The 48,545-nt window shown below is 62.9% G+C and carries 49 protein-coding genes; 24 read left to right on the top strand and 25 right to left on the bottom strand.

What is annotated here, in order from left to right:
• Window positions 1–340: 340 nt before the first annotated feature.
• From BP846_RS09480 to BP846_RS09440, 9 genes are all read left to right on the top strand, one after another.
• Entirely contained in the window at window positions 341–1,057 is a 717-nt protein-coding gene (locus tag BP846_RS09480) for an aromatic aminobenezylarsenical efflux permease ArsG family transporter (RefSeq protein WP_292394764.1), read from the top strand.
• A gap of 273 nt (window positions 1,058–1,330) precedes the next feature.
• On the top strand, window positions 1,331–1,489 hold the full coding sequence (locus tag BP846_RS09475) for a hypothetical protein (RefSeq protein ID WP_292394762.1): 159 nt from the start codon (window positions 1,331–1,333) through the stop codon (window positions 1,487–1,489).
• Window positions 1,490–1,513: 24 nt separating this feature from the next.
• Window positions 1,514–2,419, top strand: a complete 906-nt coding sequence (locus BP846_RS09470; RefSeq protein ID WP_292394760.1) for a permease — start codon at window positions 1,514–1,516, stop codon at window positions 2,417–2,419.
• On the top strand, window positions 2,419–3,516 hold the full coding sequence (gene arsB / locus BP846_RS09465; RefSeq protein WP_292394759.1) for an ACR3 family arsenite efflux transporter: 1,098 nt from the start codon (window positions 2,419–2,421) through the stop codon (window positions 3,514–3,516). The genes BP846_RS09470 and arsB overlap by 1 nt, the downstream gene beginning before the upstream one ends.
• Window positions 3,517–3,526: 10 nt before the next feature.
• Window positions 3,527–3,919, top strand: coding sequence for a DUF2703 domain-containing protein (locus BP846_RS09460; protein ID WP_292394757.1), 393 nt, complete (start codon window positions 3,527–3,529; stop codon window positions 3,917–3,919).
• A gap of 4 nt (window positions 3,920–3,923) precedes the next feature.
• Window positions 3,924–4,283, top strand: a complete 360-nt coding sequence (locus BP846_RS09455; protein ID WP_292394755.1) for a putative zinc-binding protein — start codon at window positions 3,924–3,926, stop codon at window positions 4,281–4,283.
• A gap of 505 nt (window positions 4,284–4,788) precedes the next feature.
• The gene (locus tag BP846_RS09450) at window positions 4,789–5,838 is read left to right on the top strand and encodes an ABC transporter substrate-binding protein (RefSeq protein WP_292394753.1); all 1,050 of its coding nucleotides are present in this window, start codon (window positions 4,789–4,791) and stop codon (window positions 5,836–5,838) included.
• A 41-nt stretch (window positions 5,839–5,879) separates the two neighbouring features.
• Window positions 5,880–6,476: a class I SAM-dependent methyltransferase gene (locus BP846_RS09445; protein WP_292394751.1), complete on the top strand. Its 597-nt coding sequence runs from the start codon at window positions 5,880–5,882 to the stop codon at window positions 6,474–6,476.
• A gap of 2 nt (window positions 6,477–6,478) precedes the next feature.
• Window positions 6,479–8,215 carry an ABC transporter substrate-binding protein gene (locus BP846_RS09440; RefSeq protein WP_292394748.1) on the top strand — a complete coding sequence of 579 codons (1,737 nt, stop codon included), beginning with the start codon at window positions 6,479–6,481 and terminating at the stop codon, window positions 8,213–8,215.
• A 43-nt stretch (window positions 8,216–8,258) separates the two neighbouring features.
• On the opposite strand, the gene BP846_RS09435 is transcribed toward BP846_RS09440, so the two are convergent.
• The 3 genes from BP846_RS09435 to BP846_RS09425 all read right to left on the bottom strand — a co-directional run bounded on the left by BP846_RS09435 (window position 8,259) and on the right by BP846_RS09425 (window position 11,562).
• Complete coding sequence (locus BP846_RS09435; RefSeq protein ID WP_292394747.1) at window positions 8,259–9,062, bottom strand: ABC transporter ATP-binding protein; 804 nt, start codon at window positions 9,060–9,062, stop codon at window positions 8,259–8,261.
• Window positions 9,059–10,246, bottom strand: a complete 1,188-nt coding sequence (locus tag BP846_RS09430) for a FecCD family ABC transporter permease (RefSeq protein ID WP_292394745.1) — start codon at window positions 10,244–10,246, stop codon at window positions 9,059–9,061. Before BP846_RS09430 ends, BP846_RS09435 begins: the two co-directional genes overlap by 4 nt.
• Before the next feature lie 623 nt (window positions 10,247–10,869).
• Window positions 10,870–11,562, bottom strand: a complete 693-nt coding sequence (locus BP846_RS09425) for a nucleoside-triphosphatase (RefSeq protein ID WP_292394743.1) — start codon at window positions 11,560–11,562, stop codon at window positions 10,870–10,872.
• A gap of 233 nt (window positions 11,563–11,795) precedes the next feature.
• Between BP846_RS09425 and BP846_RS09420 the strand changes: the two genes are divergently transcribed.
• The 3 genes from BP846_RS09420 (at window position 11,796) to BP846_RS09410 (ending at window position 13,522) form a co-directional block, all read left to right on the top strand.
• On the top strand, window positions 11,796–12,473 hold the full coding sequence (locus BP846_RS09420; protein WP_292394741.1) for a DUF5714 domain-containing protein: 678 nt from the start codon (window positions 11,796–11,798) through the stop codon (window positions 12,471–12,473).
• 66 nt (window positions 12,474–12,539) lie between these two features.
• Window positions 12,540–13,034, top strand: coding sequence for a peptidylprolyl isomerase (locus tag BP846_RS09415; RefSeq protein WP_292394739.1), 495 nt, complete (start codon window positions 12,540–12,542; stop codon window positions 13,032–13,034).
• A gap of 11 nt (window positions 13,035–13,045) precedes the next feature.
• A complete protein-coding gene (locus BP846_RS09410) occupies window positions 13,046–13,522 on the top strand; it encodes a ribonuclease III domain-containing protein (protein WP_292394737.1) in 477 nt (158 codons plus the stop codon).
• Here the strand turns inward: BP846_RS09410 and BP846_RS09405 are convergent.
• The 9 genes from BP846_RS09405 to BP846_RS09365 form a co-directional block, all read right to left on the bottom strand.
• Window positions 13,506–14,807 carry an L-lactate MFS transporter gene (locus tag BP846_RS09405; RefSeq protein WP_292394735.1) on the bottom strand — a complete coding sequence of 434 codons (1,302 nt, stop codon included), beginning with the start codon at window positions 14,805–14,807 and terminating at the stop codon, window positions 13,506–13,508. The genes BP846_RS09410 and BP846_RS09405 overlap by 17 nt on opposite strands.
• 27 nt (window positions 14,808–14,834) lie before the next feature.
• Window positions 14,835–16,724, bottom strand: a complete 1,890-nt coding sequence (gene acs, locus BP846_RS09400; protein WP_292394733.1) for an acetate--CoA ligase — start codon at window positions 16,722–16,724, stop codon at window positions 14,835–14,837.
• Between the two features lie 462 nt (window positions 16,725–17,186).
• Window positions 17,187–18,128, bottom strand: coding sequence for a magnesium transporter CorA family protein (locus BP846_RS09395; protein WP_292394731.1), 942 nt, complete (start codon window positions 18,126–18,128; stop codon window positions 17,187–17,189).
• Window positions 18,129–18,270: 142 nt separating this feature from the next.
• On the bottom strand, window positions 18,271–23,010 hold the full coding sequence (locus BP846_RS09390; protein ID WP_292394729.1) for a cobaltochelatase subunit CobN: 4,740 nt from the start codon (window positions 23,008–23,010) through the stop codon (window positions 18,271–18,273).
• 143 nt (window positions 23,011–23,153) lie between these two features.
• Window positions 23,154–23,495 (bottom strand): DUF2149 domain-containing protein, encoded by a 342-nt coding sequence (locus BP846_RS09385; RefSeq protein ID WP_292394726.1) that lies wholly within the window; start codon window positions 23,493–23,495, stop codon window positions 23,154–23,156.
• The gene (locus tag BP846_RS09380) at window positions 23,492–24,112 is read right to left on the bottom strand and encodes a MotA/TolQ/ExbB proton channel family protein (protein ID WP_292394725.1); all 621 of its coding nucleotides are present in this window, start codon (window positions 24,110–24,112) and stop codon (window positions 23,492–23,494) included. The genes BP846_RS09385 and BP846_RS09380 overlap by 4 nt, the downstream gene beginning before the upstream one ends.
• A complete protein-coding gene (locus BP846_RS09375; RefSeq protein WP_292394722.1) occupies window positions 24,109–24,828 on the bottom strand; it encodes a DUF2162 domain-containing protein in 720 nt (239 codons plus the stop codon). The genes BP846_RS09380 and BP846_RS09375 overlap by 4 nt, the downstream gene beginning before the upstream one ends.
• A gap of 184 nt (window positions 24,829–25,012) precedes the next feature.
• Window positions 25,013–27,037, bottom strand: a complete 2,025-nt coding sequence (locus tag BP846_RS09370; protein WP_292394721.1) for a sodium-translocating pyrophosphatase — start codon at window positions 27,035–27,037, stop codon at window positions 25,013–25,015.
• Between the two features lie 90 nt (window positions 27,038–27,127).
• Window positions 27,128–28,531 (bottom strand): DNA-directed DNA polymerase II small subunit, encoded by a 1,404-nt coding sequence (locus BP846_RS09365; RefSeq protein ID WP_292394719.1) that lies wholly within the window; start codon window positions 28,529–28,531, stop codon window positions 27,128–27,130.
• A gap of 102 nt (window positions 28,532–28,633) precedes the next feature.
• Between BP846_RS09365 and BP846_RS09360 the strand changes: the two genes are divergently transcribed.
• Together BP846_RS09360 and cofH (BP846_RS09355) are read left to right on the top strand one after the other, a co-directional pair.
• Window positions 28,634–29,302 (top strand): S26 family signal peptidase, encoded by a 669-nt coding sequence (locus BP846_RS09360; RefSeq protein WP_292394717.1) that lies wholly within the window; start codon window positions 28,634–28,636, stop codon window positions 29,300–29,302.
• A 27-nt stretch (window positions 29,303–29,329) separates the two neighbouring features.
• The gene (gene cofH, locus BP846_RS09355; protein WP_292394715.1) at window positions 29,330–30,418 is read left to right on the top strand and encodes a 5-amino-6-(D-ribitylamino)uracil--L-tyrosine 4-hydroxyphenyl transferase CofH; all 1,089 of its coding nucleotides are present in this window, start codon (window positions 29,330–29,332) and stop codon (window positions 30,416–30,418) included.
• A 58-nt stretch (window positions 30,419–30,476) separates the two neighbouring features.
• On the opposite strand, the gene BP846_RS09350 is transcribed toward cofH (BP846_RS09355), so the two are convergent.
• Window positions 30,477–30,791, bottom strand: coding sequence for a YunC family protein (locus tag BP846_RS09350; protein WP_292394713.1), 315 nt, complete (start codon window positions 30,789–30,791; stop codon window positions 30,477–30,479).
• A gap of 115 nt (window positions 30,792–30,906) precedes the next feature.
• Between BP846_RS09350 and cofH (BP846_RS09345) the strand changes: the two genes are divergently transcribed.
• Both cofH (BP846_RS09345) and BP846_RS09340 read left to right on the top strand, forming a co-directional pair.
• Window positions 30,907–32,001: a 5-amino-6-(D-ribitylamino)uracil--L-tyrosine 4-hydroxyphenyl transferase CofH gene (gene cofH, locus BP846_RS09345; protein WP_292394711.1), complete on the top strand. Its 1,095-nt coding sequence runs from the start codon at window positions 30,907–30,909 to the stop codon at window positions 31,999–32,001.
• A gap of 77 nt (window positions 32,002–32,078) precedes the next feature.
• A complete protein-coding gene (locus BP846_RS09340) occupies window positions 32,079–32,285 on the top strand; it encodes a DUF1328 domain-containing protein (protein WP_292394709.1) in 207 nt (68 codons plus the stop codon).
• 226 nt (window positions 32,286–32,511) lie between these two features.
• Here BP846_RS09340 and BP846_RS09335 read toward each other — a convergent pair whose 3' ends face one another.
• From BP846_RS09335 to BP846_RS09325, 3 genes are read right to left on the bottom strand one after another with little or no spacing between them, the layout of a single operon-like run.
• Window positions 32,512–33,063 carry a flavodoxin family protein gene (locus BP846_RS09335; RefSeq protein WP_292394707.1) on the bottom strand — a complete coding sequence of 184 codons (552 nt, stop codon included), beginning with the start codon at window positions 33,061–33,063 and terminating at the stop codon, window positions 32,512–32,514.
• 3 nt (window positions 33,064–33,066) lie between these two features.
• The gene (locus BP846_RS09330) at window positions 33,067–33,516 is read right to left on the bottom strand and encodes a GIY-YIG nuclease family protein (protein WP_292394705.1); all 450 of its coding nucleotides are present in this window, start codon (window positions 33,514–33,516) and stop codon (window positions 33,067–33,069) included.
• The gene (locus BP846_RS09325) at window positions 33,509–34,111 is read right to left on the bottom strand and encodes an MBL fold metallo-hydrolase (RefSeq protein ID WP_292394703.1); all 603 of its coding nucleotides are present in this window, start codon (window positions 34,109–34,111) and stop codon (window positions 33,509–33,511) included. The genes BP846_RS09330 and BP846_RS09325 overlap by 8 nt, the downstream gene beginning before the upstream one ends.
• A 25-nt stretch (window positions 34,112–34,136) precedes the next feature.
• Between BP846_RS09325 and thiC the strand changes: the two genes are divergently transcribed.
• Window positions 34,137–35,426, top strand: a complete 1,290-nt coding sequence (thiC, locus tag BP846_RS09320) for a phosphomethylpyrimidine synthase ThiC (RefSeq protein WP_292394701.1) — start codon at window positions 34,137–34,139, stop codon at window positions 35,424–35,426.
• Between the two features lie 162 nt (window positions 35,427–35,588).
• Here the strand turns inward: thiC and BP846_RS09315 are convergent, their stop codons facing one another.
• Window positions 35,589–35,777 carry a hypothetical protein gene (locus BP846_RS09315; RefSeq protein ID WP_292394700.1) on the bottom strand — a complete coding sequence of 63 codons (189 nt, stop codon included), beginning with the start codon at window positions 35,775–35,777 and terminating at the stop codon, window positions 35,589–35,591.
• Between the two features lie 36 nt (window positions 35,778–35,813).
• A complete protein-coding gene (purE, locus tag BP846_RS09310) occupies window positions 35,814–36,206 on the bottom strand; it encodes a 5-(carboxyamino)imidazole ribonucleotide mutase (RefSeq protein ID WP_292394698.1) in 393 nt (130 codons plus the stop codon).
• Window positions 36,207–36,380: 174 nt separating this feature from the next.
• Here purE and BP846_RS09305 point away from each other — a divergent pair, with 174 nt between their 5' ends.
• From BP846_RS09305 to BP846_RS09295, 3 genes are all read left to right on the top strand, one after another.
• Entirely contained in the window at window positions 36,381–37,667 is a 1,287-nt protein-coding gene (locus tag BP846_RS09305; RefSeq protein ID WP_292394696.1) for a serpin family protein, read from the top strand.
• A 75-nt stretch (window positions 37,668–37,742) separates the two neighbouring features.
• Entirely contained in the window at window positions 37,743–38,036 is a 294-nt protein-coding gene (locus BP846_RS09300) for a nucleotidyltransferase family protein (protein ID WP_292394695.1), read from the top strand.
• Window positions 38,029–38,394 (top strand): DUF86 domain-containing protein, encoded by a 366-nt coding sequence (locus tag BP846_RS09295; protein ID WP_292394693.1) that lies wholly within the window; start codon window positions 38,029–38,031, stop codon window positions 38,392–38,394. Before BP846_RS09300 ends, BP846_RS09295 begins: the two co-directional genes overlap by 8 nt.
• A gap of 74 nt (window positions 38,395–38,468) precedes the next feature.
• On the opposite strand, the gene BP846_RS09290 is transcribed toward BP846_RS09295, so the two are convergent.
• On the bottom strand, window positions 38,469–39,224 hold the full coding sequence (locus BP846_RS09290; protein ID WP_292394691.1) for a TrmB family transcriptional regulator: 756 nt from the start codon (window positions 39,222–39,224) through the stop codon (window positions 38,469–38,471).
• 616 nt (window positions 39,225–39,840) lie between these two features.
• On the opposite strand from BP846_RS09290, the gene BP846_RS09285 reads away from it, so the two are divergent.
• From BP846_RS09285 to BP846_RS09275, 3 genes are all read left to right on the top strand, one after another.
• The gene (locus BP846_RS09285; RefSeq protein ID WP_292394689.1) at window positions 39,841–40,269 is read left to right on the top strand and encodes a hypothetical protein; all 429 of its coding nucleotides are present in this window, start codon (window positions 39,841–39,843) and stop codon (window positions 40,267–40,269) included.
• Window positions 40,266–42,518, top strand: a complete 2,253-nt coding sequence (locus tag BP846_RS09280; RefSeq protein ID WP_292394688.1) for an efflux RND transporter permease subunit — start codon at window positions 40,266–40,268, stop codon at window positions 42,516–42,518. Before BP846_RS09285 ends, BP846_RS09280 begins: the two co-directional genes overlap by 4 nt.
• 132 nt (window positions 42,519–42,650) lie before the next feature.
• A complete protein-coding gene (locus BP846_RS09275) occupies window positions 42,651–43,349 on the top strand; it encodes a mechanosensitive ion channel family protein (RefSeq protein ID WP_292394686.1) in 699 nt (232 codons plus the stop codon).
• A gap of 21 nt (window positions 43,350–43,370) precedes the next feature.
• Here the strand turns inward: BP846_RS09275 and BP846_RS09270 are convergent, their stop codons facing one another.
• The 4 genes from BP846_RS09270 to BP846_RS09255 all read right to left on the bottom strand — a co-directional run bounded on the left by BP846_RS09270 (window position 43,371) and on the right by BP846_RS09255 (window position 46,382).
• Window positions 43,371–44,153, bottom strand: coding sequence for a 4Fe-4S binding protein (locus tag BP846_RS09270; RefSeq protein WP_292394684.1), 783 nt, complete (start codon window positions 44,151–44,153; stop codon window positions 43,371–43,373).
• 250 nt (window positions 44,154–44,403) lie between these two features.
• Entirely contained in the window at window positions 44,404–45,138 is a 735-nt protein-coding gene (locus BP846_RS09265) for a HesA/MoeB/ThiF family protein (protein ID WP_292394682.1), read from the bottom strand.
• Window positions 45,128–45,532, bottom strand: coding sequence for a Fe-S cluster assembly scaffold protein NifU (gene nifU, locus BP846_RS09260; protein ID WP_292394680.1), 405 nt, complete (start codon window positions 45,530–45,532; stop codon window positions 45,128–45,130). Before nifU ends, BP846_RS09265 begins: the two co-directional genes overlap by 11 nt.
• 280 nt (window positions 45,533–45,812) lie before the next feature.
• The gene (locus tag BP846_RS09255; RefSeq protein WP_292394678.1) at window positions 45,813–46,382 is read right to left on the bottom strand and encodes a hypothetical protein; all 570 of its coding nucleotides are present in this window, start codon (window positions 46,380–46,382) and stop codon (window positions 45,813–45,815) included.
• Window positions 46,383–46,782: 400 nt separating this feature from the next.
• Between BP846_RS09255 and BP846_RS09250 the strand changes: the two genes are divergently transcribed.
• A complete protein-coding gene (locus BP846_RS09250; RefSeq protein ID WP_292394676.1) occupies window positions 46,783–47,073 on the top strand; it encodes a hypothetical protein in 291 nt (96 codons plus the stop codon).
• Here the strand turns inward: BP846_RS09250 and BP846_RS09245 are convergent.
• Both BP846_RS09245 and BP846_RS09240 read right to left on the bottom strand, forming a co-directional pair.
• The gene (locus BP846_RS09245; RefSeq protein ID WP_292394675.1) at window positions 47,059–47,898 is read right to left on the bottom strand and encodes an esterase/lipase family protein; all 840 of its coding nucleotides are present in this window, start codon (window positions 47,896–47,898) and stop codon (window positions 47,059–47,061) included. The genes BP846_RS09250 and BP846_RS09245 overlap by 15 nt on opposite strands.
• 120 nt (window positions 47,899–48,018) lie before the next feature.
• Complete coding sequence (locus tag BP846_RS09240; RefSeq protein WP_292394673.1) at window positions 48,019–48,360, bottom strand: hypothetical protein; 342 nt, start codon at window positions 48,358–48,360, stop codon at window positions 48,019–48,021.
• Window positions 48,361–48,545 lie beyond the last annotated feature (185 nt).

The raw sequence follows: 48,545 nt of genomic DNA, 5'->3' as shown, positions 1-48,545 counted from the left end.
CGGACATTGTACAGCCCCACGTTATACAGGCTCTTGGCATGGTACGCGAGCGTGTCGATAATCTGGAACGTCTTCCTGGGAAGACGGAGATAGTTACTGACCGCTCGCAGTGCCATTATCTCCTATCTTTGTTACTCATCGGTCTATAAGATAACTCCCGCGGGGCGAAAGTGTACGGGGCTTGTTGCGGGCAATTCCTCCCCCAGCTTGCGCAGGGGGTCTCCTTGCCCGTTCGAGATGAAGAGGACACCCGGGTCTGGTACAAGCTGAACGACAAGCCCGGATTCATGCAGTATCTCAAGACGCTACTCGGGATGCGTCTCGCCGGGGACTTCTCGCAATGAGCCTGATGGGGTTCATGGAGACGATGGGGACGAGCAGCGTCCCTCTCGTCGCCGCGTTCTTCATCGGACTCATGATGGCCCTCTCGCCCTGCCCGCTCGCAACGAACATCGCCGCAATCGGGTATCTCTCCCGCCGGATCGGCAATCCCGGGCAGACCCTCCTTGCCGGAGCGCTCTACAGCGCCGGGAGGATGGCCGTCTACGTCGGGCTCGCGGCGCTGATCGTCATCTTCGGCCTCTCCATCCAGGGGATCTCGCTCTTCCTCCAGTCATGGGGCGAGGTGCTGGTCGGCCCGTTGCTGATCGCCGTCGGGGTCGTGATGCTCGATCTCGTTGTGCTCCCCTCCTGCAGGGGCGGGGGCAGGCGATTTGCCGTGTTCAAGGAGCGGGTTGCCGATCAGGGGCTGGCAGGGAGTTTTCTCCTCGGCGTGCTCTTCGCACTGACCTTCTGCCCGTTCTCGGCGGTGCTCTTCTTTGCGATGCTCGTCCCGCTGGCGCTTCGGACCTCTGATCCGCTCGGCGTCCCGGCGGTCTTTGCCATCGCCACCGCCCTGCCGGTGATCGCGTTCTCGCTGATCATGGTGACCGGGGTCGCGAAGGTGGGGAGCGCGATGAAAGCGGCGGAGAAGTTCGAGTACTGGACGCGGCGCATTGTCGGGGTGCTCTTCATCGGGATCGGGGTCTACCTCCTCGCGGTAATGCTGTTTGGGTGATGCCCTTCCTGCGGGGCCGGTGCTCTTTCGGCACTGCGGGGAACCCTCCTGTGACTGCCCGGAAAACTCTCGCAGCCCTTCTCTCCTTCCATGCCGCGCTCCTGTCCACGTTTGGTCTGAAGACTGCGCCGTCCTGCAGGTCCCTCCCGCATACCGTTTCATACCAATTCAATTTTTATTGAAATGGAAACCTTCATACGCCAGCACCACCAACAGTAATTCAAACCGGATTGAAACACTCCGGCGCATCGGCCGGAGCGGATGTGATTGACCATGACAGGCGAGAATGATAAGAAAGACGAAGGATGCATCGGATCGCGGATAAAGAAACTCTTCTCCTCAGGCTGCGGCTGTGGCAGCGGCGGCGGCTGCTGCGGCACACGGATCGTCCCGAAGGAGAAGAAGGAAGAATCTGACACGGGGAAGCAGTAAACCACCGATGCGGGAGCGGGCCTCATGGATCTTCCCTCAACGCTCATTACGGCCGGGCAGTTCTTCGTCGTTATAGCCGGGGAACTGATCCTGCTCTTTGTCGGGATCACGTTCCTCGTCGGGCTGCTCCAGGCCTACATCCCCGAAGAGCGGATACGGGGCGTGCTTGCCGGGAGGCGGCAGGGTGTCGGGAACGTCCTCGGGGCCACTTTCGGGGCGCTCACCCCTTTCTGCTCCTGTTCGACCATCCCCATCCTGATCGGGCTCCTCGACGTCGGGATCCCTTTCGGGGTCTGCATGTCGTTCCTGCTCGCCTCCCCGCTCTTAAACCCGGTGATCCTCTCGCTTCTCGTCGCGCTCATCGGGGTTGTACCGACCGCCGTCTACGCCGCGGTCACCTTCACCGCCGCCGTCGGCATAGGCTGGCTCCTCGGGCGGCTCGGCTACGAGCGCTACGTCAAGGATGTGGTAGTCGAAGGACGGCCGGAACCCTGCAGTTGCGGTGCAAGCCACGGCACCCGTATCCGCGGTGCGTTCTCCTTTGCCGTCAGCCTTTTCCGGCAGGTCTTCCCCTACCTCCTCCTCGGTGCGGGCATCGGGGCGTTCATCTACGGGTTCGTCCCCGGAGACCTGATCGTCTCCCTCGCCGGGCCGGACAACCCGCTCGCCATACCGGTGGCGGCGATAATAGGGGTGCCGATGTACATCCGGGCCGAGACGCTCATCCCCGTGAGTGCCGTCCTCCTCGAGAAGGGGATGGGCATCGGGGCGGTCATGGCCCTGATCATCGGCGGCGCGGGGGCAAGCATACCTGAGGTGACGCTCCTTGCGGCGATCTTCGAACGAAGGCTCGTCGCCGCCTTCGTGGCGACGATCCTCACCGTCGCCGTCCTTGCCGGCGTCATATTCCAGGTGCTCGCGGTGATCTGATGGGCACCGCCGACCGGCCCCGCCCCGGGGTCTCCCGGCTCTCGCTTCTCGACCGCTACCTGACCCTCTGGATTGTTCTTGCCATGGTGGCCGGCGTCGCCGTCGGCTACTTCGTCCCCGCGGTGCCTTCGGCAATCACCGGGTTTGCTATTGGGACGACCTCGATCCCCATCGCCATCGGGCTGATCCTGATGATGTACCCGCCGCTTGCGAAGGTCCGGTACGAAGAACTCGGGAGGGTCTTCCGGGACAGAAAGGTGCTCGGTCTCTCCGTCGTCCAGAACTGGGTCGTCGGCCCGGTACTGATGTTCCTCCTTGCGGCGGTCTTCCTCTCGGGCCGGCCGGAGTTCATGTATGGCCTTATTCTCGTGGGCCTCGCCCGGTGCATCGCGATGGTGATCGTCTGGAACGACCTTGCAGAGGGCGACTGCGAGTATTGTGCCGCCATCGTTGGCTTGAACTCCATCTTCCAGGTGCTCTTCTACGCCCTCTACGCCTACGTCTTCATCACCGTCCTCCCGCCGCTCCTCGGGATCGGGGCCGGGACGGCGGTGCCGATCACGATTTCGGGCGTCGCTGCCACGGTCTTTGTCTACCTCGGCATCCCGTTCGCCGCCGGGTTTGTCACCCGGTTCGCCCTCCTCCGGGTGAAGTCGAAGGAGTGGTACCAGGAGCGGTTCATCCCGAAGATATCGCCGATCACGCTCGTCGCGCTGCTCTTCACCATCGTCGTTATGTTCTCAACCCAGGGCGGCAACATCGTCGCGCTCCCGCTCGACGTCCTCCGGATCGCCGTCCCGCTCACGATCTACTTCCTCGCTATGTTCTTCGTCTCGTTCTGGATGTCCTGGAGACTCGGGGTCGATTACGGCCGGGCAACGGCGCTCTCGTTCACCGCGGCAAGCAACAACTTCGAACTTGCCATCGCCGTCGCTATCGGGGTCTTCGGGATCGGTTCCGGTGTGGCGTTTGCCACGGTCATCGGCCCGCTGATCGAGGTGCCGGTGCTGATATCGCTCGTGAACGTGGCGCTCCTGATCCGGGATAGGTGGTACGGCGGGGAGGCGACAGGAAGATGTCCCGCGGATTCCCAGTAGAGATGATACCATGAAGAAGGAACTCGTCATTGAATGGAAACACATCGGGAAAGATGTTGAAAACACCTGCGAGCGGTGCGAGGAGACCGGGCTGACCCTTGCGGCAGTTCTCGCGGAGATCCGCACGCTCCTCGAGATGGAGGGGGTCAGCGTGCGGATGGTCGAGACCGTCCTCCCCGACGCGGCGGTCGCGGAATCGAACAGCCTCCTCTTCAACGGGGTGCCGATCGAAGACCTCCTCGAGGGGGTCGAGGTGACCACCACCCCCTGCTGCTCCTGCTCCTGTATCACCTGCGATGAGGATACGGAGTGCCGGGCGCTTCGCTACAACGGTGAGGAGTACGAGGCGATCCCGCCGGAACTGATAGGGCGGGCAGCTATGAAGGCGCTCGGGATGGAGTGAGGTTGTGGCGGAACCCGTCACCCTCATCACCTGTTCCGGCCTCTTGAATACCGGGAGGCTGACCACTCTGACGGGAACGGCGCTCCTGCGGCGCTCGCCGGATATTGTGGAGGCCTCGCTCCCGGCAAGCCGCCCTCTTGAGGAGGCGGCACGCTACGCAGGGCGGATCCTCGCACTCGATGGGTGCGAAGATGCCTGTGCGCTCCGGAGACTCCGGGAGATCGGGGTCGAGCCGGACCTGCACGTCGTCGCGACCGAATGCGGGATCACAAAGGATGGCATGGCGGAGCCGCGGTTCGACGAGATCGAGCGGCTCGCAGGGGCGGTGCTCGCGGCGGTACGGGGCGGGAGTGAATCTGGCTGATCTGGGGTTGCGACTGACCGGAACAGCCCGAACGATGAACACGCCCGGGAGAACACGCGATCCGGCATACCTGCGTCCCCCTGCATCCAATTATCATTTTCGTCGGTTAAGCCTGAGGTCACATACCATAGGTGTTCCAGGGCAAAGCCGTGGATGGGGTATGCGACCGAATGGCGGCAGATGGAATCTCCGGGGTTCGGGAGGGGCGAGAACTATCCCGTGTGACGGGCGAAGGGCATGAGCACGCTCCCGGCTCGGGCTGTAGGCTCACCTCCTCTTACATGGGCACGGGATGATCGCTGTTCTGGACCTCCGCCGCCGGATCAGGGCAGAGGGTTTCAATGTATAGTAATTAACATTAACTTAAAGTTAAATAGATATTTTAAATAAGGCCCACGCCCCAACTACGGTACCATAGCCCTCCGATACCTCCCCTCCGGAGCGTGCCGGAGAAGACCGAACGGATGTGGTAATCATTACAAAACACTCTTACCTTCTGCTCATCATGCTCGGCGCCTGTGCAGTCCTCCTCTGCGCCTCCGCCGCCTGCACGACCACCCAGGAAACGCTATCCGTGGCTGGAAACCGCACGATCACCGATATGGCGGGCCGGACGGTCGTCGTGCCGTCGGAGATCACGAGCATTCTCTGCACATCGCCGCCGTCGACGAATCTCGTCTACATGGTCGCGCCCGACCGGCTTGCGGGCTGGAACTTCGCGCCCGAGAAGGGCTACACCCCCGAGCAGTACGCGGCGCTCCCGGTCGTCGGCGGCTGGTTCGGGAAAGAGACCGGCAACTACGAGAACTTCATATCGATGCACCCCGACATCATCGTCGAGGGCTACACCACCGACGGCGGGGCGGCGCTTGCCTCAGTCGCCGAGCGGCAGCAGAAGTTGGGCTCCATCCCGGTCGTCGCCGTTGAGGATACCGTCAACGCCACCGGCTACTCCGCGCCCATCAGGTTCATGGGCGGCCTCCTTGGAGAGGAGAAGCAGGCCGAAGCAATGATCTCGTTCTACGAGGGGGTGCTCGCCACGGTGACGGACCGGGTGGCCTCGATTCCCGACGACCAGCGGGTGGGGGTTTACTACGCCGAGGGCCCGAAAGGGCTCACGACCGATCCCGCAGGTTCGTCCCACTCTGAACTCATAGAACTCTGCGGCGGGAGAAACGTTGCAGACTGTGCGATCACCGCGGGGATAGGGATGACGGAGGTCTCGATGGAGCAGATCATCCGCTGGGACCCCGACGTCATCCTGGCAGGCGACGCGAAGTTCTACGCCGCGGTCCGGACCGACCCGCTCTGGCAGGATATCACCGCCGTGAAGACGGGCCGGGTCTACCTCATCCCGCGGACGGCGTTCTGCTGGTTCGACCGCCCGCCCGGCATCAACCGGATCATCGGTATCCCCTGGACGGCAAAAGTCCTCTACCCCGACCTCTTCGGGGATATGGACCTTGAATCCCTCGTCCGGGAGTATCACGAGACCTTCATCCACGTATCGCTCACCGACGACCAGATCCGGGGTATCCTGAACCCCGGGGCCTGATGAGCATGGGACAGGAAAAGGGCCGTGAAGGAGCGGAACGCATGGACCGGATCGCAAAGACGGTCTTTGCCCCGGTCTACCCGGCGATCGCGGATCAGATCATCGATCAGTGCGGGATCAGGAGCGGCCGGTGCCTCGACGCCGGCAGCGGCCCCGGGTCGCTTGGAATTGCGCTTGCGCGGGCGAGCGACCTTACCGTCACGCTCCTCGACTCGTCCCCGGAGATGCTTGCCGTCGCCCGAAACAACATCCGGGAGGCCGGGCTTTCGGGCCGCCTCTCGCTCCTCGCCGGCGACGTCCACGATATCCCGCTCCCCGCGGGATCCGTCGACCTCGTGGTCAGCCGCGGCTCGGTCTTCTTCTGGGAAGACCTCCCCCGGGCGTTCTCCGAGATTTACCGGGTCCTCGCACCCGGCGGGAAGACCTACGTCGGGGGCGGGTTCGGGACCGCCGAACTCCGGGACGCAGTCCTGGCCGTGATGGCGAAGGAGAACCCCGACTGGAAGAGTTTCCGGGATAAAAACCTCGGCCCGGAGAACCGGAAACGGATCGCGGGCGTTCTCGAGGACCTCGGGCTTCCTCACCGGCTCATCAGCGACGACTCGGGGTTCTGGGTCGTGATGGAGAAGGAGCGGTAGGCATGCGCTGCTCCATCTGCGAGAACCGGTGCGTCATCCCGCCCGGGGGGACCGGGCGGTGCAGGATGTACACAAACGAGGGCGGGACGATCGTCGAGCGGTTCCCCGACCGCTACATCGCGGCCATGCCGATATCCATCGAGACGATGCCGCTCTGCCATTACCACCCCCGGGAGACGTTCCTGCAGGCGAGCGGCATCGGGTGCACCTTCTCCTGCGGCGGGTGCATATCCGAGACGGTCGCCCACCACGCCGAGGCCGTCTCCGGGGCCCTCAGGCATATCCCGCCCGGCGCCCTGGTCGGGCGCGCCCGGGAGGAGGGGTGCCGGGGGATAGCGTTCTGCCTCAACGACCCGACCGCCATGCACCAGACCTTCCTCGGGGTGGCCAGGGCGGCGCACGATGCGGGCCTCCTCGTCGGGTGCGCAACGAACGGCTACTACACAGAGGAGGCTCTCCGCGACCTTGCGTCCGCCATCGACTTCGCAAACATCGGGCTGAAGGGGGCGTCCGATGCGTGCTACCGCGCGTGCGGGGCGGTCTCGGCGGAACCCGCCTTCCGGACGGTGCGGACGCTTGTTGAAGCAGGCGTCCATGTCGAGGTCTCCTGCATCCATGCCCGGGGCGGTGACGACGAGATCCGCACCGCGGCCGCCCGGGTTGCGGCGGTATCCCCCGATATACCGTTCCTCGTCATGCGGTTCATACCGTTCGGTGACGAGCCGCCGGAGAGGGAACCGACGATCGCGGAGTCGGAGCGGATCTGCGACGACCTGCGGGAGACGCTCTCCTACGTCTACCTCTTCAACTCGCCCGGGACCGGCTACCTCGATACGGCGTGCCCGTCCTGCGGAAAGACCGTCGTCCGGCGGGAGTTCTTCGGGCCGATGGGAGCGCGGACGATCGCGATCCCGGCGGACGCCCGGTGCTCCTGCGGGTTTTCTCTCCCCGTGGCCGGGAGTATCGGGGAGACACCCTACGCCGAGCCCGGTATGATGGGCGGCTACCGGTTCACCCGGGCGCTCGAGATGATCCACGCCGTCCTCGTCTGCCTCGGGGTGGAGTCCGATGCCGACCTTGCCCGGATCTGGGCCGGGGTGATCCGGGACGACTACATCAGAGACCTCCACGGGAAGATCCAGCGGATAGACGGATATATCGCTCTTGTCCGGGAACTCGGGGAGCGGGCGGGCCGCCCCGAAGCGGCGGAGAGGCTTGCTACCTACATAAGCGACCGGGTTGCGGCGGTCTCGTCGGCGGTCGAGGGGTGCCCCCGGCCCCGGGTCTACTACTCGATGGGGACGCCGCTCTTCGCCCTGAACGCCGAGCGGTTCGAGATGGATCTCGTGGAAGCAGCTGGCGGCGACCCCGTCAACCGCAGGATCGTGCGTGCCGGGAAACCGGGCGTCAACATAACCCCGGAAGAGTTTGCCGCGTTCAACCCCGAGTACATATTCATATCCGGGTTCCTCTCCGCACCGGCCTCGGATTACCTTGCGGCGTGCCGGAGGATGGGGCTCTCTGCCGACGCCGTCGAGCACGGCCGGGTCTACACCCTCCCGCCGGGCTGGGACTTCGGCAACCCCCGCTGGGTCCTCGGTCTCTCCGCCATCGCCGGCACCCTCCACCCGGAGCGCGCCGGGTCCGATCTCGCCGCAGAACAGGACCGGTTCTACCGGACGTTTTACGGGACCGGCGCGGCAGGGACCGCCGGGAACCGGTCCTTCTACCGCCCGTAAGCGGGCAGGGCGGGCGCGGTCCCGGGGTGGTTCGCCCGGGCCGTTACGCCACCTCCCTGCCCCGGCAGCCGCACGGGTTCATCGGGATGCAGACCGTCCGCCCAGCCTCCTTGATGTAGTGGACGCAGATATCGACCCCGTAGGCTTCACGGAGGTTCTCCTTCGTGATGACGTCCTCGGCCCGGCCCTGCGCGATCAGCCTGCCTTTATTGAGGATGGCGGCCGAATGCGAGACCAGGAAAGCGTGGTCGGGGAAGTGGGTGCACATCAGGATGGCGATCCCGTCGGCGGCGAGCTGGTCGATAGTCGCTATCGTCTTCATCTGGTTGCCGACATCGAGGTGCGACGTCGGTTCGTCGAGGATGAGCAGCGACGGCTCCTGGGCGAGAGCGCGGGCGATCATCACCATCTGCGACTCCCCCCCTGACATCTCGGAGATGGACTTCTCCCGGAGATGGGTGATCCCGATCCGCTCAAACGCCTCCTCCGCCTTCTCGTAGTCTTCCTCTTTCGGGACCGAGAAGGCCGATATATGGGGGGCTCTCCCCATGAGGACGAAATCGAGCGCCGAGAACGGGAAGACGGCACGGTGGGCCTGGGGGACGTAACCGACCTGCCGCGCGACCTCCTCGGGCCGCATATCGGCGACCCGGCGGCCGTCGATCTCCACCGCCCCACCCTGGAGCCTGAGGATGTTTAAGATGCACTTGATCAGGGTCGATTTTCCGGTCCCGTTCCTCCCGAGGAGGGAGAGGACCTCTCCTCTCCGGAGGGAGAGGGAGATATCTTCGAACTGTTTTGTGATGCCGTCGTACGAGAACGAGGCGTTGTTGACGTTCAGAATCATGATATCCAGCCTACCTTTTTGCGTGTTAAGAGGTATGCGAAGAATGGCGCACCGATGAGCGACGTCAGGATGCCGAGGGGGATCTCGGCTACGGTCAGGGTTCTTGCGATATCGTCAACGATCAGGATGAAAGAAGCCCCGATAACGGCCGATACGGGGATGAGTTTCCGGAAGTCGGGGCCGACGAGCATCCTTCCTATGTGGGGGACGACGAGGCCGACCCAGCCGATGATCCCGCTGATACAGACCGCGGAGGCGGTGATGACGGTCGAGGCGATGATGAGCACCACGGTCATCCTCTTTGTGTCCAGCCCGAGCGCCTGCGCCTCCTCTTCGCCGACCGCGAGGAGGTTGATTCGCCACCTGACGAGGTAGAGGCAGAGAGCGCCGAGAAGGATCGGCGGGGCGACCGCGACGATGTCGGCGTTCGAGACCGCGGAGAGACTTCCCATCAGCCAGAAGACTATCGCGGGCAGGGTGTCGTAGGGGTCGGCGACGTATTTGGTGAGGGATATGAAGGCGGAGAAGAGTGATCCAACGATGATCCCCCCGAGGACGAGGACGAGGGTCGAGCCCTTGCCGATGGCCCGACCGATGCCGTAGGTGACGGCGACCGCGAGGATCCCGAAGAAGAAGGCGGAGACCTGGATGACCCAGGGATTGCCGGAGAGGAGGATCCCGAGCGCCGCCCCAAACCCTGCGCCGGCGGACACGCCGAGGATATCGGGGGAGACAAGGGGGTTCCTGAAGAGTCCCTGGAACGAGGCCCCGGCGATGGCGAGCCCTCCCCCGACGAGCATCGCCGCTATCAACCGCGGGAGCCTGATCTGGAAGACAACCGTCTGTTCTGATGCTCCCCAGGTCTGCTCGAAGGAGGGGAGGAGGACCTGCTGACCGGAGGCGGCCGAGAGCAGGGACGACGCACCGTCGAAGAATGCGTTCACCGATCCGATGACGAGGATCCGGAAGGTCTCCACCGGGTCCATCATGTATCTCCCGAAGAAGAGGGAGAAGAGGAAGAGGGCAACTGGGAGGAGGTAGATCGCCTTCCCTGCCGGGATGAACCGGAGGACGGCCTCGTGAACCGGCATGCCGCCATGCGAAGCAATCCACGGGAGATTGATCGTGACGCTCTCCCCGGGCTCCTGCCCGGCCTCCACGGTCGGTTCTTTCCCGCGGGTCATCGCGCGTACCAGTCCATACCATGGATCTGGATATCACGTTTATTTAATTTTATGTTAATGTAAATGACACAATGTTTACTTAGGTGATAAAAGGGTTTGGTCGAAACCCTGTTCCGGGCGTGGCGGTGACGTGCGGAACCCCACATCTCCCGGGGGTCATCGCCAACCACTGATGCGCTGGATGCTGGATACGGGTGGACCCAGGCCCCCGATGACCCCCGGCCAAGGCCTCCGGTGCTCAAACTCAGTTCCCCGCGCGAGGCGATGCCCACCATGGTCCACTGCCCGGGAGGAGTCCGGGGAAAAGCCAGATCAAGTCGAGCCTGCAACCACCTCCAGCCAGGAGGTCGTTTTCATGAGTGCAGCCTCCTGCACAGCCTCATTGGACCATTTCATCTAACTTTCCAGGTGCACCATAGCCTCACGCGAAGAGCGCGAAGCCTTGACGTCTGTGAGGTTGCTATCTCATGCGCGTGTCGCCCGGCGCGGCATGTATCCCGGGCCGGCAGACATTTTTCATCCGGTATGCCCGGTCACATGCGTGATTCAAGTGAGAAAAAAGCGGGGGTGTTCCGGCAGTGCCTGTTGTTATTCTGCTCTTTTGAAACGGGTGCGGATCCTCCTCAACCCTCGGGGCAGTAGCGCCGCCGCAGGATTGCCGGGGCGCCCGGGGAAACTCCGGCGGCCGCATCAGCGAGCAGCGGGGGATCGCCGGCTATGCGGCCCCGGGGAAGCGGAGGCACCAGGACCGTGGAAGCCGTCTGCGCTTCCCGCCACTCCCAGACAGCATCCATCACGTCGCCTGCCGTCGCCATTACGCTCGCGGTCCTGACGTCCACCACAACGGGGTTTCTAATCTCCCAGCACTGAATGACCGTGTCGAGAAGCCGGCGCCGGACCGTCCAGATCATGGGGGGATGCGGGAGCGTGACCAGGCGGTCGATCTGCCTGGCCCAGACTGCACCCTCGAGTTCGAACCGTCCCACCTCATCGATGACCACGAGGTCGGTCTCCCGGGGGTCCGGCGGCGCGAGCGCCCGGCGGCCGAATGCAAGCCCTTCGGGCCGGAAGTAGAATCGGCCGTGGACCTCGCACCGCGGGTCGGGGTCGATCGATGAGAGTTCCTCGTGCTCGCCGGTGGCGAGGTCGACGAGGGTAAACCCGGACCTCCTGCCGTCCCGTACGTGGCCGGGAGCGAGGACGCCCCGGACCCGGACGTGCAGCCCGACGGTGAGCCCGAGGACCTGGTGCAGGAATGTCGTCTTGCACTGGCCCTGCTCGCCGGTGATGATGAATACCGGTGTCTCCTGGCTCATCGGGGGAAACCCCCCCTACAGAGGGTTGAATATGGGGATACGGGTCTATCCCGGCCGGGGTCCGGGTTGACGGTCGGGGAGACGTTCGCTCCGGAGTACATGGATATACTTCTGTGGCTTTCGTATAAAATACTTTTACTTTTGAGTGTTGTTTAAATGATCTAATTTACATCTTGCGAGGCCGGTTGCCGGCCCCGCAACCCATATGCGGGGTCAGGTACCAGGGGGTGCTCATGGACCAGGAGAAAACCTGCCATGCCTGTAGAAAGAACCTCGTCCCGCACGAAAGAGAACCGGAAACGGTGTCGCCGGGGGACGACGCCCTCTCCGGGGCCGACCGCGAGCTTTCGAACCTCGACCTGATCGAGCAGGTCTGCAGGACGACGACGCTCGAGGATCCGCTCGAGATTGCCTGCAGGATCATGCGAAGCCCGCAGATCGGCCTCCACGGCCCGGAGCACCACTTTCTCGTGCCGGGTGTCCTGATCGCGGCCTACTACAACCACCGGGGAAATCCGGAGAAGAAGGAACCAGCCCTCCGGCAGGCGAGGAAGCGAGCAGAAGCCGTCCAGCCGGCCTTCTGCGGGACGCACGGAACCTGCGGTGCGGCGATCGGCACCGGGATCTTCATGAGCCTGATCACGCACTCCGGCCCGTTGAAGAAGGAGGAGTGGTCGCTCTCAAACCAGATGACGGCGCGGAGCCTGACGGCGATCGCCGCAAGCGGCGGGCCGCGCTGCTGCAAGCGAGATTCGTGGCTTGCGATCGGCGAGGCAGTGAGGTTCCTCGCCGAGAAGTGCGGGATCAGCCTGCCGGTGATGGAGCACATCGCGTGCGAGTATGCCACAATAAATCGCGACTGCACGGGATACGAGTGCCCGTTCTACCCCGGTGAAGACACCGGCGCGTGAAGGGGGCATACTCCCCTCCATCAGTATAAGTAGCAACGGGGGACAATACCATACGGAGTTATGCCTATGGCAGGAACGAACGGAACGAGGGTCGTGCTCCACACGACCATGGGCGATATCGTCATCCGGCTCTACGACGATATGCCGGTGACTGCGGGAAACTTTGCAAAATTGGCCCGATCCGGGTTCTACGACGGCACGATCTTCCACCGGGTCATCGCCGGGTTCATGATCCAGGGTGGCGATCCGACCGGCACCGGGACAGGCGGGCCGGGCTACACCATCACCGATGAGTTCGTGAAGGGCCATTCAAACACCCGGGGGACGATCGCCATGGCGAACACCGGTCGCCCGAACACCGGCGGCAGCCAGTTCTTCATCAACCTGGTGAACAACGATTTTCTCGACTGGGATAACCCCAGGACGCCGAGCGCCCACCCGGTCTTCGGCGAGGTTGCCGAAGGGCTCGCCGTCGTCGATAAGATCGGGAAGGTGAAGACGAACTCCGCCGACAAGCCGAAGGTCCCCGTCCGGATAGAGAAAGCGGAAGTCCTGGAGTAACCCTTCGACTCATGAGTCGCAGCGACGCCGGCGCCGGCCGCCGGAACCCGGGCGTGGTCGAGGAGCGGATAGGCTACGCCTTCACAGACCGCTCGCTCCTCGAGCGGGCGCTCACTCGCCTCGCCTATACCCTGGAGGCGGGTCTCCCCCCCGACGCCCACATGGACGCCCTTGCGACCCTCGGCGATGCGGTCATCAACGTGGTGGTCGTGGAGGCGGTGGTCGTGGGCGGGGCGCACGACAAGGGCGCGATCAGCAACCGGAAGATGAACCTGGTGAACATGACCCGGCTCCGCGGGCTCGCGGAGGGCCTCGATCTCGGGGACTACGTCCGCTGGGGAAAGGGCGAGGCCGCTCAGGCGGTCTGGACGTCCGGCCGGGTTCTCGCCGAGTGCCTGGAGGCGCTCGTCGGCGCCGTCTACCTGGACGGCGGGATGGAGGCGGCCGCCGGGGTGCTCCGGCGGCTCGGGCTCACGGCGAAGGCGTAATCCCCTCCCCCTCACTCTTCTCCCCTGGCGCCCGAACCCCGGCCGGCGGCCGCATCAGGAGCCAGGCGGCGGCAAATCCCACGACGGCGAGCGCCGCGACCCACGGAAAGACCCCGAGGTAGGTCCCGGTCGCTGTCCTGATAAACCCCGCAAGCTGCGGCCCGGCGATGGCGCCGGCACCGTAGGCGAGGAAGACGACCCCGTAACACCGCGGGTAGTCGCATGTTCCGAAGTAGGACGCGGTCGCGGTCGGCGCGATGGCAAGCCAGCCCCCGAGGCACCCCCAGAGGACGGCGAACGCGACGATGTAGGCGGGCACCCCCGGCGCGAGCCAGATCAGGACCGATGCGGCCGCGATCAGACCAAACGTCAGCATCGCCGTCTTTTGGGGAGGTATCCGGTCGGCGAGGCTGCCGAACACCGGCCGTCCTAGCCCGTTGAAGACGGCGAAGAACCCGACGAGGACCGTCGCAAGCCCCGCATCGATCCCGGCCACCTCGGTCCCGACCGGCTTTGCGATCGAGATCGCAGTGAGCCCCGCGAGGCAGCCGATGAAGTAGCAGGCAAAGAGGCCGTAGAAAGCCCCTGTCCGGAGCATCGCCCTTCTATCGCACTCGCAGAGCGGTGTCGTGCCGACCCCGGGCGCGGGAGGGGACCATCCCGCCGGCCGCCAGCCTTCCGGCGGGAACCGGAGCGGCAGGGCCGCGAGCACCAGCACGGCGGCGAGCGCGACCCCGAAGATCCCGAACGTCGTCATCACCCCGTACGCGGCGATCAGCGCCCCCGCGGCGTTTGCGGTGACAAACGCCGAGATCCCGAACCCAAGGAGGGCAAGCCCGACAGCAAGCCCACGCCGGTCCGGGAACCACCGGGCCGCCACGGCGACCGGCGCCCCGTAGGCGATACCGACCCCGATCCCCCCAACAACACCGTAGACGACGTAAAGGGCCTCGACCGACGTCGCCGTCGAGGCGAGAAGCCACCCGAGGCCGGTGAGGAGCCCGCCGACGACTGTTACTCTCCGGGGGCCGTAGCGTTCGATGTACTTCCCGGCGAGCGGCATCGCTATGGCGAAGAAGGCGAGGAAGACCGAGAACGGGAGAAGCACCTCACCCGCTGTCACCTCCCGGCCGAGCGTCGCGGTGAAGTGCGCCGCAAGCGGCGCCACAAATACGCTCCAGGAGTAGATGCTCCCGAGGCAGAGGTTGATGAGGAGGCCGAGGGCCACGAGGCCCCACCGCCCCCTCTCCGCGGGCATGCCTAAGACCTTCGGTGTGTCAGGCATGGTTCTTCCTCACGACGATGAGGTGGGTCACTCCTCCAGGGTGGATATGTCCCCCGGGTCCATGCCGAGTTCCCGGGCCTTCAAGACCCGGCGCATGATCTTGCCGCTTCGGGTCTTCGGGAGCCGGTCCATGTACTCGATCTCGGCCGGCACTGCGACGGGCCCGAGACTTTTCCGGACATGGCGAGCGAGTTCGGCGGAGAGGCCGTTGCTCGGGCTCGCGCCGACGCGGAGGGTGACGAACGCCTTGATGGTGTTCCCCTTCAGGGGGTCGGGCTTCCCGATGACAGCCGCCTCCGCCACCGCATCGTGGGAGACAAGCGCGCTCTCGACCTCCGCGGTGCCGATGTTGTGCCCGGCGACGACGATCAGGTCGTCGGCCCGCCCGAGGACCATGATGTAGCCGTCCTCGTCCTTCACCGCCAGGTCTCCGGCCGTGTAGCAGCCCGGGATGGTCTCCCAGTAGGCACGATAGCGTTCATCGTTCCGGTAGACCGTCCGGAGCATGGCGGGCCAGGGTTCCCGTATGACCAGGAACCCGCCGGTGCCGGGAGGGACAGGATTCCCTGCTCTGTCGACCACATCCACGACGGCCCCCGGTATGGGTTTTCCGGCAAACCCCGGTTTCATCGCCTCGCCGATCATCGTGGTGATGAGGTGCATCCCGGTCTCGGTCTGCCACCAGGTATCCACGATCGGGCAGTGCCCGCCGCCGATCTGGTGATAGTACCACTCGAACGCCTCGGGGTTGAGGGGTTCGCCGACGGAGCCGAGCACCCGCAGCGTTGAGAGGTTGTACTTTGCCGGCCACTCGTCGCCGTAGCGCATGAACATCCGGATCGCCGTCGGAGCGGTGTAGAAGATCGTCACCCCGAGGTCCTGGACCAGCCGCCAGTAGGCGCCCGGGTCCGGGTAGTCGGGCGTCCCTTCGACGATGACGACGGTCGTCCCGACCGCGAGCGGGCCGTAGACGATGTAACTGTGACCGGTGATCCAGCCGGGATCGGCGGTGCACCAGTAGACGTCGGTCTCCTTGATGTCGAAGTCGTGGCGGGCGGTGTAGTAGGTCCCGACCATGTAGCCCCCGCAGGTATGCACGATGCCTTTCGGCGCGCCGGTCGAGCCGCTCGTGTAGAGGATGAAGAGCGGGTCTTCCGAGTCCATCGCCTCCGCCGGGCAGTTCGGCGCCGCTCCGGCCATGAGGTCGGCGTAGTCGATCTCCCGGGCGGGGTCGAGGTCGGCCGCCGGGGTTTCGCGCCGGAGGACGACGACCTTCTCGACGCACGGCGCATGGGTGAGCGCTTCATTTGCGATCTCCCGGAGCGGGACGGCTTTCCCCCGCCGGTAGGCAACGTCTGCGGTGATGAGGACCTTTGCCTCCGCGTCGTTGATCCGCATCGCAAGCGCGTCCGACCCGAACCCCCCGAAGATCACTGAGTGGACGGCCCCGATACGAGCGCAGGCGAGCATCGCGACGATCTGCTCGGGGACGAGCGGCATGTAGATGCACACCCGGTCGCCCTTTTTGATGCCGAGGTTGATGAGGCCGTTTGCAAACCGCATCACCTCACGGAGGAGGCCGTCGTAGGTGAGCCTCCGTTCCTCTCCCTGCTCGCCGCGCCAGACAATCGCCGGCTTATTCTTCCGGTCGCTGGTGACGTGACGGTCCAGACAGTTGTAGGTGATGTTGAGTTTCCCGTTGACAAACCACTTTGCGTAGGGGTAGTTCCACTCCCTGACCCGGTCCCACGGCTTAAACCAGGAGAGTTCACGGGCGACCCGGTCCCAGAAGGCCTCCGGGTCGTGCATGAACTCCTGATACGCCAGGGTGTAGTCCGGCGTCCAGGCGGTCGCCTTACACCGGGGATCGGGGAGGTAGCGTTTCTCTTCCAGTTTGACGGCAAACGTCCCTGTCATCTTCCCACGTTCCTGCATGACGAATCATGCCAGATTTGCCCGGTCGATACCCGTGCAGGTCCTGACACCGTGCAAAAGCGGCAATCTTCCGGGCCAATCGATCTCCTGATCGATGGGCCCGTGATCGTGCTCCCATACGGATTGGTCACCGGCACGCTCTCTGCCGGTTCCCATCAGGGTGCAACCTTTCCGGGCGCCTTCTCCCGTATGGCCACCCTCTCATTTGACATGATCTATCATGTATAATTTATCATGATCAATAATGTATAATCTGATGATAAATGTTGTGGTCGGCAGAATGAACGGAGTCAGGCTGTGTGACTGCTCCCCCGCTGAAGTGGAGAGTCCCCTGCCGGTGCTATCCCGGAAACCGGGCACCATAAAGGGGAGGCAGGCTTTTTGGGCGTCGCTATATGGCCCGGCCCGGCCAGAACGTGGTAGTGGTTCCTGGTTCCGCCCCGGCTACAGCCACCCTTTCCGGTTGATCGCCACAGCGAGGAGCGAGGAGACGATCAGGGAGAGGATAATGATGATAAGAAACCCGTAGGGCTCGTCCTGCAGGGGAACCGGGACGTTCATTCCGAGGAAACTTGCGATCATCGTGGGGATGGCGAGGATGATGGTTATCGAGGTGAGGAGTTTTAAGACGTTGTTGAAGTTGTTCGATATGATCGAGGCGAAGGCGTCCATCGTCTCCGTGAGGATCGTCGAGTAGGTGTTCGCCATCTCGATCGCCTGCTTGTTCTCGATGATGACGTCCTCGAGGAGGTCGGTGTCGTCCTCATACATCCGGAGCGGCTGGAACGTCAGGGTCTTGTCGAGGACAATCTGGTTGCTCCGGAGCGACGTCGAGAAGTAGACCAGGCTCTTTTTTAAGTTCATCAACTGGATCAGTTCTCGGTTCCGCATCGACTGGTTCAATTCGGCCCCAATCCGATCGGATATCCGCTCGATCTGACGCAGGTACTGGAGGAAGTAGGATGCGTTCCGGAAGAGGATCTGCAGCACGAACCGGGTCTTCTTGAAGGTGTAGAACAACTTCACCCGCCCGTTCACGAAGTCCTGGATGATCGCGTTCTCGCGAAGGCAGACCGTGACGATGGTATCGGGGGTGACGATGATCCCGAGCGGCATCGTCGTGTAGAGGATCGTCTGCTCCGGGTAGGGCATCGGTATATCGATGACGATCAGGGTGATGCCGTCCTCGGTCTCGGTCCGCGGACGCTCCTCCTCGTCGAGCGCCGCCCGGAGGTAGTCCCCGGGAACGGAGAGCCGGTCCGAGACCTCCCTGATCTCGTCTGCAGAGGGGTTGACCATGCAGACCCACGAACCGGGCTCGAACTCTCCCGTCTCCTCTGTCCGTGGCGTTGGGGCCGCTTCAACCGTGCGGTAGATCTGGAACAAACCTGGTCTCCCTCCTCACCTGCGGGGCGTAAAACCCGTAATAAGGATTTATCGGTTCAGCGAGATGAATCCTCTGATCCGGTGCGCTCGCCGTCGTCCCGTTGCGGCCGGCCGGGCAGTCTTAAAAAGAGGAGGGGGTTCTTCACCGCCGTTTCAGCCAGAATCCGGCGCTTATCGCGCCGATAACAAGGAAAACCAGTATGACGGGGACGAGAGGCGTGCTGGCGGTCGGATCGGCGACCGCATCCTGCACCTCCCGCATCACGTGACCGCTCACCTCCTGCGCTGCCTTCGACATATCGCCGGCCACCTCATCGACCGTCTTCCCGACCCCCGATGCATCTGTCGCGTTGGTGGCCTGGTCTCCCGTGCCGGAAGGGATCGGCGTGAATGTAGGGAGCGTCTTTGATGTGGCGGAATGGGAGGAGGAGCTCGTACCGCTGCTGCCGGAATCGGGCGCCTGAGGCGCGGGGATCTGGTTCTGGATGTAGGCGTCCAGCTGGAGGTTCCCGCAGGTGTGGTGGCAGCACGTCACGCCGTGGAGTTCCACCGACTGCTGGAACTCCTCTGCGAGGTGCTGCAGAACTTCGGCTTCTGGACTCCAGTATCCCTTTCTGGCAGCATCCAGCATCCTCGCGGTGATCGACTGGTACACGTAGGGGTTGTGTGCGCTGAAGAACTCCTTCAGGCCGAGGTCGTATTGGTCTTTCGCGTATGTCTCGTAGACGCTGTTCCACATCTCCTCGGTGATCAGGTCCGGCATCGTAACGTCCCAGATCCACATGTTTTCTACAAACGCCTCCATATAGCGGGCTCCGTCGAAACCCTGATCCATCATCCCGCCTATCCATTCGGGATTGAGGTACCGGGAACGGAGATCACGACTGAGAAATCGCTGGAGCGTCTCTAATTTCTGGTTCTGGGCATCTCGCTGGTTATTGATATACATATCGGGGGAGGTTCCGGAGACACTCTTCACCGCCAGGTTCAGCCCTCCAAAGTAGGCCGCAACCATCGGGTGTTCCAGCGTCCCGTAGAGGTTGGATGTCCTGGAGAAGACGGCGGTATCCACCTCACCCAGGTTTGCACGGAAGACATCCGCGTACTGCTCCCCCCAGATCGTACTCCCGTAGATATGCCCCATCCGGTTGATGTAGAGCTCGGCGAGGTCTTCGGGGTTGCTCCAGGTGTCGGTGGCTCCGGTGGCGGACTGTATCCCCGGGGTATACGAACCCGGCGGCGGGCAGAAGATACGGGAAACTGCAAGTTCACGTGCTGTCTCCTCATCGTAACCTCTGCTGATGAGGTCCTGGTAGATCGCCGCGGTATGCTCTTTGACGTAGTTTGGCGTTGCACCGTCGTCGGCAGCGGCGGCAAGCCGCACAGCTTTGTCGATCAGGATTAGTTTGCTGGCATACATATCCCGGTATATGCCTGACGTGACGACGAGGACATCGATACGGGGACGGCCGAGCTCCGTGGATGGGATGAGTTCCACGTCCTTCACGCGGCCGTATTTTTCGTCCCAGACGGGCTTCACGCCGAGGAGATAGAGAATCTCGGCCTCCATGGTTCCCTGGTGGCGTGACGTCTCGACCGACCAGAGTAGGAATGCCACCTTGTCGGGATAGGCTCCGTGTGCTGCCACGTGCGCTGCAAGCAGATCATCCCCGAGCTTCTGTCCGACCGTCCAGGCGGCTTTGGTGGGGACGATCCGGTCGTCGAACGTGTGGAGGTTTCTGCCGGTCGGAAGTGCGTCCGGGTTGCGCACCGGGTCGCCGTTCGGGCCTGGTGGGATGTACTTCGCCTCGAGGGCGTCCAGGATGCGGGGTATCTCGATGCTACAGCCTTCGATCCGGTTCCTGTAGTCCAGCGCCAGGTTAAGATCACTGGTGATATCCGCATGGGGGCCGCCCAGGCATGCCGTCTGCGCGTCATTTGGGGACGTGCCGTTGATGACCACTTCGGTAAGGAGTGCCAGGCGGGTCTCCTCGCCGTTGCCGGTTGCAGCGACATGGTCGGCGAACGGTCTCCCCAGCATCCCGTCTATCATGGCGACGAGCTGATCGCCGGCAGGGATTTCGCTGAGCGTGTGGGAGCCATAGGGCATGAACGTGGTCTTTAGTTCAGTTAAATATTCGTCAAGGTCATCGACAAAGGCGTCGAATGCAGCACTATCGCTCTCCAGCGTCTGGATGTCGGCCCCGAGATCTGTGGCGAGATCAAGATCCCTGACGGCGGTGATGATATCGGACCTGTACTCGGCCTTTACCGCCTCGTCAACGACCGTCCGGTAATTAGTGATTGCATCGTCAAGGTCGGCGAGTGGGCCGTAGAGGCCTGACGGAACGATGGTCGGGGTCAGGAAGTCGACGATCGCCATGTTTGCGCGGCGCCGGTCAAAGATACCTTCCGCATCCATCGGAAGAACATGGACATGCGGCATATCGCCCATCAGCAGGGCGCCCCAATCGTCGGCTGCGAGCCCCGATTCTTTTCCGGGCATCAGGCAGATGTTGCTGAAGATAGAGAATATTGCATCGGCCTCGTACACCCGGTCCATGTAATAGTAGAAGGCCAGATACTGGTGCGTCGGGGGAACCGATCCGTCGTGGTACATCACACTTGTATTCTGGTCCCAGCCCCACATGGGGTGAGGCGCCAGAAGAACGTTGCCAAACCGGATTGTCGGTATAACGAGCGAACGTGTCCCGCCGTTTTCATAGACCATGATCTCGCCGGGGGGCTCGCCCCAGATATCGACCATCTCCTGGCGCTTTGTAGCGGGCAGTTCGTTGAACCATGCGAGATACTGGTCTTCCGGGATCAGGATCACATCGCCGGCCTCGACGCGGCGGTTCAGTTCCTCCTGTGCCCAGGTCCCGATGTTGTAGCCCTTTGTGGCCATCAGTTCTGCAAGTTCATCTCGGTCTGGGAGGGGTTCGGAGCCGAGATCGTATCCCCGGTCCTGCATTGCTTTAAGGAGGCTGGCAAGGCTGGCCTGCGCGTTGAGGTAATAGTCGATATCCGCACCGACCATGGCTTTCCCGGCCTCTTCACAGTAATAGGGGATGACGATCTTCTTCTCTGCATTGCACGTTCGGTGCAGGCTTGCCCAGCCGAGGGTGCGCTCCGTCAGCCATGCCACCTGGTCGTCGAACGGCTTGTAATAGGGCTCGCCGGTGATGGGGTTGGGTTCGGTGCCTGCGAAGACGATGGGTTCGATGGTGCCATCGAGCTCCGCCATAACCAACTGGTATGCCTGCTCCGGCCCGACACCGTGTGGGCTCTCTCTCCAGGTCGTCTCATTGACGTCGTAGAAAAGCCTGACTGCATTCAGCACGGGGATGTTGAGGTCCTTTAGGTTCTCGATCCCCCGGTCCGGGTCGCTGTAGTCAAGCCGGGACCCCTTCGATATGAGCACGGCCGCATCGATGAGTACCTCTCTGTTATTGAGAAAATATCCGATACGAACCGGGTCTTTGTAGTGATAGCTGGCCACGATGACGTTGGCGCCTTCGGCCTCAAATGACCGGACCAGAGCGTCAATCATCGGACCGTCCCGGGCCATGTACTTATAGTCACCGGTGATGATGCCGACAGTCGGGCGTGTCGCGTCGTATCCGCCGGAAGCGGTGTACCAGTCCAGATACTCTGCCGACGTGGCGAATATCCGGGGCGCGTCTGGGTGGTAGATGCCGTACACCGGCCGCTTCTGGGGAGGTGCCACGTCTGCTGTAATGTTACAGTAGGTGACCCCGATATAGCGTGCAAGGTTGTTGAAGTTTACATCTGAAGGATACTCCAGGTACTCGGTGATATTGGTTACAGCCGGATCGGTCGGGTCGACGGTATGCAGGCTGTAACTCTGCATGAGCGGCCCGCAGGCGATGACGACACTTCCGTTATCCCGCGCAACCAGTACGGTATCGCGTAGGGCCTCGACGGCCGGTGCAGCCAGGTTTGAGAGGAGGATGACGTCGTTCCCATCGAGACTGAAAGAGAGATCCTCGTTTGACACACCCAGATACGCAGAGATATCCATTACAGACTGAATTGCGGGATCTCCGGAGACCGACGCCATGCCCGACACTTCAGATGGACGGGAGAAGACGTACGCGATCCTTGGCCTGCCGGGCGGCGGGACGGGATCTGCAAGGTCGTGGCTTGCGTTGTAGATACGGTTATCCAGGGCAAGGAGGAGCTGTTCGAGGTTCGCCTCCCCGCCGTAGAGCCAGTATCTTTCGAGAACTTCATCTGCAGGGGCACCGAAGGCCATGCCTCTGGGGAGGTCGCAGGTGATTACCGTGGCGTTTCCACCGGCTGTGCCGTTGATACGGGCAGCGGTCTCATTGCCGATGGATGCGGCAAAGATAAGCGGTTCCCCGGCGAAATCGTGCCGGATTGCCTCTTCTTCGGAGAAGAGGGAGACGTTCAACGGGGCGCTTCCGGTCACGTTGGTGATCGCTGCCCTCCTCTGGCTGTCGCCCGTGACGATCGCTATCCTGTTCTCCGGGACGTCCTCCTGCAGAGACCCGGTCGTGTTCCCTGCACCAGCGGGAGTTCCGGAGTCCCCCAACGGGAGCGGGTCGCCGGCGGTTGCTGTCGGGGTCGGGGTCCCCGTTGCGTTCCCGGATTCGTCAGGGAGTGGCGTCTCCTCCCCCTCTTCAGGGGCTGCAGGCTCCTCTGTTCCGGCCGCTTTCGGCATCGAAGGACTTTCAACCGGGTTCCGGGTATCCAGCCCGTTCGTTCCATTCTCCGAAACTTCTCCGCTCCCGGCCGGGTCCGCGGCGCCTTCACCCGCCGCAGGCGCGACCAGGAGCAGCGTGATCATAATCAGCGCCCATAACCAGTACAGGTTGCTTTCTTTCGTAACTCTCATACGTTAGCCTCTTTTCCTCCCGGAGCCGCCTGCTGCGGCCGGGCATTTACTAAATATATTTTTAGATAGATCAAGTAAGCTTGCTTATTAATAAGCGTTACGGCTTTGGGCGGTAGAAGAGGCCCATTTAGGGCAAAAAAGAGTTATTTATCTTCGTTTCCATCATCGGGGACGTAGATGATCTCGCCGTTTTCCAGGCGGTACGCCGTGCCCATACGGCTGCCCTGGCCTCCGGCGAGCTTCTCGGTCATATTCAGCACTTTGAGCGTCTTTCCTTCCTTGATGATGATCTGCATATTCGGCTGCCCCGGGTTTTTCACGACCGTGATCTCCGATTCGTCGTCAAGGAGCTCGGGAATGCTGTAGGAGACGACGAGCATGACCAGGAGAGCGACGGCAAAGACCATGGCGACGTCAAAGAGGTTGGCGACGCCGGAGAGGGGATCCTCGTCCTCGTCGTCGAGGATGATGCGACGTCTTCTCATGCCACCATCCTCGCCACGTATTCCATGTCGCTTAAGTCCTGCACGTACCACCGGCGCTTCGTCAGCATGATGGCATAGGCGATGCCCCCGGCAAACAGACCAAGCACGGTCGTGCTGAATGCGATGACCAGGTTGGATGCCAGCGCCTCGACGTTCCCTGCCGAGAGGCCCATCAGTGCGGGGCCGAGGGGTATCAGCGTTCCCATGAGCCCGAGCATGGGGGCTGTCCGTGTCAGGATCTTGAGCCGCTCCAGTTCAGCCGCAATGCGTATCTCGTAGTCCTGGAGGAGTTTTTCCGACTCGATTGAGAACCGATCGTCACCGAGAAACTTCGCAAGGTCGCCGATGAACGATCTGAGGAGAGGGTTTGATCCTGATGCCGCCATCGCCTCTGCGGCCTCACCATACGATTGGGCCTCGATAAGCGCTCGGGTCTCCCGGCACCCGGCCCTGAGCCGCCCGGGATCCCGCGTTCTTCCCGAGTACTCGGATATGAACTGGCCGAGAGCTGCCAGTGTCCAGACGACGAAGACGAGGAGCAGGATGATTACGGGATAGAGCAGCGCCCCGGATATGGTGAACATGGTCTCCATGATCAGTGCTGATGGATCCATCATCTCCCTCCTGGACGCGTTGCTGCATGCCGTAATCTGTCGGCAAGCGCCCCGAGCAGGATCAGGGCAGCCATCAGGCCGAATGCGGCGAGCATGCCGGTCGGATCGGTTGCGGTGCTGAATGCCGGCGCACTCTGCGCCTGAAGGTAAGCCGGGACAACGAGAAGGCAGAGCAGGTAGAAGAGACCGAGAAAGAGCATGACGTTACCCAGGGTGGACGGGTTTTTCGTGCCGGTCTTTGTTGTGATCCAGCTCGTGCCCGCTCCCCCTCCGATAATTCCTGCAAAGAATATACCCCCGGCGACGGCGCCCGCCATAATGCCGCTCACCCCGGCGGTCTCGGTGAAGAAGAGGCACGCAAGAAACGTTGCAGCAAGGCATGCCGGGCAGGGAAGGGACATCAGGAGAAACGTCCGGCGCGATATATCCTTCCGGTCCGACAGCCATGTCTTCTTCGTCTCGATCCCGAAATAGACGAGCGCGAGCCCGATGATGAGGTGCATGATAAGGCCGAGCCCGACGATCTGCTCCGTCAGGGTGAGCGGGACACTGCCCACAACCGCCCCTATGATGAGCGCCGCGAGCGCGTACACGGATGCAAAGCAGAGCATCTCGCGTATCCGCAGTCCCGAAAGTCCACACCCAACCCCGCTCTTCAATGCCAGAAGGGCGGTGCCGCCGAAGATGCCGGCGGTGAGAACGTTGACAAAGTTACTCATAATTATTTAAGTTTGCGCAACTACACTTTATAAAATGGGCGGGTTCGGATCTAAAACTGTAGCCCGTCGTCCTGCAAATTGGGCATACAACTCCGTACCTGCTTATGCCGGGTGATGTAGCAGTACAACCGCGCCCGCCCGAATACTACCCGGACGGGGTTTGCCAGAAAAAGAAAGATTGAGATTAGATGACCAGGATCAGCGGCGCAAAGACCAGCGCGACCATGGCCATCAACTTTAAGAGAATGTTCAGGGACGGGCCCGACGTGTCCTTGAAGGGGTCGCCAACGGTGTCGCCGACGACCGCTGCCTTGTGGGCCGGGGAACCCTTTCCGCCGAGGTGGCCCTGCTCGATGTACTTCTTTGCGTTATCCCAGGCCCCGCCGGCGTTCGCCATCGTGACAGCGAGGAGGAACCCGGATGCAAGCGAGCCTACGAGCAGGCCGCCGAGGGCTTCGGTGCCGAGGATGAACCCGATGGTGAGCGGCGCGGCGACGGCGAGGACACCGGGCAGGATCATCTCACGCAGCGCCGAGTGGGTGGATATGGCGATGCAGGAGGTGTAGTCGGGGTCGGTCGTCCCCTCCATAAGGCCGGCGATCTCCTTGAACTGGCGCCGGACCTCGTGGACGATGCTGTACGCGGCCTTGCTGACTGCCATCATCGTGATGGAGCAGAAGAGGAAGGGAAGCATCGCACCGATCAGGAGACCGATGAAGACATTCGGAACCGAGACGTCGATGATCGAGAGACCGACCGCCTGGGTGTAGGCGGCGAAGAGGGCGAGCGCCGTCAGCGCCGCGGAGCCGATAGCGAACCCCTTGCCGATGGCGGCGGTGGTGTTGCCGACGGCGTCCAGGGTATCGGTGATCTCACGGACTTCGGGCTTCTGGTGGGACATCTCGGCGATACCGCCGGCGTTGTCGGCGACGGGGCCGTATGCGTCGACGGAGAGGGAGATGCCGAGTGTCGAGAGCATGCCGACGGCAGCGATCGCGATACCGTAGAGCCCGGCGACCTGGTACGAGATGTAGATCGCAACGGCGATGATCAGGACCGGCCAGACGGTGCTCTCCATCCCCTTCGCAAACCCGGTGATGATGGTGGTCGCGGCCCCGGTCTCGCTCGACTTCACGATGGCGAGAGTCGGTTTCCGGTCAAAGGAGGTGTAGTACTCGGTGATCAGGCCGATACCGAACCCTGCGACGAGACCGGCGATGGTGGCGTAGAAGACCCCGATGTACTCCGCCCCGAGGAGCGAGTTCACCAGGAAGTAGGTGGCGACGACGACCAGGATGAGCGCGGAGAGGAGGCCCTTGTTGAAGGCCAGGTGGATGGCGCTGCTCTCGGTCTTGTTGGTCCTGACGAAGAACGAGCCTATGATGGACGCAACGATACCGACCGCGGCGATGAGCAGCGGGAGGATGATCACGTTCATGACGTCGGCGTTCGGGAACTGCGTGGCCGCGACGGCGACGCCGAGGACCATCGCCGCGATGATCGAGCCGACGTAGGACTCGTAGAGGTCCGCACCCATGCCGGCGACGTCGCCGACGTTGTCGCCGACGTTATCGGCGATGACGGCCGGGTTCCGGGGGTCGTCCTCCGGAATGCCCGCCTCGACCTTGCCGACAAGGTCGGCGCCGACGTCTGCGGCCTTGGTGAAGATACCGCCGCCGACACGGGCAAAGAGGGCGATCGAACTTGCCCCGAGACCGAATCCGGTCACGATGGTGAGGACTTCAGCCTGGGTAAGCCCGGTGAATGTGCTGATGACCATATACGCGAGCGAGAGCCCGAGAAGCCCGAGCCCGACCACGGCCATGCCCATGACCGAGCCGCTCGCAAACGAGACCCGGAACGCATCCGCGATCCCTCTCCGTGCGGCGTTCGTGGTCCGGACGTTTGCAGCCGTGGCGGTGAACATGCCGATGTAGCCGGCGGCCGCCGAGAGCACTGCGCCGAGAACGAAGCAGGCGGCGGTGAGCGGGTTAATCCAGATCCCGAGGACGACGGCAAGTACGACGACGAATAGTGCTATAGCGCGATACTGTCTGTTCAGGTAGACCATTGCTCCCGCATGGATGGCGGCAGCAATTTTCTGCATTAATTCGGTACCCGTGCCCTCCCGCTTGATACTCATATACGAGTACCCTGCGAACAGGAGAGCGAGAATGGCACCCACAGGTGCCAGATACACAAGATCCATCTCTCTGCATTCCTCCGATAGAGTACCATATACAAAGGGATTCAACATTTTTAAATATGTGGAAAGCATCCGGGGAAAATTAGTGAATGTTTAACTGAAATCCATCACTTCTGGCTGGAGTGTCTGGAGATCGATGACAAACGCCCGCGCGGGGGTAGGATGGATGTTCATCTGTTTCTGAAACGATGTCTGGGACTGCCAGGTGCCGGTGTTCACCCCGAGGACGCCCCGGTAACGGGTGATGCCGCAGATGTGGACGTGCCCCGTAAGGAGGATCTCGGGGAGCGGGTCGATGACGAGCCGGTCGGTCTTCATCGCGGCGATGGGGGTCCGCATTCCATAGGGGGAGGCAAGCAGCCGGCGTTTCAGCATCTCATCCATGATCTCGCCGGGCCGTTCGTAACTCGCTCCGGGAATGAGCCCGATCATGTCGTCGAACGACCGTCCATGGTACATCAGGACCCGGACACCCTGGAGGTTTAACAGGCAGGGGTTCTCGACAAGGGTGCAGTTTGCCGGGAACTTTCCGGTGAACTCCGGCGGGATCGCCGGCTGCGGCTCGGCCATCCTGACGACGTCGTGGTTTCCCGGAGCAGCGACGATCCGGACCCTCGAAGGGAGATCCCGGAGCATCCCGGCAAAGACGTCATACTGCTCGTATATGTTCCTGATCGTCAGTTCGTCCTCCTGGCCGGGATAGATACCGATACCGTCGACGAGGTCCCCCGCGATCAGGAGATAGCCGGCGTCGGAGTCCTGGAGCCAGTCGGCGAACCGGTTCCATTCTTCTTCGAGGAAGGTGTTGCTCCCGACATGGACGTCGGAGATCAGGACCGCCTTCCCCGGCCGGTCGCTCTTGAACGGGGCGTTGTTGATGGGGACGTCCGGGCGGGAGAGCTGCTCGGCGAAGAAGAGTCCCCCGTCGCTCGAGAGTTTTCCCTTGACCCCGAGCACCTCGTCGGGGAGGATCCGTTCCGCCTCCGCGAAGGCGTCGTCCTTTCCTTTATTGAAGAGCACCCGAATGGCCCCGGTGGGGTCCTCCACCTCGACGAGCCGGTGCCCCCTGGTGGTCGTCCGGACGTCGGCCACCATACCGATGATGTTGCACTCCTCGTCGCGGTAGCGGTGAGGGGACTTGACCAGCGCCTCGATGGGCATCGCGGTCATCCGGCCCCGGATCATTGAGGAGAGGCTGTTGTAGCGGTCCCGAAAGTAGTGGACGGCGTCATCGTGGCCGGTGACGCTCCCCGTGGTCCCGGCGCTCCCCGTGATCACCTCGAGTTCCGGGTCGACAAGGAAACGAGTCCCGTCCCGGACTTTCCTCAGCCCCGGGATATGCTCTGCGGATACGACCAGGGTGCCGTCAGGAACCCCCGCAGCGATCCGGTCGATGAGCGTTGGATCGTTCTGCTCCTGGATGTAACTCACCACGTCGGGATGGACCTGGTGCTTCAGCGCAAGGAACCGGCGTACGATCTCCCCTTCGGCGAGCATGGACCCATGTTATTCTCCCCGGGGTCATATGGGTTTATCTTTTTTCCGCTCGGTCCCCGGAGAACCTATGTATATGAAGGAATAGCATTCTCTTTGGAACACATGTCGGATGTTACCTGGCTGCAGCGTGCAGCATCGGCCCTCCGGGCGTTCAGGGAGAGCGATCACCGGGCCGTTTCCCTGGCCCGGGACCTCCTCTGGGTTGTCGCGGTCGTGGGCGGTATCGCCCTTCTCCTCTACGTCGTCGCCGGCACCTGGCCGGCGGTGGTCACGATAGAGTCGGAGAGCATGGTTCCCCACATGAACGTCGGCGACCTGGTGCTCGTCGTCGATGAGGACCGGTTCGGCAATCTTGTGACCTGGGCCGAGGGACAGCGGATCGGGCACCAGTCCTTCGGGGACTACGGCGACGTGATCATCTATCGCCCGAACGGTGCCGATTCAGTCCACCCGATCATTCACCGGGCGATGACCTACGTCGATACCGCTGCCGTAGAGCAGTCGGGGCTCGGGAAGTACTACACCGACCCACATGGCGGCTACATCACCAAAGGCGACAACAACCCGTACATCGACCAGGGGAACCTCCGAATAGCGGGCATCGGCCTGGTCGAGCCGGTCGAGAAGGAGTGGATCGTCGGAAAAGCCCTCGTCGCGGTGCCGCTCATCGGCTACCTGCCCCTGCACCTTGCCGAGTTCGCCGTCGTCGTCATCGTCGTCATCCTCATCCACGATTTCATCCTTGCGCGGCGTAAAGAGAAAAAGGAATAAGTCCCGGACTGCAATAGAGTGTTTACGATGCCGCATTCACTGCACGACCTGCTCGACGACACGCTCGCCGGTCACCGGCTCACGGAGGAGGAGGCCGTCCGCCTCCTCGCGACCCGCGGCCGGGACGTCTGGGATATAGCCGCCGCCGCGGACGAACTCCGGGAACGGAAAGTCGGTGATGCCGTCACCTACGTCCGGAACCAGAATGTTCACGTCACCAACATCTGCAAGAATCTCTGTGGGTTCTGCGGATTTGGGCGGCGGGCTGATGATCCCGGGGCGTTCCGTGATGATCTCGCGACAGTGCGGGAGAAGGCCCGGGCGGCGGTGGCGCGCAACGTCACCGAGATCTGCCTCCTCTCGGGGGTGCACCCGGACTACACGCTCGACTCCTACACCGACCTCATCTCCTCTGTGCGGGAGGTCGCGCCCGGGGTGGATATCCACACCGCAAGCCCGGACGAGATTGCCTGGGCCGCAAAGCAGAGCGGCGTCTCGACCGCCGCGGTCATAGAACGGCTCCGTGAGGCGGGTCTCGGGACCCTGCAGGGGACGGCGGCCGAGATCCTGGTGGACAGCGTCCGCGCGGTGATCTGCCCGAGGAAATGCGACACAGCGACCTGGGTCCGTGTCATCCGGGAGGCGCACGAACTCGGGATCCGCTCGACGGCGACGATCCTGTACGGTTCCTGCGAGAGCGCGGGAGACCGGGCCCGGCACCTCGGCGTTCTCCGGGATATCCAGGACGAAACCCGCGGGTTCACCGAGTTCGTCCCCCTCTCCTTCATCCACGAGAAGACCGCCCTCTACCGGGCCGGGCTCGCCCGCCCCGGGGCGACCGGCAGGGAGGATATCCTGATGGTCGCGGTCGCCCGGCTCTTCCTCGACAACTTCGATCACATCCAGGTCTCCTGGGGGAAGGTGGGGATGAAGATGGCAGAGATGGCGCTTCTTTCGGGCGCAGACGACCTCGGGGGGACAATGTTCTGCGACGACGTCTCGGTCGACGCCGGCGGCGACGGTGCCGATTACCTGGACCCGGGTGAGATGCAGCGGATCGCGAGTGATCTCGGCCGGACGCTCCGGCAGCGGACGACGACCTACGAGATGGTGTGAGGCCGGTCGAAGACCGGTTTGCACTGGTTAAGATGCAAGGCCGGCCGGGAGAACTCGCTCACATCCTGTTCAAGGCCTCTCGCCCCGGCATACCGATCTCGATGCGGCGCTGTATCGCCGGGAGGTTTATCGCCTTCACCTCGGCGTCCAGCAGGTCATCAAGGTTCTCCAGGGTGGACTCTTCCGAGACACCCACGATCGCTGCAGGAACCCCGGTATTTGCCAGTGCCTCGATATCGAACCCGGTGGTCCCGATCATCCCCTCGTCGGTCACCCAGACCATCAGGCTGGTCTCCCCGACCGGGATGACGTATCCGAATGCGTCCTTGTAGCTGAGCCTTGTGCGCTGGTGGCATAGGATCTGCTGAGCCATGGCTGCCGAGATGTCATCAGGACAGATAAGTGTATGCCCTCCGCCGGAAGCGCACCCGAAGGTTCTTGAGCTGACCGCGCCAAATGGGATTACCCTGCAAAGACGGTTGAGGTGTATGACGCCACCGCTGCAAGAGTTGCTTGACGATGCGCTCGCCGGCCACCGGCTCACGGAGGAGGAGGCCGTCCGCCTCCTCGCGACCCGGGACCGGGGCGTCTGGGAGATCGCCGCCGCCGCAGACGAACTCCGGGAACGGAAAGTCGGTGATGCCGTCACCTATGTCCGGAACCAGAATATCAACGTGACCAACCTCTGCGTGAACGCCTGCGGGTTCTGCGGGTTCTCCCGAAAACCGGGTGACGCTGATGCATTTCTCCATGATGAAGCCGCCGTGCGGGAGAAGGTCCGGATGGCGCGTGAGCGGAACGTGACTGAGGTCTGCACGGTGAGCGGCCTCCACCCGGACTTCGACGCGCAATCTTACGTCGATATCATATCCTGGATACGAGACGAAGCCCCCACCATCCACATCCACGCGAGCAACCCGATGGAGGTGGCCTACGCCGCAAAGAAGAGCGGTCTCTCCACCAGGGAGGTGCTGGAGCGGATGCAGGCGGCGGGTCTCGGGACGCTCTGCGGAACTGCGGCTGAGATCCTGGTGGACAGCGTCCGTGCGGTGATCTGCCCGAACAAATGCGATACGGCGACCTGGGTCCGGGTCATCCGGGAGGCGCACGGACTCGGGATCCGCTCGACGGCGACGATCATGTACGGCCACTGCGAGAGCGAGGTTGACCGGGCCCGGCACCTCGGCGTTCTCCGGGATATCCAGGACGATACCCGCGGGTTCACCGAGTTCGTGCCTCTCTCGTTCGTCCACTGGAATACCCCTCTTTACCGGGCGGGGCTCGCCCGCCCCGGGGCGACCGGCAGAGAGGATATCCTGATGTTTGCTACATCGAGGCTCTTCCTCGACAACTTCGACCACGTCCAGGCCTCCTGGGTGAAGCTGGGAACAAAGATGGCCCAGATGGCGCTTCTTTCGGGTGCAGACGACCTCGGGGGAACGCTCTTTGAGGAGAGCATATCCAGGGAGGCGGGCGCCCGGGACACCGATTACCTGGACCCAGGCGAGATGCGGCGGATGGCCGGAGACCTCGGGCGGACGCTCCGGCAACGGACGACGACTTACAACCTCCTTCCGGGCTGATCTCCGGGGATGGCCGGGCTGCTTCGGCCTGGCCTAAAAAATATGCCTGGAAAATTATAAATATCCACGAATGGAGTATGGCTCCTCAACGCCGGCCTGATGCCGGCGATTGGAGGGAGAAAGACATGGTAGATGGTCTTATAGGCCTTGCAATCCTCTTCTTCGTACTGGCACTTGTCTTTGCCTTGCTCGGAGCACGGGGCGTTGCCGGGATGTCAATGTCTATCGCGAAGTGGCTGGTCATCATATTCATAGTCCTCGCGATAATCTCGTTGCTGCTCTGACCGCCGGCCGGGCTTTCGGGTCATTAAACAGCCCATAAGCCTACTATCCGGGCCGGGATACCCGGGCCCGGAATCAGAGATCCGTATGACCCCTTTTTTCGTAAGGGTCCCTTCCTTCCCCGGGTAGGCGTCACCGCCGCCTGGAGCGTGGAGAAACTGCGGGCTGTGCTCTGCCAGACCATCCCGGTGAAGGGTGTCCGGACCTGTCCGGCACCCCACCCGCCCCTCAATCCTCCGGCCGGAGGTACCTGACGATCGTATCTGCAACCTGCCGGGCTCTCTTCATCGCCCGCTCGTCCTTCCTGACGTCCCCTGGCGCATAGCCCCTGCCGCAGACATACCCGAGGTATGAGAACTCATGGGCGTTCAAGAACCCCTCCATCGTCTCGAGGGAGCGCTCCCCTCCCCGGTCGGCGCAGACGGCGACGGCCACCGCCTTCCTGCCCGCAAGCCTCCTGTCGTGGAAGAGGGAGTAGGTCCGGTCGATCAGGTTCTTCGTCTGGCCGTTGATGTCGTAGTAGTACGTCGGGGCGCCGAGGACCAGCACCTCGCAGTCGATCATCTTCTGTGCCACGCGGCCCCAGTCGTCGTCCTCCGTCGCGCACCACTTCGCCTCCCTGCAGACCTCGCAGCCGGTGCAGGGCCGGATATCCATATCGGCAAGCGTGAGGTATTCGGTCTCGATGCCCGCCTCCCGCACCCGGTCGAGGATGGTGGTGACCAGCAGCGCGGTGTTGCCGTTCTTCCGCATGCTTCCGGAGATACCGAGAACGTTCATGGCCTAGTGCTCGCTCCCCTCGTTCTTGATTCTTGTGATCCGGGCATCGAGATCCAGACCCCGGAACGCGGCGAGGATTTCGGGGATCGGGTCGCCGGAACGGAAGAAGAGGTGCGAGGGGCAGGCACAGTCGCTGCACCCGAACCCGGGAACGTACGCCCCACCGATGGCACGAGCGAGGGCGCACTCGCAGTCCCGGTCTGTGGCGGCGGTGACGACGGCGGCAGGCGTAACGTGCGGGTCGAGGAGGAGGTAGTCGATGTGCCACCGGGGAGGACGGTCGCGGCGAAGCGCGAGCCTCACGTGCCGGTGCGCCCGGGCAAGGCCGCCGCTCCCTAGCGCTGATCCGACGTAGATGTGCCGGCCTGCGGTGAACCCCCGTATCCCCAGGGCGCCGATGCGGACCTCGCAGTGGGAATTATCGAGGACGAGGGCGTAGACCCCCCTATCCATAGTACCGGAGCGCTTCGCGGGCGGCCGCGATATGCCTCCCGCCGCCCGCGGTGGCGGGCTCGCCGTGACCGGGGTAGAGCCCCTCGACGTCCAGCGCGCTAAGGCGCTCTATCGATGCCGCGAGCGCCGAGCGGTCTCCCCCCGGGAAGTCATAGCGCCCGAAGGATCCGCCGGTGAAGACGGTATCCCCCGAGAAGAGCACCCGGGTTTCCGCGTCGTAGAGGCATATCCCGCCCGGCGTGTGCCCCGGGGTGTGGATCACGCGGAGGCTCCCGAGGTGGTCGCCGTCGCACAGGACGGTATCTGGGACGACCCCGGGCGATCGGGCGCCGAAGTGCATGGCGAGGCTCCGGGTGTCGTCCATGAGGCCGGGCGCGTCCGCCTCGTGGATGCAGACGGCCGCATCTCCGCAGATCCGGGCGATCTCCCTGACATGGGCGATATGGTCGTAGTGGGCATGGGTGATGACGATCGTCTCGATCGTCCCGGCATACGGCTCCACGGCCATCGGGAGAACGCCCGCATCCACAAGGACGTTCCCGTAAACGAACGAATTGGCGTAGGTCGTACCGCTCGCGATCCACCGGACTGGCATGCAGACTAATATGGCTTCCGGGCAAATGGTTCTTATGCATACCCTTGCTCTAGCATGCCTGCGCGGGGTCCCCCCGGAGGTGGAGGCGATCGCCCGCGAGGAGGGCCTCGTCCCGCACCACGCCGCGCGGGCCGTCGCCCGCGGGCGGATTGTCATCCCGGCGAACCCCGGAAGGCCGCACCGGCTCTGCGCCATCGGCGAGGGCTGCAGGGTGCGGGTCAACGTGAACGTCGGGACATCGGGCGTCCGGTGCGATGAGGACCTCGAGGTCGAGAAGGCAAAGGCGGCCCTCCGCGAGGGGGCGGATGCACTGATGGACCTCTCGACCGGCGGCGACCTCTCCCGCATCAGGCGCCGGATCCTCGCTCTCGACGCGCCCGTCGGCACGGTCCCGGTCTACGAAGCGGTCCGGCGGGCCGGGAACGCGGCGGACATCGACGCCGACCTTCTCTTCTCGGTGATCCGGGAGCACTGCCGGCAGGGCGTGGACTTCCTAACCCTGCACTGCGGCGTGAACCGCGACGCGCTCGCTTCGCTTCAGGCCGATCCCCGGACGATGGGCGTCGTCTCCCGGGGCGGGGCCTTCCACGTCGCTATGATGGCTGCGACCGGCGAAGAGAACCCGCTCTATGCCGAGTACGACTACCTGCTCGAGATCCTTGCCGAGCACGACGTGGTCATAAGCCTCGGCGACGGAATGCGCCCCGGTGCGCTCGTGGACGCCACCCGTCTCGCCAAGACGACTGAGTACCTGACGCTTGGGCACCTGGCGAAGAGGGCGCTCGCCGCCGGGGTGCAGCGGATGATCGAGGGGCCGGGGCATATCCCGGCCGACCAGGTCGGCTACAACGTCCGGATGATTAAGGAACTGACCGACGGCGCCCCGCTTTACCTGCTCGGCCCGCTCGTGACCGATGTGGCGCCGGGCTACGACCATGTGGTGGGGGCGATCGGGGGCGCGATCGCCTGTATGCACGGCGCCGACTTCCTCTGTATGGTCTCCCCGAGCGAACACCTGGCGCTGCCGGACCTCCGCGACATCGTGGAGGGGACGAGGGTGGCGAGGATCGCCGCGCACGTCGGGAGCCTCTCGCGTGCTGTGGGGAACACGAAAAATCGGGAGATCCGGATGGCGGAAGCGCGCCGTGGCCTCGACTGGGAGAAGCAGTTCGAAGCGGCGCTCATACCGGAGGAGGCACGGCGCATCCACGAGCGGGACGGGGAGATCGAGACCTGCTCGATGTGCGGCGACCTCTGTGCCATAAAGATGGTGCGGGATATCCTCAAGGCCCCGGAAGAGCGGATGGACCCGTGAAGGGATTCTGCTGAATATTTCCGCCCCTCACTTCCTTCGCACCTAATGGTGCTCACGCTCGCTCCCGCTCCGGCCTGGTGACCGTCGCGCCTCACACCTTCGGTGCTCAAACTCCGTTCCTTCAGAACGTCGTCCCCCCAAACTGCCTTTCAATCCAGGCGTCTATATCCTTCGCCCGCTGGCCGGCGATACCGGCCCCGATTCGTCCGCCACGCTTGCGGCCCGGGGGTCGAGGGCGATCCCGGCGGAGCAGGCCTCGCACCGGTCGCCGTAGCGGGCGCGGAGGTAACCTTCTGCCATCTGGGTCCGGTCGGCGTTGTTCGTGCCGATGAAGAGCACTCTCTGCTTCATGCCCCTCCCTTCTCGGCCGGGTAAGAAAAGGTTATATCAGGCGCGTCCCGCGCCGAGGATCCGGATAGCGAGGAAGGCGGCGTTCTCGCCGTTATCCACCCCGACGCAGGCAACCGGGACACCTCTCGGCATCTGGACGATGGAGAGGAGGGCGTCAAACCCCATCAGTTTTCCGCTCACCGGGACGCCGATCACCGGCCGCTCTGTCTTCGAGGCGACCACCCCGGGGAGGGCCGCCGAGAGCCCGGCGACCGCGATGAAGACGCGGGCAGTGCTTCCCTTCACGTACTCGTCCAGTTTGTCGGGGTCACGGTGCGCCGATATCACCCGGTAGTCGTAGGATACACCGTGTTCCTTCAGGGTCGCAAATACCTTCTCCGCGACGGGACCGTCCGAGGCGGAACCGCAGATCACCGCGACATCAACCATATCTCCCTCCGATATGCTCCTGCTTCTTTTTCTCTCTGTCGATATCATCTCGAACGGGCAATTCCTCCCCCCGCTTGCGCAGGGGGTCTCCTTGCCCATTCGAGATGAAGGGGGCTTCGAAAAAGATCGCCGTGAACGTATGGTATAACTATCCGGCACACCATAGGGCAGATCATGAACAGAAAAGGTATCAGCATACTTCTCCTGGCATCCCTCGTCGCACTCGGCTGCATCGCCGCGGGGTGCACCGATATGCCGGGGGCGACGTCTGCGGATCCCGTCCCTTCGGCCGGGGAGGAGACGGCTGACGACCCCGGCAATGTGACGGCGGGAAACAACCGGTTCGCGTTTGACCTCTACCACCAGCTCGCAGATGACCCGGAGTCTGCGGGGCAGAACCTCTTCTTCTCGCCCTACAGCATATCATCGGCCCTTGCCATCACCTATGAGGGCGCCCGCGGCACCACCGCCGACGAGATCCGGTCGGTGCTGCACCTCCCGGCGAACGACACCCTCCGACGAGAAGGCTTTGCCGGGATCGATGCCAGCCTGAACCGCGGAGATGCCAACTACACCCTCCGCACCGCAAACGCTCTCTGGGCGGAGGAGACGTACCCGTTCCTCCCGGACTATATTGAGACGGCCCGGCGCTGGTACTCGGCAAACGCAACAAACCTTGACTTCAAGAGCAGCCCCGAAGCGTCGCGGGCGACCATCAACCGGTGGGTGGAAGGACAGACCGAAGATAAAATCCGCGACCTCCTCCCACCCGGTTCGATCGATTCCCTGACCCGGCTCGTGATCACGAACGCGATCTACTTCAAGGGCACCTGGGTCGATCAGTTCGACGCGAACGAGACGAGAGAGGAGGAGTTCCTGGTTTCCCCGAACGAGACCGTACTCGTCCCGATGATGCACCGGGAAGATGCCGTCTACGGGTATACAGAGACCGACACGCTCCAGGTGCTCGAGATGCCGTATGCCCACAAGAGCGGAACAGAACTCTCGATGCTTGTCCTCCTCCCCGCAGGGGACAACAACCTGACGGCTGCAGAGAAGGTTCTTGATGCGGAGACGCTCGCGGACCTGCGGGAGTCGCTCGTCCGCGAGCGCGTCAGAGTTTCTTTCCCGAAGTTCACGCTTGAGACGGAGTACAGCCTCCCGGGGACGCTTGCGGCGATGGGGATGTCGACAGTGTTTACTGGGGCAGCCGACCTCTCGGGAATGGACGGCACACGGAACCTGTTCATCACCGGAGTCTTCCATAAGGCGTTTGTCGACGTGAACGAGGAGGGCACCGAGGCAGCGGCGGCGACCGGCACCGTCATAGGCGTGACGAGTGCGCGTCCGGATACCACGCCCGTCTTTAAGGCGGACCACCCGTTCGTCTTCCTCATCACGGAGAATGATACCGGCACGATCCTCTTCGTGGGAAGGGTCACAAACCCGGAGAACTCATGAAGGGGCGGGGGGCGGCCCCCGTCCCCCCACGACGGCAACTCCTTAACACCTCCCCGACAGAATACCAGTGTATCCATGCAGTCCCGGGAAGAAGTCTTCGCGACCCTGCAGCGCCTCAAGGGTGAGCTTGCCGCACGGTTCTTCGTCAACCGGATCGGCATCTTCGGTTCGGTCGCACGCGGCGAACAGACCGGGGCAAGCGACATCGATATCCTCGTCGAGTTTTCCCGGCCGGTCGGGTTCTTCACCTTCATCGAACTCGAAGAGTACCTCGCGCTCCGCCTCGGCGCCCCCGTCGACCTGGTGACACCCGATGCTCTCAAACAGGTGATCCGTGACCGGGTGGTCGCCGAGGTCGCGTATGCGTGAACGGTCGGATATTCGCCTCCTCTGCGGCGACATCACTGAGGCTGTCGGGCGAATCCTTCAGTATACCTCGGATATGACCTATAGTGAGTTCAGCGCCGATACCAGGACGCAGGATGCGGTCGTGCGGAACCTGGAGATCCTCGGAGAAGCGGTGAAGAACCTTCCGGAGCCGTTCAAAAAACAGTATCCCGAAGTACCCTGGCGGTTCATCGCAGGAATGCGGGACAAACTCATCCACCACTATTTCGGCGTCAGTCTTGAGATCGTCTGGGAAACGGCACGATCCGATATACCCGCGCTTCAGGAGCAGCTGAAGGCGGTCCGTTTCCCGGACGTGCGGGATGAGAAACATCTCTGAGGATAGTGCCAGATGGTTATCGAAGATCACCCGGACAGCCGCGCCGCCTGTCCCCCGGATCCGGCACGTATCTCTCACGCCCTCGGGAGCCGCTCGACGATCGTCTTCTGCAGGTACCCGATGATCGGCATGTCCGACCCGATCACCGCGTGCCGTCCGGACCCCGCGGTGGTGATGGCGAGGAAATCCCGGCCATCGACCAGGATCGCGCACTCATCCCTCCGCAGGCCCTCCATCACGGACCCGTTCACTGGCCGGGCATCCAGGAGCTCGATCACGGTTCCCCTGGCCTCGTAGATCGGGAGTCTGATGTCAGCATACTCCTCTCTCCTTCGCACGACCACATACAGGTCGATCTTGCGTTCGAGCGGCTTGATGATCGTGTAGTATCTCCGGAGGAACTCCGGGTTGTAGCAGAGGATCACCATGCTCCTCTTCACCCGCCGGAAGAGCGAGGAGATATGGTTCTCGATCGCCCAGCCGCTCCGGAGGATGAAGAACGAGTCCGGCGGGAGGCGCGGTTTGACCGAGAGGCTCTTTAACGCCTCGCGTGTCTCATCAAGGGACCGGACGTAGTCGTCTTTGAGCCGGTCAAAGGCTACATCGATGTCGAGCACATAGTAGGAGGAGGGAGAGCCCTCCTCTACCCCGATGAACCCCCGCCGGGCCAGATCGTTTAAGATCTCGTAGATTCTTCCCCGGGGAACCCCGCTCACCTCGTGAATATCCCGTGCTGTTGCCTTCTGCAGCCCGACAAGCGTTGAGTAGACGCTCGCCTCGTACTCATTCATCCCGAGAGCCCGGAGCCCCGGGACAATCTCAGCAGTCATTGCACCTCTATTTAGTTGCAACACAATTATGGTTTCCGGAGAGAGACGGATAAATAGCGAGAGAGAAACCATCTCCTCGCAAGACCGTCCCCATAGCAGCCGCCTGCCAGAGGCCCCATGGCCCAGGCCTTCACCTGTGAGCCGGCTCCCACGCTGAAAGACCGGAAAGCCAGGTCCGGCATACCCACCTTCGAAGGAGGTTGCTCTGCTGGGACGGATGAGAGCAGCACGCACAAGCGATACCACCTGAACTAATAGAACCAGATGACTCAATGCATCACCCTCCGAAAATAGGGAGAACCGTCATCAACATGCCCTGGAACGTATCCGGTGGCAACGGCGGCGGACTCAGGCGTGGCTGACTGCCGCCCAAACTGCTACCTCCCCGGGGACGCTCCCATGGCAGCAAAAACGTCCTTCCTATTCTGGCAGCGATCGCAGACATACCCGGGGAACCCTTCCGTCTCAAAGACCGCTCTCCTCAACAGGTCCCGCAGGTAATTCTTCCGGGGACACGATATCCTGAGGCTGATCCTCGTCCGGGTTGCAGTAGATTCATATCGGGCCTCTCGAAAACACTACCTCAGTAAATGAGCCATTTATTACGAGGAGACACGTGAACTGCGCAACTGCCTGCAACACCGGATTCCGCCGGGGCCCCGACGAACCCCCGTGCCAGAGGCTGGCACACTGCGCAACGCCCTGCAAGGAACCATATTTCGAGGAGACCGACCGGGTATGGATAGAGGCCGGATTCTTCCCGCGGGCATGTTGCCGGCGGGCCGTAGCCCTGCTCCACCGTCTCGCCATGGACGAGGAACCGGCGGCGTCCTTGCTCTCGTGCATTCTTACGATGGCAGCGAAGGCTTCCGGCAACCCGGGCCACGCCCGGGGTTACCGGATCCTGGATCCCGGGAGGCTGCGGCGCATCGCGGAGGAGTACGGCATCGAGCCCGGCGGCAGGAGCGACGATGAGATTGCCCGTGCGGTGACGCTCGCCATCATCGGCGATTACGGGGCGAACACGCCGGAGGAGCGCGCATGAGGAACCCCTACGAGTGGCTCGCCGACGCCATCAACAATCACACCTGGGCCGTCGCCGGGGTTGCCGCAGCCGTCTTCATCCTCGCGTTCTTCGGGCTCTCGATGGTGACGATGCAGACCGGCGACGATACGTATCTCGACAAGACCACTCCCCGGGGTGCGCTCCTTGCCCACTACAAAGACACCTACGGCTCCGACGCCATCATGCTCATCTATGAGGCGGATAGCGTCCGGAACCCCGATGCCCTCAGGTACATCGACAATCTCCAGGAAGACCTCAGAAACGAACGCTACGTCGCCGGGGTATCCGGGGTCGTCGATCTCCTCAAGCAGGCCAACGGCGGCACTCTGCCCTCGTCCACGGCGGAGATCAACGGGATCATCGGGCAGGCTCCGCCAGAGCTCGTCGAGAGGATGTTACCCTCGGACCTCATGACCATCAGCGTCATCACCCTTGACGCGGGCGTCTCCACGGATGCCCAGCAGCAGGTTCTCGGGAACATCGAGTCCGCCATCGGCATATCGGAACCCCCGCCGGGCCTCACGGTCACGGTCTCCGGAAACCCAGCGTTCTCGAAGGAGATGGGGGAGGCGATGGGGACGCAGATGGGCGTGCTGATCCTTGCGGCCATGCTTCTGATGGTCCTTGCGGTGACGCTCCTCTTCTCTCACGTCCGCTACCGTCTCCTCCCCGTTGGGGTCGTGGCCGTCGGGCTCATCATGACCTTCGGGTTCATGGGCCTCTTCGGGATCCCGGTCAGCATGACGGTGGTCGGAGCGTTCCCGGTGCTCATCGGGATCGGGATCGACTACGCCATCCAGCTCCATGCCCGGTTCGACGAGGAGATCCAGCACAGCACCATCACGGAGGCCGTACGGACCACGGTCACGAACCTTGGCCCCTCGGTCCTGATCGCGATGGCAGCGACGGCGCTCGGGTTTATAGCGATGTTCTTTGCGCCGGTGCCGATGGTGGCCGACTTCGGAAGCGTCTGCACCATCGGGGTCATCTCCTGCTACATCGCGGCGCTCATCATCGTCCCGATCTTTGCGATCGTCACCCGCTACCGGCCGAAGAAGGAGACGCGAGCCTCCGGTCCCGCCCCGGAGCCCGGGGACTCCGTCCTCGATCGGTATGACCGCCTCCTCGGGCGGCTGGCCTACACAGTCGCAAAACACCCGCTCCCCGTCATCCTCCTCTTTGCAGTGGTCGCGGCAGGGGGCTACCATCTCGACCAGAGTGTCCCCATCAGCGCGGACGAGAAGACCTTTGTCCCCGATGATATGCCCGCCCTCCAGGCTCTAGGGAAGATCACCCGGACGATGGGGGCAACAAGCACCATTCCGGTCGTCGTGATCGCAGACGACGTCAGGAGTCTGGAGACACTCGCCTGGATCGAGCAGTTCGGGACGTATGAACTGGAGCACAACGATAAGATAACCGGGGTGACGAGCATCGCAACCCTGATCCGGGAGTATAACGGCGGGGTGATGCCCTCGACCCGGAGGGAGATCGGCGAGGTCATCGCCCGGATACCGGAGCCGATCCTGAAACGGCACCTCAACGGGAACATGGAGGCAGTGCTTGAGTTCTCGACGGTCTCTATGGAGATGGACATCGCCCGCGACCTCGTGGGAAGGATGCAGAGCGATGCGGTGTGGAACGAGCCTCCGGCCGGCGTGACGGTGAAGATCACCGGCAGCATGGAGATGTTTGCCGCTGTTATGGATGACATCAGCGAGTCGAGGACATTTATGACCATACTCGGGTTCGCCTTCATCCTCGGGTTCCTGATCCTGGTCTATCGGAAATTCGGGGCCGTCTCGCCGGTGATCCCGATCGTCTTTATCGTGGGCTGGAACGGGGCAATCATGTACCTGCTCGGCCTCGACTACACGCCGCTGACCGCCGTCCTCGGGTCTATGACGATCGGTGTCGCATCCGAGTACACCATTCTGATCATGGAGCGGTGCGAGGAGGAACTCGCCCGGGGCACAGAGTTCCTCGAGGCCATCCAGACCGCCGTGCAGAAGATCGGAACCGCGGTGACGGTCTCGGGGCTGACGACGGTCTTCGGGTTCGCGGCGCTCACCCTCTCGACGTTCAATATCATCAGCAACTTCGGGATCGTGACGGTCATATCGGTCGGGTTCTCGCTCGTGGGCGCGATCGTCGTCATGCCGGCGATCCTCGCGCTCATGTACCGCTACGCAGGGAGCGCCCGGGTCCCGGCCGGGGCTCGCACGTGACCGGCCTCCGATCGGGATCCGGGGGCGACCTCGCGAACGCTCTCCGCCTGTTGCCTCCACCAGCACCACGGCTGGCCGGAGGTACATCAGGCTTATATAGTACCTATCATATCCTTTCCCCGGTGGTATACCGTGGCAAATGGAGACCTCACGGCGCAGGTATTTGCGCCATTTGCACCTCTTGAGGAGTTGACCCGCAACATCATTCTGTTTCTGCCAAACATCATTGCAGCAATCATCATTCTCATCATCGGCTGGATTCTGGGGCGGATTCTCGGGAGGGTCGTTGCAGAGATTATCGACCGGATCGGCATTGACGACGCCCTCAGGAAGACTTCGGCCGGAGCCTATATCGAGCAGTCGAGGATGAGTATCGTCCGGTTATTCGAACTCATCGTCCGCTGGATCATCTACCTCCTTGCGATCCTCGCAGCCGTCAGTGTCCTCCAGATCCCGTCCCTGACGAAGGCTGTCGCTGTCATCGTGGCCTATATCCCGAACATTGTTGCATTCATCCTGATCCTCGTCGTCGGGATCATCCTGATCGACTGGCTCATGGATGCCCTCCAGGGCATGGGAGAGACGCAGAGGATCCAGGGCTTCGGGGTGATCACTGCCCTCCTGCGGGCATTCCTCTACTTCGTCGTTGTCATCCTCGCGCTCCAGCAGCTCCTGCTTGATCTCTCGATCATCTATGTCTTCGTCGTCCCGCTCGCCTGGGGGGTTGCGCTCGGCATCGGTGCGGCGATCGCCATCATCGTCGGGTTCGGTCTCCGGGACCGGGCTCCGGAGATGATGGACCAGTTGATGGGCAAAGTGAAACGAGAATAACCCTTTTTTCTGTGGACGGGCTTACAGCCCGCCATACTCCTGTACGTGTTTTTGGGCCCGCCGGTAGCGTGGATCCTCCCCACCGGCAGCGCCGTAGTGCCGCCGGTCCTCCCCTACCGGGCAGACCCTTATGCATATGCCGCAGGGAGAGATGTGGCGCCGGGCGAGGTCGGCGCTGTTTTTGGCGCAAGCCGCCTTATCGGTGAGACCCACGGGGTAGTCCCGCCCATCGAGCGCACCCGCGGGGCAGGCGCGGACACACAGCATGCACCGGGTGCAGAGGTCCTCATCCCGCAGGGGGTCGGGCGGGAGGTCCGCGGCGGTGAGGACCGAGCCGAACCGAACCCGGGGACCGTATTCGGGCGTGAGGAGGGCGTTGTTCACGCCGAAGGTCCCGAGTCCCGCAAGGAGGGCAGCGTGGCGGTGCGAGAAGAAGGCGACCGGATTCTTCAGGAGCACTTCGATGCTCCCGTAGCCGTCACGGGGGACGAAGACCGAGGGGTAGCCGCGGTCGTTGAGGAAGGAGGCGAGCCGGTAGGTGTACTGGTCGAGCAGGGTATTGACGGTCTTATACAACTCGTGGTAGTAGATCGAGGGGGAGGTCTCGAGCACCGGGAGGTGGACCGGGAGGCCGATGACGATCACCGACCGTGCTTCGGGAAAGATCGACTGCGGATAGAACTCCTCCGGCATCCAGGGATAGAACGGCGGATTCTCCCACCGGTCGGTGCCCGCGACCCCGACGAGCGGGATCTCCATCCTCCGGCACCGTCGAAGGACGGCTGTCTTCAGGTCGTCGTTCATGACTATGGATACCTTGCGCCGGGGCGGGGAAAAACATTCACATCCCGGGTACAGACCGGATGCGATTATCCTCTATCATGTGGGGTGAAGCGGCGAACGGGCAGCATGCCTACCCGACCTCCATGGAATCCCCCGGCACGGTCCCGGAGATCGGCGAGGAGAGTGGCCGTCACCGCTCCGCCGGGAACTTCGAGCGCCAGATCACCACAGGGGATTTCCCGGAACCGGGCGAATGCCCGCACCCGGATCTTCACGATCTCACTCCCTCGCCGCAGGCAGGGCATTCGGGCCGCCGTTCTACGGCATACGTCTCAAGCGTCGTCGTAAGCCCGTCCCAGAGGAGGAGCCGGTTGGAGAGAAGGTCCTTCCTGCCGAGGAGATACTTGACCGCTTCGTTCGCCTGGATCACACCGATGATCCCCGCGGTCGTCCCGATGACCGGGAAGACCTCAGCCGGCGGAGCCTCCGGGAAGATGCACTCGAGGCAGGCCGTCCGACCGGGGATGATGGTCGTCACCTGACCGTCGAACCCGCGGATGCCCCCGTGCAGCAGGGGAATGCCGGACCGGAGCGCTTCCCGGTTCAGGAGGTAACGGGTCGGGAAATTGTCCAGAGCATCCACGATCAGGTCGGCGTCGCCCACCAGGTCCCGGACGTTCGCTTCATTGATGGTCGTCGCGAATGCATTGACCCGGATATCCGGATTTACTTCCCGGAGTTTCGCTTCCGCAGATCGGGCCTTCAGTTCGCCGATGTCCCGCTCCCAGTGGAGGACCTGCCGGTTCAGGTTGGTCCGGTCCACGGTATCCCGGTCCGCAAGAAGGATCTCCCCGATACCGGCGACGGCAAGGTAGAGAGCGATCGGGCAGCCGAGACCCCCGGCCCCGGCGATGAAGACCTTCGCTTTCTTCAGCCGTTCCTGCCCCTCCTCACCGAAGAGGAGCATCTGCCGGGCGTAGCGCTCCCGTTCCCGTTCAAGGAGCATGCTTCTCCTCATCTCCGCCCGGCTGCATACCGTGCCGCACCCGGTAATCATCGATCGCCTGGTGGATACCCTCTTTGGCGAGGACCGAACAGTGGACCTTCTGGGGAGGCAGTCCTCCCAGTGCTTCGACAACCGCCCGGTTGGTGACCGCACAGGCTTCGTCAAGGGTCTTTCCCTTGATCAACTCGGTGGCCATAGAACTTGACGCAATAGCGGCGGCGCATCCGAAGGTCTTGAATTTCGCATCCACAATCCTGTTCTCTTCGACCCGGAGGGTTATCCGCATGATATCGCCGCAGGTCGCATTTCCGACCTCACCGGCGCCGTCTGCATCCGGGATCTCCCCCATATTCCGGGGGTTCATGAAATGGTCCATGACTCGTTCGCTGTACATAACAATCACGCCGTGCGGCCCATAGAGACCGATCGCCTTCCCTACTCCGTAACGGTCTCAGTCACCGTATCACCGGGCAGAACCCCTTGAGCGTCTCAGCCGTTCGCAGGCTCTGCGCAAATGTATTTGTTCCCGAAACCAAAATGAACAATTGTTAATCGCACCCGTAACAAATAACAATTGTCAAACTTATTCTTCGGATCGTGTCACCACCGGCAGATGACGGCAGGGCAGACCGTCAGACGGAGGTGATCCGGGATCAGGAGTATCCCATCGCCGTTCAGAAGGCCAGGCTGACGAGCCCCACCGCCGCCGCCGTGACCACAATGACCGCAATCACCCACCCGGCAATCATGCAGAGGAGTGAGGTGCTCCTCGGATACTGGAAGAGCCACGCGACGACGGGGGCCCCGTAGAGGGCGATCCCGGGGATCCATATGATCGGGATGAGCATCAGAGCCCCGTAACGTTTCAGGTACTCAATCCGACCAGTCTTTGCATCGATTTTACGGAGAAGCCCCTGGATCACCCGGGAACGCCCGGCAAAGAGGTCGCAGATCTCAAGGATGCCGAGCATGACGGCGACCCCAACCGATGTCAGGAAGGCGAGGGCGACCGCCGGGTTGAGGCCGAGCCCCAGGCCGACGACGGCTGCGGCCGCCTGGAGGATGAGGGTCGATGCAATAAGGGTGAAGACCGCCGGCGGGGGCACACCGAAAGCAAGGCCGAGGAGGTGAGGGATCACCAGGAGAAAGAGGAAGACGAGCGCGATGGATCGTGCGATCCGTAGCCGGCAGGCTTCCGGGGAGAGCTCCCGCTCGCATTCCTCGATGGCAGTAACCCTGGTCATCGTTCTACTCCTGTATGCGGGATGCAGATGAACCTGCGCATCGGGACAGTTCTCTGCGACCGGGGATTCCCGGCAGTTGTATACAAATAATTTACTCATACCGCGGGTTGAAGAGGTATGCCGTTCTGCTCAAAGTGTGGGTCGAGGGTCGGTATGCACTACGTATACTGTTGCAGGTGCGGGAACCAGGTCGCCCCGGGAGCGGGGGGAACCCGGGCTTTACCTCGACCCCTGCCCGGCATGTGGCGGGTCCGGGTATACCGATACCATCCGGGGTTAACCATCGATCCGGGGCTTCCGACCCCCTCAACCGCACGCATTCCACTCTGCCGGCTGGGTACCGGAAAGTGTGGTGTAAAAAAGCCAGGTTTTTATCCCGGGCAGACCTACACCCACGCTTATGAGCGAGACTGAAGGTCGCTTTGAGCAGGGGCGGTGGGTCCGTGATCCTGCCCCCGCACCGGAGGAGGAACCGGCACCGGCCGCCCCTACCGTTGATGAACATATGCACGAGGCATCCCAATCGGTCCGGAAGGCGGTCAACGATGTGGTGAACGCAGGCCATCACCTCCTCGGGACGCCCGAAGGGCACGAGCGCATCGAGCAGGCGGCACGGAAGGCCGGGGAGGATCTTGAGCAGGCGATCAACGCCTGGGCGGCGTCCGCACGGCAGGCCTTACGGAGACGGTGAGGAGGGCCGGGCCGAGAGGTACTCCATGACGCGGGCGACGACCTCGGGGTTTCTCGGCAGCATGGTGTGGCAGTAGTGCTCCGGGTGCCGGGCCAGGTTCCCGGGGTCCGCCGGGAGGATATCCAGGCCCGCTCCCGGGAGGTATGAGTCGGTGTGGGGGACGATGCCGTCGCCGGCGTATGTCGTCCGCCACTCTCCGCCCGGGGCGAGTTCCCAGGTCCTGCCGCCGAAGACCGGGAAGAACGCCGGCGTCGCGGTGAGGTTCGCGGCCAGAACGATCCGGTAGGCGATATCGTCGCGAGTCCCGGCGTCCCGGAGCGCCGCAACGGTCCTGCTCCCCGGGCGGAACTCCTGGACGATGGTATCGTCGCCGGGGTCGTAGTCCTGCGGCACGAAGACCCCTGCAAGGCTCCGGATCACCTCCGGGCCCCGCTCGGGGTCGTTGAAGAGTTCGGCCATGGCCGAGCCGTTGTTCGGTGGGCCGATCCCGACCAGGAGCCGGACCTGCTCCTCCCGTGCGTCGCCGTCGAGGACTTCGAGGAGGTACCGGGCGATGCACGTCCCCATCGAGTGACAGACGATGTCGACCGGGCCGCCGTACCCGGCCTCCTCCCGCTTCGCGTGGATGTAGTCCTGAAGAGCGAGGGCGATCGTCTCCGTCCCGGCACCCTGCATCCCCGCGTGGTCGAAACTCCAGAAGGGTACCGCAGCCTCCGAGAGCCCCGGGGTGAGGCGGTTCCAGATGCCGGGGTGGCTCCGCCACCCGTGGACCAGGACGGCCGGGCATCTCTTTGAGTTCGTCAGAATGGTATCACGCCTCCCCACGGCAGCAGTTCATTCCTTCATGATCTGACGGTTCTCCACGAAGTATATTTCGATGGAGAGGCTATCCTACCACCATCTTGTGTGCCTTCAGGAAGAAGCCCATCCCACCAGCGCCTCCCGTTACCTCACCTCGACACTGTACCTATATGCCCTGCCGACATCCCCGTCCAGCGTGAGGCCGACCTTCTTCGTCTCTCCTGAAGGAATGAAGACCGCTGTCGAGATCTGGTCCCGGACAAACCCCTTCTCCTCATCGATCAGTTTCGCCGTCACGGTGACGTCACCGTCACGCCCGTCGTTCTGTATCTCCGCGTTCACGTTGTACACGAGCCCTTTGGAGAGGCTGATATCTTTGGTTGCAGAGTCCTCTACAACCCTGGGGTTGGGGCCGACAAGCCCCGTACAACCGGCTGACAGAACGAGAACCGCAGCCAGACCGAGAATAAGGATTTGCTTGCTCATAATGAGCGTTACCCCGTAGCGGCATATGAATGTGTAGGAACCGTCGGGTTACAGCCAATCAGGTTCAAGCCAAATTGCCGGCCGCCGGCCACGGGGATTCGGTAGTGCTCCAGCATAGAACTGATAATCGATCTCGGTGGATCCGACCGAAAATTTCCGTTATCGGGCTCTGGTAAAGCCCACCC

Source organism: Methanoculleus sp. UBA303 (assembly GCA_002501655.1).
GTDB lineage: Archaea > Halobacteriota > Methanomicrobia > Methanomicrobiales > Methanoculleaceae > Methanoculleus.
Note: the sequence above shows the minus strand (reverse complement) of the source record. Positions and strands in the feature narration are given on the sequence as shown.

Bases quoted from the DNA above. Each gene is read 5' to 3' on its own strand.
- BP846_RS09480 (WP_292394764.1), top strand. From the start codon at position 341: ATGAGCCTGATGGGGTTCATGGAGACGATGGGGACGAGCAGCGTCCCT.
- BP846_RS09475 (WP_292394762.1), top strand. From the start codon at position 1,331: ATGACAGGCGAGAATGATAAGAAAGACGAAGGATGCATCGGATCGCGG.
- BP846_RS09470 (WP_292394760.1), top strand. From the start codon at position 1,514: ATGGATCTTCCCTCAACGCTCATTACGGCCGGGCAGTTCTTCGTCGTT.
- arsB (WP_292394759.1), top strand. From the start codon at position 2,419: ATGGGCACCGCCGACCGGCCCCGCCCCGGGGTCTCCCGGCTCTCGCTT.
- BP846_RS09460 (WP_292394757.1), top strand. From the start codon at position 3,527: ATGAAGAAGGAACTCGTCATTGAATGGAAACACATCGGGAAAGATGTT.
- BP846_RS09450 (WP_292394753.1), top strand. From the start codon at position 4,789: ATGCTCGGCGCCTGTGCAGTCCTCCTCTGCGCCTCCGCCGCCTGCACG.
- BP846_RS09445 (WP_292394751.1), top strand. From the start codon at position 5,880: ATGGACCGGATCGCAAAGACGGTCTTTGCCCCGGTCTACCCGGCGATC.
- BP846_RS09440 (WP_292394748.1), top strand. From the start codon at position 6,479: ATGCGCTGCTCCATCTGCGAGAACCGGTGCGTCATCCCGCCCGGGGGG.
- BP846_RS09435 (WP_292394747.1), bottom strand. From the start codon at position 9,062: ATGATTCTGAACGTCAACAACGCCTCGTTCTCGTACGACGGCATCACA.
- BP846_RS09430 (WP_292394745.1), bottom strand. From the start codon at position 10,246: ATGACCCGCGGGAAAGAACCGACCGTGGAGGCCGGGCAGGAGCCCGGG.
- BP846_RS09425 (WP_292394743.1), bottom strand. From the start codon at position 11,562: ATGAGCCAGGAGACACCGGTATTCATCATCACCGGCGAGCAGGGCCAG.
- BP846_RS09420 (WP_292394741.1), top strand. From the start codon at position 11,796: ATGGACCAGGAGAAAACCTGCCATGCCTGTAGAAAGAACCTCGTCCCG.
- BP846_RS09415 (WP_292394739.1), top strand. From the start codon at position 12,540: ATGGCAGGAACGAACGGAACGAGGGTCGTGCTCCACACGACCATGGGC.
- BP846_RS09410 (WP_292394737.1), top strand. From the start codon at position 13,046: ATGAGTCGCAGCGACGCCGGCGCCGGCCGCCGGAACCCGGGCGTGGTC.
- BP846_RS09405 (WP_292394735.1), bottom strand. From the start codon at position 14,807: ATGCCTGACACACCGAAGGTCTTAGGCATGCCCGCGGAGAGGGGGCGG.
- acs (WP_292394733.1), bottom strand. From the start codon at position 16,724: ATGACAGGGACGTTTGCCGTCAAACTGGAAGAGAAACGCTACCTCCCC.
- BP846_RS09390 (WP_292394729.1), bottom strand. From the start codon at position 23,010: ATGAGAGTTACGAAAGAAAGCAACCTGTACTGGTTATGGGCGCTGATT.
- BP846_RS09385 (WP_292394726.1), bottom strand. From the start codon at position 23,495: ATGAGAAGACGTCGCATCATCCTCGACGACGAGGACGAGGATCCCCTC.
- BP846_RS09380 (WP_292394725.1), bottom strand. From the start codon at position 24,112: ATGATGGATCCATCAGCACTGATCATGGAGACCATGTTCACCATATCC.
- BP846_RS09375 (WP_292394722.1), bottom strand. From the start codon at position 24,828: ATGAGTAACTTTGTCAACGTTCTCACCGCCGGCATCTTCGGCGGCACC.
- BP846_RS09370 (WP_292394721.1), bottom strand. From the start codon at position 27,037: ATGGATCTTGTGTATCTGGCACCTGTGGGTGCCATTCTCGCTCTCCTG.
- BP846_RS09365 (WP_292394719.1), bottom strand. From the start codon at position 28,531: ATGCTCGCCGAAGGGGAGATCGTACGCCGGTTCCTTGCGCTGAAGCAC.
- BP846_RS09360 (WP_292394717.1), top strand. From the start codon at position 28,634: ATGTCGGATGTTACCTGGCTGCAGCGTGCAGCATCGGCCCTCCGGGCG.
- cofH (WP_292394715.1), top strand. From the start codon at position 29,330: ATGCCGCATTCACTGCACGACCTGCTCGACGACACGCTCGCCGGTCAC.
- BP846_RS09350 (WP_292394713.1), bottom strand. From the start codon at position 30,791: ATGGCTCAGCAGATCCTATGCCACCAGCGCACAAGGCTCAGCTACAAG.
- cofH (WP_292394711.1), top strand. From the start codon at position 30,907: ATGACGCCACCGCTGCAAGAGTTGCTTGACGATGCGCTCGCCGGCCAC.
- BP846_RS09340 (WP_292394709.1), top strand. From the start codon at position 32,079: ATGGCTCCTCAACGCCGGCCTGATGCCGGCGATTGGAGGGAGAAAGAC.
- BP846_RS09335 (WP_292394707.1), bottom strand. From the start codon at position 33,063: ATGAACGTTCTCGGTATCTCCGGAAGCATGCGGAAGAACGGCAACACC.
- BP846_RS09330 (WP_292394705.1), bottom strand. From the start codon at position 33,516: ATGGATAGGGGGGTCTACGCCCTCGTCCTCGATAATTCCCACTGCGAG.
- BP846_RS09325 (WP_292394703.1), bottom strand. From the start codon at position 34,111: ATGCCAGTCCGGTGGATCGCGAGCGGTACGACCTACGCCAATTCGTTC.
- thiC (WP_292394701.1), top strand. From the start codon at position 34,137: ATGGTTCTTATGCATACCCTTGCTCTAGCATGCCTGCGCGGGGTCCCC.
- BP846_RS09315 (WP_292394700.1), bottom strand. From the start codon at position 35,777: ATGAAGCAGAGAGTGCTCTTCATCGGCACGAACAACGCCGACCGGACC.
- purE (WP_292394698.1), bottom strand. From the start codon at position 36,206: ATGGTTGATGTCGCGGTGATCTGCGGTTCCGCCTCGGACGGTCCCGTC.
- BP846_RS09305 (WP_292394696.1), top strand. From the start codon at position 36,381: ATGAACAGAAAAGGTATCAGCATACTTCTCCTGGCATCCCTCGTCGCA.
- BP846_RS09300 (WP_292394695.1), top strand. From the start codon at position 37,743: ATGCAGTCCCGGGAAGAAGTCTTCGCGACCCTGCAGCGCCTCAAGGGT.
- BP846_RS09295 (WP_292394693.1), top strand. From the start codon at position 38,029: ATGCGTGAACGGTCGGATATTCGCCTCCTCTGCGGCGACATCACTGAG.
- BP846_RS09290 (WP_292394691.1), bottom strand. From the start codon at position 39,224: ATGACTGCTGAGATTGTCCCGGGGCTCCGGGCTCTCGGGATGAATGAG.
- BP846_RS09280 (WP_292394688.1), top strand. From the start codon at position 40,266: ATGAGGAACCCCTACGAGTGGCTCGCCGACGCCATCAACAATCACACC.
- BP846_RS09270 (WP_292394684.1), bottom strand. From the start codon at position 44,153: ATGAACGACGACCTGAAGACAGCCGTCCTTCGACGGTGCCGGAGGATG.
- BP846_RS09265 (WP_292394682.1), bottom strand. From the start codon at position 45,138: ATGCTCCTTGAACGGGAACGGGAGCGCTACGCCCGGCAGATGCTCCTC.
- nifU (WP_292394680.1), bottom strand. From the start codon at position 45,532: ATGTACAGCGAACGAGTCATGGACCATTTCATGAACCCCCGGAATATG.
- BP846_RS09255 (WP_292394678.1), bottom strand. From the start codon at position 46,382: ATGACCAGGGTTACTGCCATCGAGGAATGCGAGCGGGAGCTCTCCCCG.
- BP846_RS09250 (WP_292394676.1), top strand. From the start codon at position 46,783: ATGAGCGAGACTGAAGGTCGCTTTGAGCAGGGGCGGTGGGTCCGTGAT.
- BP846_RS09240 (WP_292394673.1), bottom strand. From the start codon at position 48,360: ATGAGCAAGCAAATCCTTATTCTCGGTCTGGCTGCGGTTCTCGTTCTG.